Annotated in this window: 44 protein-coding genes; 12 read left to right on the top strand and 32 right to left on the bottom strand. The window is 69.8% G+C overall.

The annotated features are described in order from the left end of the window. On the top strand, positions 1–1,178 hold a 1,178-nt coding region (locus GFH49_RS20645; RefSeq protein WP_155057570.1), incomplete at its 5' end, for an FAD-dependent monooxygenase. 567 nt (positions 1,179–1,745) lie between these two features. On the opposite strand, the gene GFH49_RS20640 is transcribed toward GFH49_RS20645, so the two are convergent. Further along, entirely contained in the window at positions 1,746–2,684 is a 939-nt protein-coding gene (locus tag GFH49_RS20640) for a LysR family transcriptional regulator (RefSeq protein WP_230396397.1), read from the bottom strand. 70 nt (positions 2,685–2,754) lie between these two features. Here GFH49_RS20640 and GFH49_RS20635 point away from each other — a divergent pair, with 70 nt between their 5' ends. Continuing rightward, positions 2,755–3,936, top strand: coding sequence for a TDT family transporter (locus GFH49_RS20635; protein ID WP_155057569.1), 1,182 nt, complete (start codon positions 2,755–2,757; stop codon positions 3,934–3,936). Here the strand turns inward: GFH49_RS20635 and GFH49_RS20630 are convergent. The 4 genes from GFH49_RS20630 to GFH49_RS20615 all read right to left on the bottom strand — a co-directional run bounded on the left by GFH49_RS20630 (position 3,863) and on the right by GFH49_RS20615 (position 9,295). Beyond that, entirely contained in the window at positions 3,863–4,582 is a 720-nt protein-coding gene (locus GFH49_RS20630) for a helical backbone metal receptor (RefSeq protein ID WP_155057568.1), read from the bottom strand. The two genes, GFH49_RS20635 and GFH49_RS20630, sit on opposite strands and share 74 nt — an antisense overlap. Beyond that, the gene (locus GFH49_RS20625) at positions 4,579–5,145 is read right to left on the bottom strand and encodes a helix-turn-helix domain-containing protein (protein WP_155057567.1); all 567 of its coding nucleotides are present in this window, start codon (positions 5,143–5,145) and stop codon (positions 4,579–4,581) included. The genes GFH49_RS20630 and GFH49_RS20625 overlap by 4 nt, the downstream gene beginning before the upstream one ends. Before the next feature lie 453 nt (positions 5,146–5,598). Next, the gene (locus GFH49_RS20620; protein ID WP_155057566.1) at positions 5,599–8,214 is read right to left on the bottom strand and encodes an ABC transporter permease/substrate binding protein; all 2,616 of its coding nucleotides are present in this window, start codon (positions 8,212–8,214) and stop codon (positions 5,599–5,601) included. Continuing rightward, positions 8,207–9,295: a quaternary amine ABC transporter ATP-binding protein gene (locus tag GFH49_RS20615; RefSeq protein WP_155057565.1), complete on the bottom strand. Its 1,089-nt coding sequence runs from the start codon at positions 9,293–9,295 to the stop codon at positions 8,207–8,209. The genes GFH49_RS20620 and GFH49_RS20615 overlap by 8 nt, the downstream gene beginning before the upstream one ends. 227 nt (positions 9,296–9,522) lie before the next feature. On the opposite strand from GFH49_RS20615, the gene GFH49_RS20610 reads away from it, so the two are divergent. The 4 genes from GFH49_RS20610 to GFH49_RS20595 all read left to right on the top strand — a co-directional run bounded on the left by GFH49_RS20610 (position 9,523) and on the right by GFH49_RS20595 (position 14,131). Continuing rightward, positions 9,523–10,440 carry a 5'-3' exonuclease gene (locus GFH49_RS20610; protein ID WP_230396396.1) on the top strand — a complete coding sequence of 306 codons (918 nt, stop codon included), beginning with the start codon at positions 9,523–9,525 and terminating at the stop codon, positions 10,438–10,440. 140 nt (positions 10,441–10,580) lie between these two features. Then, on the top strand, positions 10,581–11,423 hold the full coding sequence (locus GFH49_RS20605; RefSeq protein ID WP_155057564.1) for a siderophore-interacting protein: 843 nt from the start codon (positions 10,581–10,583) through the stop codon (positions 11,421–11,423). A 214-nt stretch (positions 11,424–11,637) separates the two neighbouring features. Further along, positions 11,638–13,176: an amino acid permease gene (locus GFH49_RS20600; protein ID WP_155057563.1), complete on the top strand. Its 1,539-nt coding sequence runs from the start codon at positions 11,638–11,640 to the stop codon at positions 13,174–13,176. A 4-nt stretch (positions 13,177–13,180) separates the two neighbouring features. Beyond that, positions 13,181–14,131 (top strand): RluA family pseudouridine synthase, encoded by a 951-nt coding sequence (locus GFH49_RS20595; RefSeq protein ID WP_155057562.1) that lies wholly within the window; start codon positions 13,181–13,183, stop codon positions 14,129–14,131. 185 nt (positions 14,132–14,316) lie between these two features. On the opposite strand, the gene GFH49_RS20590 is transcribed toward GFH49_RS20595, so the two are convergent. From GFH49_RS20590 to GFH49_RS20565, 6 genes are all read right to left on the bottom strand, one after another. Beyond that, a complete protein-coding gene (locus GFH49_RS20590; protein ID WP_155057561.1) occupies positions 14,317–15,822 on the bottom strand; it encodes a cytochrome P450 in 1,506 nt (501 codons plus the stop codon). Positions 15,823–15,877: 55 nt separating this feature from the next. Beyond that, the gene (locus GFH49_RS20585; protein ID WP_155057560.1) at positions 15,878–16,498 is read right to left on the bottom strand and encodes a GTP-binding protein; all 621 of its coding nucleotides are present in this window, start codon (positions 16,496–16,498) and stop codon (positions 15,878–15,880) included. Further along, positions 16,479–16,895 (bottom strand): DUF742 domain-containing protein, encoded by a 417-nt coding sequence (locus tag GFH49_RS20580; protein WP_155057559.1) that lies wholly within the window; start codon positions 16,893–16,895, stop codon positions 16,479–16,481. The genes GFH49_RS20585 and GFH49_RS20580 overlap by 20 nt, the downstream gene beginning before the upstream one ends. Then, complete coding sequence (locus GFH49_RS20575; RefSeq protein ID WP_155057558.1) at positions 16,892–17,299, bottom strand: roadblock/LC7 domain-containing protein; 408 nt, start codon at positions 17,297–17,299, stop codon at positions 16,892–16,894. Before GFH49_RS20575 ends, GFH49_RS20580 begins: the two co-directional genes overlap by 4 nt. Further along, complete coding sequence (locus GFH49_RS20570) at positions 17,296–18,906, bottom strand: ATP-binding protein (RefSeq protein ID WP_155057557.1); 1,611 nt, start codon at positions 18,904–18,906, stop codon at positions 17,296–17,298. The genes GFH49_RS20575 and GFH49_RS20570 overlap by 4 nt, the downstream gene beginning before the upstream one ends. A gap of 315 nt (positions 18,907–19,221) precedes the next feature. Next, positions 19,222–19,884, bottom strand: coding sequence for a TetR/AcrR family transcriptional regulator (locus tag GFH49_RS20565; protein ID WP_155057556.1), 663 nt, complete (start codon positions 19,882–19,884; stop codon positions 19,222–19,224). 151 nt (positions 19,885–20,035) lie between these two features. Here GFH49_RS20565 and GFH49_RS20560 point away from each other — a divergent pair, with 151 nt between their 5' ends. From GFH49_RS20560 to atzF, 4 genes are read left to right on the top strand one after another with little or no spacing between them, the layout of a single operon-like run. Further along, complete coding sequence (locus tag GFH49_RS20560; protein WP_155057555.1) at positions 20,036–20,872, top strand: urea amidolyase associated protein UAAP1; 837 nt, start codon at positions 20,036–20,038, stop codon at positions 20,870–20,872. Next, positions 20,869–21,504, top strand: coding sequence for an urea amidolyase associated protein UAAP2 (locus GFH49_RS20555; RefSeq protein WP_408055928.1), 636 nt, complete (start codon positions 20,869–20,871; stop codon positions 21,502–21,504). The genes GFH49_RS20560 and GFH49_RS20555 overlap by 4 nt, the downstream gene beginning before the upstream one ends. Beyond that, the gene (locus GFH49_RS20550) at positions 21,501–25,013 is read left to right on the top strand and encodes a 5-oxoprolinase/urea amidolyase family protein (protein ID WP_155057554.1); all 3,513 of its coding nucleotides are present in this window, start codon (positions 21,501–21,503) and stop codon (positions 25,011–25,013) included. The genes GFH49_RS20555 and GFH49_RS20550 overlap by 4 nt, the downstream gene beginning before the upstream one ends. After that, positions 24,973–26,865: an allophanate hydrolase gene (atzF, locus tag GFH49_RS20545; protein WP_408055929.1), complete on the top strand. Its 1,893-nt coding sequence runs from the start codon at positions 24,973–24,975 to the stop codon at positions 26,863–26,865. The genes GFH49_RS20550 and atzF overlap by 41 nt, the downstream gene beginning before the upstream one ends. 149 nt (positions 26,866–27,014) lie before the next feature. Here the strand turns inward: atzF and GFH49_RS40240 are convergent, their stop codons facing one another. The 12 genes from GFH49_RS40240 to GFH49_RS20485 form a co-directional block, all read right to left on the bottom strand. After that, the gene (locus tag GFH49_RS40240) at positions 27,015–27,644 is read right to left on the bottom strand and encodes an AfsR/SARP family transcriptional regulator (RefSeq protein ID WP_230396395.1); all 630 of its coding nucleotides are present in this window, start codon (positions 27,642–27,644) and stop codon (positions 27,015–27,017) included. 229 nt (positions 27,645–27,873) lie between these two features. Further along, on the bottom strand, positions 27,874–30,729 hold the full coding sequence (locus tag GFH49_RS20535; protein ID WP_155057552.1) for a DEAD/DEAH box helicase: 2,856 nt from the start codon (positions 30,727–30,729) through the stop codon (positions 27,874–27,876). Between the two features lie 144 nt (positions 30,730–30,873). After that, complete coding sequence (gene tatC / locus GFH49_RS20530; protein ID WP_196218064.1) at positions 30,874–31,824, bottom strand: twin-arginine translocase subunit TatC; 951 nt, start codon at positions 31,822–31,824, stop codon at positions 30,874–30,876. A 47-nt stretch (positions 31,825–31,871) separates the two neighbouring features. After that, positions 31,872–32,162, bottom strand: coding sequence for a Sec-independent protein translocase subunit TatA (gene tatA, locus GFH49_RS20525; RefSeq protein ID WP_155057551.1), 291 nt, complete (start codon positions 32,160–32,162; stop codon positions 31,872–31,874). 262 nt (positions 32,163–32,424) lie between these two features. Beyond that, positions 32,425–32,619 (bottom strand): hypothetical protein, encoded by a 195-nt coding sequence (locus GFH49_RS20520; protein ID WP_155057550.1) that lies wholly within the window; start codon positions 32,617–32,619, stop codon positions 32,425–32,427. 35 nt (positions 32,620–32,654) lie between these two features. Beyond that, positions 32,655–32,945: a CpXC domain-containing protein gene (locus GFH49_RS20515; protein ID WP_155057549.1), complete on the bottom strand. Its 291-nt coding sequence runs from the start codon at positions 32,943–32,945 to the stop codon at positions 32,655–32,657. Between the two features lie 50 nt (positions 32,946–32,995). Continuing rightward, complete coding sequence (locus GFH49_RS20510) at positions 32,996–34,048, bottom strand: helix-turn-helix transcriptional regulator (protein WP_155057548.1); 1,053 nt, start codon at positions 34,046–34,048, stop codon at positions 32,996–32,998. A 19-nt stretch (positions 34,049–34,067) separates the two neighbouring features. Then, positions 34,068–35,021, bottom strand: a complete 954-nt coding sequence (locus GFH49_RS20505; protein ID WP_155057547.1) for a helix-turn-helix transcriptional regulator — start codon at positions 35,019–35,021, stop codon at positions 34,068–34,070. A 128-nt stretch (positions 35,022–35,149) separates the two neighbouring features. Next, positions 35,150–35,521 (bottom strand): FKBP-type peptidyl-prolyl cis-trans isomerase, encoded by a 372-nt coding sequence (locus GFH49_RS20500; protein ID WP_030053355.1) that lies wholly within the window; start codon positions 35,519–35,521, stop codon positions 35,150–35,152. Between the two features lie 115 nt (positions 35,522–35,636). Beyond that, complete coding sequence (locus GFH49_RS20495; protein WP_155057546.1) at positions 35,637–36,638, bottom strand: FKBP-type peptidyl-prolyl cis-trans isomerase; 1,002 nt, start codon at positions 36,636–36,638, stop codon at positions 35,637–35,639. Between the two features lie 129 nt (positions 36,639–36,767). Then, entirely contained in the window at positions 36,768–38,129 is a 1,362-nt protein-coding gene (pafA, locus tag GFH49_RS20490; protein WP_028801611.1) for a Pup--protein ligase, read from the bottom strand. 9 nt (positions 38,130–38,138) lie between these two features. Next, the gene (locus GFH49_RS20485) at positions 38,139–39,392 is read right to left on the bottom strand and encodes an MFS transporter (RefSeq protein ID WP_155057545.1); all 1,254 of its coding nucleotides are present in this window, start codon (positions 39,390–39,392) and stop codon (positions 38,139–38,141) included. A gap of 115 nt (positions 39,393–39,507) precedes the next feature. On the opposite strand from GFH49_RS20485, the gene GFH49_RS20480 reads away from it, so the two are divergent. Continuing rightward, positions 39,508–40,575, top strand: a complete 1,068-nt coding sequence (locus GFH49_RS20480) for a LacI family DNA-binding transcriptional regulator (protein WP_155057544.1) — start codon at positions 39,508–39,510, stop codon at positions 40,573–40,575. Positions 40,576–40,642: 67 nt separating this feature from the next. Here GFH49_RS20480 and prcA read toward each other — a convergent pair whose 3' ends face one another. The 6 genes from prcA to arc all read right to left on the bottom strand — a co-directional run bounded on the left by prcA (position 40,643) and on the right by arc (position 46,810). After that, positions 40,643–41,413, bottom strand: a complete 771-nt coding sequence (prcA, locus tag GFH49_RS20475; RefSeq protein WP_155057543.1) for a proteasome subunit alpha — start codon at positions 41,411–41,413, stop codon at positions 40,643–40,645. 58 nt (positions 41,414–41,471) lie between these two features. Next, a complete protein-coding gene (gene prcB, locus GFH49_RS20470) occupies positions 41,472–42,317 on the bottom strand; it encodes a proteasome subunit beta (protein ID WP_155057542.1) in 846 nt (281 codons plus the stop codon). Further along, positions 42,269–42,880 carry an endonuclease VII domain-containing protein gene (locus tag GFH49_RS20465; protein ID WP_155057541.1) on the bottom strand — a complete coding sequence of 204 codons (612 nt, stop codon included), beginning with the start codon at positions 42,878–42,880 and terminating at the stop codon, positions 42,269–42,271. The genes prcB and GFH49_RS20465 overlap by 49 nt, the downstream gene beginning before the upstream one ends. A 43-nt stretch (positions 42,881–42,923) precedes the next feature. After that, on the bottom strand, positions 42,924–43,142 hold the full coding sequence (locus GFH49_RS20460) for a ubiquitin-like protein Pup (RefSeq protein ID WP_155057540.1): 219 nt from the start codon (positions 43,140–43,142) through the stop codon (positions 42,924–42,926). Positions 43,143–43,297: 155 nt separating this feature from the next. Further along, entirely contained in the window at positions 43,298–44,809 is a 1,512-nt protein-coding gene (gene dop, locus GFH49_RS20455; RefSeq protein ID WP_408055927.1) for a depupylase/deamidase Dop, read from the bottom strand. A 234-nt stretch (positions 44,810–45,043) separates the two neighbouring features. Further along, on the bottom strand, positions 45,044–46,810 hold the full coding sequence (arc, locus tag GFH49_RS20450; RefSeq protein ID WP_155057539.1) for a proteasome ATPase: 1,767 nt from the start codon (positions 46,808–46,810) through the stop codon (positions 45,044–45,046). Positions 46,811–47,312: 502 nt separating this feature from the next. On the opposite strand from arc, the gene GFH49_RS20440 reads away from it, so the two are divergent. Further along, positions 47,313–47,618, top strand: a complete 306-nt coding sequence (locus GFH49_RS20440) for a ferredoxin (RefSeq protein WP_155057538.1) — start codon at positions 47,313–47,315, stop codon at positions 47,616–47,618. 65 nt (positions 47,619–47,683) lie between these two features. Here GFH49_RS20440 and GFH49_RS20435 read toward each other — a convergent pair whose 3' ends face one another. The 3 genes from GFH49_RS20435 to GFH49_RS20425 form a co-directional block, all read right to left on the bottom strand. Then, entirely contained in the window at positions 47,684–48,259 is a 576-nt protein-coding gene (locus tag GFH49_RS20435; RefSeq protein WP_155057537.1) for a hypothetical protein, read from the bottom strand. Positions 48,260–48,497: 238 nt separating this feature from the next. Continuing rightward, the gene (locus tag GFH49_RS20430; RefSeq protein ID WP_155057536.1) at positions 48,498–49,400 is read right to left on the bottom strand and encodes a tRNA (adenine-N1)-methyltransferase; all 903 of its coding nucleotides are present in this window, start codon (positions 49,398–49,400) and stop codon (positions 48,498–48,500) included. A gap of 38 nt (positions 49,401–49,438) precedes the next feature. Then, a partial coding sequence (locus GFH49_RS20425) for a site-2 protease family protein (protein WP_328288286.1) occupies positions 49,439–50,834 on the bottom strand: 1,396 nt, incomplete at its 5' end.

The raw sequence follows: 50,834 nt of genomic DNA, 5'->3' as shown, positions 1-50,834 counted from the left end.
CCCTCAGGGCCTCCGGCGCGCAGATCGACCTCCGGGCGCAGGGCGTCGACGTCGTCAAGCGCATGGGACTGCTCGATGCGGTCGAAGCCCGACAGGTGCACGAGGCCGGCTTCGAGATGATCGACAGCGAAGGCCGGGTGAAGGCGCGCATGATGCCGAACACGTCCGGCCGCGGGACCGCGTCCATCACCTCCGAGTACGAGATCATGCGCGCGGACTTCCTGCGCATCCTCTACGACGCCGCGAAGGACAGGGCGGAGTTCAGGTTCGACACGATGATCGAGCGCTTCGAGCAGGACGACGAGCACGTCAAGGTCCACTTCGCCGACGGCTCCTCCGAAACGTTCGACCTGCTGGTCGGCGCGGACGGCCAGGGGTCGCGCATCCGCAGGGCCATCCTGCCTCCCGGCGCCCCGGACCCGTACCGGCGATCGGGCGTGAACGTGGCCTACTGGATCGTCCCCCGCGACGAGTCCGACAGCGATATCGCCACGATGTACAACGCCCCCGGCGGCCGACTCGTCATCCGTCGCAGCCACAGCGAGACCGAGACCCAGATCTACTTCTTCCTCAGGGACAATTCCCCCGAGGCCCGAGCGATCCACAGGAAGCCCGTCGACGAGCAGAAGCGGTTCTATGCGGACAAGCTGCGAGGCGCCGGCTGGCAGACCGATCGCTTCCTCCACGCCCTTGAGTCCAGCGACAACTTCTACTCCCAGGAGGTCGTCCAGATCGTCGCGGAGCGCTGGCACCAGGGCCGCGTCGTCCTCGTGGGGGACGCCGCGCACGGCCTGCCCCCGGCGGGCTGGGGAGTCACGTCGAGCCTCATCGGCTCCTACATCATGGCCAACGAGCTGGAGCGCAACGCCGAGAAGCCGTCGACCGCCTTCGGCAGCTACGAGACCGCGATGCGCCCGTTCATCAAGTCCAAGGAGCCCGCCAGCTTCCGCTCCATGCGAATCCTGCTCCCCAGCTCCCGTCTGGGAATCCGTCTGTTCCACACCGTCGGCCGGACCGCACGACCCGTCATGCAAAACATCTCCAAGCTGAGGGCGAGGCTCTCGACGCTGGCCAGCCGGGACGGGGGCGTGGGCGCCTGGGCGCTGCCCGACTACGACGACCTGCTCTCCCCTGCCGCGGATCGGCCGACGACACAGAACCCGCTCCGCCGAGGCTGACCCGGGAATCCGTGACCGACCCGGCACGCCGTCGGCCAGGCGCACGACGTGGAACGGGTCCGCTGCCGGGGACCGCGTCCGGCAGTTCCCCGGCAGCGGCCTCGAACCCGCTGAACCGTCCATCGCGACTGCGCGATGGACGGCGATCAGGCACAGCACGGAGGAGTGGCATGTCCCAGGCGAGGGAGACCACACTGCGCGCGGACGCGCGCGGGGCACGCCCGCTTCGACCGGAGCGCGGAGACCGACGCGAACGTGTTGCTGCGCCGACACCGGCACGGGAGCACGGCGGCGCACCGGCGGCCACCCGCCGCCCGTAAGGACTCGTCCCCTTGGCCGCTGATCACCCGGTCGCGGCTCCGTAACCCTGCCAGAGCCCGGATCGGGACCGAAACGCCGACTTTTCGCGGGTCAGGGGGCTGCCCACCCCTAAGAAGGTGAACCGCCCGCCCCAGACCCCGGCGGGGACTGCGCCCCCTGCACCCCTCGCAGGTCTCCGCCCCTCCACCCCGATTCGGGGCCCACCCCGGCCCCCCGCCCCTCGAACGCCGGAGAGGCTGATTCTGTCTACCCCCGCGTCAGCGACAGCAACTCCCTCGCCGGGCCCGTGGGGCGGTGGCCGGTCGGCCAGACTGCTCGGAGGTCTCTCGCCAGGGAGACCTCGCTCAGGGGGACGCTGACCAGTCGCCGGAGGGACAGTTCCTCGCCGACTGCGAGTTCGCTGAGGACGGCCGGCCCGGCGCCGCTCACCGCTGCGGCCTTTACCGCTGTGGTGGAGGAGAGTTCGATGAGGGGTCTGGCGAGGCCGCCGAGGGCTGCGTCGAGGACCTGACGGGTGCCTGAGCCCTTCTCGCGGAGGATGAGGGGGGTTGCGGCGAGTTCGTCTGCGGCCAAGGGGCGTCGGCGGCGGGCCCAGGGGTGGTCGGGGGCGGTGACGACGATCAGGTGGTCATGGGCTATGACCACCGAGTCGAGGCCGGTCGGGACCGCCAGGCCTTCTACGAAACCCAGGTCGGCATCGTCGGAGAGGAGACGTTCCGCGACGGCCGCCGAGTTGCCGGCGTGGAGGGACACCGCGGTGTCGGGGCGGGCGGCGCGCAGGGCCAGGAGCCAGCCCGGCAGAAGGTATTCGGCGATCGTCATGCTGGCCGCGACCCGGAGGCGCGAGTCCCGTCGGTCACGCAGTGCCTGGGCGCCCGCGTCGAAGGCCTCGGCCGCCTCGACGATCCTGCGCGCCCAGTCCGTGACCAGCGCGCCGGCGTCGGTGAGGCGGGAGCCGCGTGGGGAGCGGTCCACCAGGGCGACGCCCAACTGGCGTTCCATGGAGCGGATCCGGCTGCTCGCCGCGGGCTGGGTGATGCCCAGTTCGCGGGCCGCCCCGCCGAGGCTGCCGAGCCGTGCCACGGCCAGGAGCAGTTCCAACGCTCCCAGGTCCGGCACCCGGTGGGCGAGGGAGGCCGGGGTGCGATGGGGCTCTCCACGGGCGTCCATGGCGCTGCTGCTCATAAAGACAGGTTATGCCCTCATAGGAACATGCTCCCTGGTCGGCGTCCTCGCTCGACGAGACCGTGGAGACATGGTCACCGCAGCCCAGCCACTCCCCCGGCATAGCCCGCAGCGTGCCACCGCACGACCCCCGCGCGCCACGGTCGTCCGGCACCTCGGGCCGAACTGGTACGCCACCGTCATGGGCACCGCCATCGTCGCCACCGCGGGCGCCACCCTGCCAGCGCCCCTCTCCGGCCTCCCCGGCCTGCGCACCCTCTGTACCACGGTGTGGGCCTGCTCCCTCCTCCTGCTCGCCGGAGTCCTCTGCGCCCGGGCCCTGCACTGGGTGCACCATCGCGACCAGGCCCGCGCCCATCTCCGCGACCCGGCCGTCGCGCCCTTCTACGGCTGCCTCGCCATGGCCCTGCTGGCCGTCGGCGGCGGCGCCCTCACCGTCGGGCGGGACTGGATCGGGACGGACGCGGCGGTCGCCCTCGATGCCGTGCTGTTCACCGCCGGTACGGTCGTCGGGCTCGCGGCGGCCGTCGCCGTCCCGTACCTGATGGCCGTACGGCATCGGGTGGAGCCGCTTCAGGCCACGCCCGTGTGGCTGCTGCCCCTCGTCGCGCCCATGGTCTCGGCCGCGCTCGGGCCGCTCCTGGTGCCCCATCTGCCGCCGGGGCAGGCTCAGGAGACGCTGCTGCTCGGCTGCTTGGCGATGTTCGGGGTGAGTCTTCTCGGGACGCTGCTCATGCTGCCGCTGGTCTTCGGCCGGCTGATCACCGGGGGGCCGTTGCCGCTCCCGCTCACGCCCACGCTCTTCCTCGTGCTGGGGCCGCTCGGGCAGTCCACCACCGCCGTCGGCCACTTCGCGGACGTGGCCCCCGGGGTCGTGCCCGCGTCGTACGGCGACGGGTTCGGGATGCTCGCCGTCCTGTACGGCGTGCCGGTGACGGGCTTCGCACTGCTCTGGTTCGTGTTCGCCGCCGCCCTTGTGGTGCGCGCCCGGCGGAACGGGATGCGGTTCGCCATGACCTGGTGGGCGTTCACCTTTCCGGTCGGCACGTGTGTCACCGGTGCGGAGGCGCTGGCACGGCACACCGGGCTCGTCGCCTTCGAGTGGCTTGCCATTGGCCTGTACGTCGTCCTGGTCGCCGCCTGGGGCACGGCCGCCCTGTATACGATGCGCGGACTCGTCAGCGGTGAGCTGCTCGCAGGGCCTCGGCCAGCACCCGGGGGGCCTCGGCCAGCGACGGCCCGTACCAGGTGAGGTGGCGTCCGCCGACCAGGGCGCAGGGCAGATCCGGGAAGGCCTCCGGGCCGTCGTCCGCCGTGAAGCGGTACGGCTCGTCCGGGAGCACCACCAAGCCGGGGGACGCCGCGCGGAGTTCGGTCACCGGGATGCGGGGGTAGCGCTCGGCGTGGGTCGCGTACAGGTTGTCCACGCCGAGGCGGGACAGTACGTCGCCCGCGAAGGTGTCCCGGCCCACGACCATCCAGGGGCGGCGCCAGACGGGGACGACCGCCGTCGTGCGGGCCTGCGGGGCCGGGAGCGCCGACCAGGCCGTCTCCGCCTCGTCCAGCCAGCGGGGGCGGCTCTTCGCGCCGCACGCGGTCAGCATCCGGTCCAGTTCGGTGAAGGCCTGCGGCACGCTGCGCACCTCGGTGACCAGGACGGCGATGCCTCTGGAGCGCAGGGCCTCAAGGTCCGCCGGCTGGTTCTCCTCCTCGTTGGCGACGACCAGGTCGGGCCGCAACGCGGTGATCCTGCCGATCGCCGGGTTCTTGGTGCCGCCGACGCGGGGGACGTCCAGGTCCGCCGGATGGGTGCACCAGTCGGTGGCGGCGACGAGGGTGCCCGGCAGCGTCCTGGCCACCGCCTCGGTGAGCGACGGGACGAGGGAGACGACTCTCACCGGTGCGGCCGATCCCGGACGGCCTCGATGTGCTCGGCCACCGCGACGACGACCACCCGGGTGTCCGGCTCGGTGGCACGCCAGCGGTGACGCACCCCGCCGGTGAGGTACAAGGTGTCGCCGCGGCCCAGGCGGTAGGCGCGGCCCTCCGCCTCGATCTCCACCACTCCGTCGGCGATGTACATCAACTGGTCGTTGCGGTACTGGAATTCGCGGCCCGCGTCGTGGTCGCCGGTGAACTCCGAGGCGTGCATCTGGTGGTGACCGCGCACCAGGGAACGCGTGCTGGGCTGCGGACCCGTGTCCCCCTCCGCGCGGACGACGTCGACGCTGCACGCGGGGTCGGCGGCGGCGAGGAGTTCGACGGCGGTGGTGCGCAGGGCGTCGGCCATCTTCTCCAGGGAGCTTCTGCTGGGGCGCGCGCGGTCGTTCTCGACCTGGCTCAGGAACGGGACCGACAGGCCGCTGCGCTCGGCCACGACGGCGAGCGTGAGGTCCAGCGCTCTGCGCCGCCGCCGTACGGCCGCGCCCACGCGAAGCGGTTGTTCTTTGTGGTCGCCCATCGCTCCGGCTCCCTCCTTCGCTCGTCCTCGTCGGTCCGCCGCCCGCACCGCCATCCGGGCGCACTCCTTCTGATGAGTTCTCTGCACCCTACGCATGTTCGGCAAACCGTTTCATGCGCCTGTCACATCGCCGGCACACAGAGTGCGGGACGATCTGGCAGTTCTCGCCAGTAGATCAGCTCTGCGGATTCTCCGTGCGGGGATTCCTCCTTAGGGGCGAAGAGGCCGATCAGGAGGGCCGGGTGACCGGGGGCCGAGCCCTGACCTTCGTTCAGCACGAAAGGGGTGCTGTTCAGTTCAATGCGCGCACGGTCCCCCGTGTTCCCGGGCTCGGGGGTGACGTAGCCCTGTGTGGTTGTCCGGATCCTTTTCGTAGGCGCGGACATACGACGGCGCGCGCCCCGGTCCGTCAGGTGCCGGGGCGCGCGCCGGTCGGCGGCTGTGCGGCCGGAGTTATGCGGTGGCCGGGGTCATCCGGTTCACCATGTCCGGGTGCTCGTCGAGCCAGGCGGCGACGGCCTCCTCCTCGTGGCCCTGACCGCGGTCCTTGATCTCCTGCTCCAGGGTGCCGAGCTCGTCCTCGCTCATCGTGAAGTTCTTGATCCACTTCGTGAGCTGCGGGTACTGCTCGGGGAAGTCCTGGCTGGAGATGGTGCGGATCGTGTTGCCCTCGCCGAAGTACTTCTCCGGGTCGGCGAGCTTGGTCAGGTCGTACTCGCTGTACGCCCAGTGCGGCGACCACAGGACGACGGCGATCGGCTCCTTCTTGGCGTAGGCCCGCTTGAGCTCGGCCAGCATCGCCGGCGTGGAGCCGTCGACGACGTCGTACTCCTTGTCGAGTCCGTACCCGGGCAGGACCTTCGTCTTCAGGAGGTTCATCTCACCGGTACCCGGCTCGATGCCGATGATCTTCCCGTCGAAGGTGTCGGCCTTGCCCTTGAGGTCTTCAAGGGAGTCGACGCCCTTCACATACGAGGGGACGGCGACCTCCAGAGACGTCGGTTCGTACCAGGTGCCCAGGTCGTTGAGTCTGTCCTTGTGCTGATCCCAGTAGTTCGACTGGGCGTACGGCAGCCAGGCGTCGAAGTTGAGATCGAGGTCGCCGGAGGCCAGGCCGGTGTAGACCGGGCCGACGTCCATCTGCTTGAGGTTCAGCTGGTAGCCGCGCCGCTCCAGGACGTTCTTCCACAGGTAGGTGACGGCGATGTCCTCGTCCCAGGGGAACCAGGCCACGTCCAGCGGGCGCTGCGCCTCGGCCGGGGTCGCGGCGCTCTGCACCGGGGCCAGCTTGTCGACGAGCCCCGGGTTGTCCGCCAGCCAGGTGCGTACCGCTTCCTGCTGCTTGCCCTGGCCGGCCTTGTTGATCTCCGACTCCAGGCTGGTGAGCTGCTCCTCGCTCAGCTTGAAGTCCTTCAGCCACTGGCCGACGACCGGGTTCTCCTCGGCGAAGCCCTTGCGCGCGAGGGTGTGCACGTCGTCGCCCGAGCCCCAGGCGCCCTTCGGGTCCGTGAGCTTCTTCAGCTTGTAGTCGCTGTACGCCCAGTGCGGCGACCAGAGCGTGACGACGATCGGCTCCTGCTTGTCGTAGGCGCGCTTGAGCTCGGCCAGCATCGCCGGCGTGGAGCTGTCGACGACCTTGTACTCCTGGTCGAGGCCGTACGCCTTGAGGACGTCGCTCTTGAGCAGGCTCATCATGCCGGCGCTGGACTCGATGCCGGTGATCTCGCCGCCGAACTCCGCGGACTTGCCCCTGAGGTCGCCGAGGGAGTCGACGTCCGTCATGTAGGCGGGCACGGCCAGCTCCAGGGAGGTGGGGCCGTACCAGGCGCCCAGGTCCTCCAGCTGCTTGCCGTACTTCTTCCAGTACTGCTCGTGCGTGACCGGCAGCCAGGAGTCGGTCTGGAAGTCGATGTCGCCCTGGGAGAGCGAGGTGTAGAGCGGTCCGGCCTCGAACTGCTTGGTCTCCACCTCGTAGCCGCGCTGCTCCAGCACCTCCTTCCAGAGGTAGGTGGAGGCGACGCCCTCGTCCCAGGGGATGTAGCCGATGCTGATCTTCTTGCCCTGGCCGACGTTCGTACCGCCTCCGGCCGCCTGGGTCTCGTCGCTGCCGCCGAAGACGCCCATGCCGCCCGCGACGAGGGCGAGGACGACGACGCCGATGACGGCGACCGACGGACGCGGCCGGTAGGACCAGATCTTCAGGCCCTGGGCGGCGCGCAGCCGGGCGGCGGCCCGGCGGCCCAGCGGCGAGACCTGGGTGCCCAGGGCGCTGGTCATCCGGTCGAGGTAGATCGCGAGGATCACGATGGCGATGCCCGCTTCGGCGCCCAGACCCACGTTGAGCTGGCCGATGGCCTCGTTCACGTCGCCGCCGAGTCCGTCGGCGCCGACCATGCCGGCGATGGCGGCCATGGACAGGCCGAGCATGATGACCTGGTTCACGCCGGCCATGACGGTGGGCAGCGCCAGCGGGAACTGGACGCGCAGCAGGATGTCGCGCGGGCTGGTGCCGAACGCCTCGGCGGCCTCGACCAGTTCCTTGTCGACCTGGCGGATGCCCAGCTCGGTCATGCGCACGCCGGGGGCGAGCGCGAAGATCAGGGTGGCGACGATGCCCGCCGCGGCCCCGCTGCCGAAGAACAGGATCGCCGGAATCAGGTAGACCATCGCCGGCAGCGTCTGCATCAGGTCCAGCGCGGGCCGTACGACCGCGCTGACCCGGTTCGACCGTGCCGCCCAGATGCCCACCGGGACCGAGATGACGAGCGCGAGGACAGTCGCGACGAAGACCAGCGACAGCGTCATCATCGCGTTCTCCCACAGCTCCAGGGAGATGATGAAGGCGAATCCCGCGAAGGTGAGGACGCCGGCGAGCGCGCCGCGCAGCCAGCAGGCGATCACCGCGAAGATGCCCGCGAGGAGCAGCGGTTCGGGCGCCTGCAGCACGGAGTCGACGCCGTCGTAGGCGCCGCGGAAGACCTCTTCGAGGAAGTCGAAGAGCCATCCCAGGTGGGTGGTGAGCCAGTCGACCGCGTCGTTGACCCAGGAGCCGAACTCGATCCTAGGCACCGGCCGTCACCTTCTCTCCGCCCTTGTCGCGCGGGGAGTCGCACGGCTCGGGGGTCCCGGTCTCGTCACCGAGGAAGCCGACGAGCCGCTGCCGCGGTACGACGCCGACCAGCTTCCCCTTTCCGTCGAGCACGGCGACGGGATGGGACAGGCGGGCGCTGATGGCGCACAGTTCGGCGAACGGGGTGTCGGGCGTCGCGGTCGCGCACCGGCAGTCGGCCTCGTCGCCGCGCGGCTCCGTGTCCATGACCGAGGACGCGGTCAGGACGCGGGAGCGGTCGACGTCCTTGGTGAAGGAGGCGACGTAGTCGTCGGCGGGGCGCACGAGGATGTCCTCGGCGGTGCCGATCTGGACGATGCGGCCGTCGCGCATGACGGCGATGCGGTCGCCCAGGCGCATGGCCTCGTTCAGGTCGTGGGTGATGAAGACGATGGTCTTCTTCAGTCGCTGCTGGAGCTGGAGAAGCTGGTCCTGCATATCGCGGCGGATCAACGGGTCGAGCGCGCTGAACGACTCGTCCATCAGCAGCAGATCGGCGTCCGTGGCCAGCGCGCGGGCCAGGCCCACGCGCTGCTGCATGCCGCCGGACAGCTCGTCGGGCCAGGACTTCTCCCAGCCGGCCAGGCCGCACAGCTCCAGCGCCTCGGTGGCGCGGTTGTCCCGCTCTGCGCGGGGCACTCCCTGGACGGCGAGTCCGTACGCGGCGTTCTCCAGGACGCTGCGGTGCGGGAACAGCGCGAAGTGCTGGAACACCATGCTGATCTTGTGCGCGCGGACCTCACGCAGTTCCCGGGCGCCGAGAGCGGTCAGGTCCTGTCCGTCGAACCGGACCTGTCCCGCAGTCGGCTCCAGGAGCCCGTTGAGCATGCGCAGCAACGTGGACTTGCCGGATCCCGACAGGCCCATCACAACGAATATCTGTCCGGGTTCCACGGTGAAGGACGCGTCGATCACCGCGGCGGTGGTGCCGTCGGCCCGCAGCTCGTCCCGGTCGGCACCCTGCCGTAGCCGGTCGACTGAGTCGTCCGGTCGTCTGCCGAACACCTTGTACAGATGCTCTGCCTCAAGCCTTGATGACACGCGTACCTCTCTGCTCGGCGGCCAGGAAACGGGCGGCGTCGGCGCAAGAGTTGACATGCGCAACCGGCATCGCTCCGAGCCGCGCCTGCCCTCCCCCTAGCTGGTCAAACGAATCAGTGGTCCAGTTCACAGGGCTTTTACCTATCCGTCGCAAACCCGATGAGCTGGGCATACGGGTGACGCATCCGAGTGACTGTCGGTGCCGTACGGCATGATGGCGAGCCGTGATGGGACGACTGATGCTCCTCGACACGGCCTCGCTCTATTTCCGCGCCTATTTCGGCGTTCCCGACTCGGTGAAGGCCCCGGACGGCACGCCGGTGAACGCCGTGCGCGGGCTGCTGGAGTTCATCGACCGACTGGTCAGGGACCACCGTCCGGACGCGCTGGTGGCATGCATGGACGCCGACTGGCGGCCGCAGTGGCGGGTCGAGCTGATCCCCTCGTACAAGGCGCACCGGGTGGCCGAGGAGCACGAGGCCGGCCCGGACGAGGAGGAGGTGCCCGACACGCTGTCGCCGCAGGTGCCGGTCATCGAGGACGTCCTGGACGCGCTCGGCATCGCACGCGTGGGCGTCGAGGGGTACGAGGCGGACGACGTGATCGGCACGTTCACCGCCCGCGCCACCGGCCCGGTCGACATCGTCACCGGCGACCGCGACCTGTACCAGCTGGTGGACGACGCGCGCGAGGTGCGTGTGCTGTATCCCCTCAAGGGCGTCGGCACGCTCCAGCTCACCGACGAGGCATGGCTGCGCGAGAAGTACGGCGTCGACGGGCGGGGGTACGCGGATCTGGCGCTGCTGCGCGGCGACCCGAGCGACGGACTGCCCGGCGTGCCCGGCATCGGCGAGAAGACGGCGGCCAAGCTGCTCACCGAGTTCGGCGACCTGGCCGGGATCATGGCCGCGGTCGACGACCCGAAGGCCAAGCTCACCCCGTCCCAGCGCAGACGGCTCGACGAGTCGCGGCCGTACGTCGCGGTGGCGCCCACGGTCGTGAAGGTCGCGGACGACGTCCCGCTGCCGGACGTCGACACGACCCTGCCGCACGCGCCGCGCGACCCGGCTGCGCTGGAGAAACTCGCGGTCCGGTGGGGTCTGGGCGGCTCGTTGCAGCGGCTGCTGGCGACACTTGGTACATGACGGTCACGGTCATGTGATGAGTGCCATATCGATACATGCGATATCGGCGTGAAGCTCTCAGACATTCTTCACGCGCGAGGTGTTAACTGGGGGGAAGTGCTAACTTAGGTATACCTAAGCTAAGGGAACAGGAGGCCGTCATGGCAGAACGTCCGGCCCGCAGGCCAAAGCCCTACGCCGCACAGGTCGTGCGCACCGAACGACTGACCCCCCACATGCAGCGAGTCGTACTCGGCGGCGACGGGCTCGCCGGCTTCGCGGCGGACACCTGCACCGACCACTATGTGAAACTCCTGTTCCCCAGCGGGGGCGCGACGTACCCGGAGCCCTTCGACATGGAGCGGATCCGGGCCGAGTTCCCCCGCGAGCAGTGGCCGGTGACCCGGACGTACACCGTGCGCCACTGGGACGGGGAGCACCGCGAGCTGACCCTGGACTTCGTCATCCACGGCGACGAGGGGCTGGCCGGACCCTGGGCGATGCGGGTGCAGCCCGGTGAGACCGTGCTGCTCATGGGCCCCGGCGGCGCCTACGCCCCCGACCCGGGCGCCGACTGGCATCTGCTCGCCGGGGACGAGAGCGCGCTGCCCGCCATCGCCCGGGCCCTGGAGGCACTGCCCGCCGGCGCGAAGACCTTCGCCTTCGTCGAGGTCTCGGGCCCCGAGGAGGAGCAGAAGGTCGACTCCGACGTGGAGATCGTCTGGCTGCACCGCGGGGACCGGCCCGTCGGCGAGACGCTGGTGGAGGCCCTGCGGGCGCTGGAGTTCCCCGAGGGCCGGGTGCACGCGTTCGTGCACGGCGAGGCGGCCTTCGTGAAGGAGCTGCGCGCGCTGCTGCGGGTCGAGCGGCAGATCCCGCGCGAAGACCTCTCGATCTCCGGCTACTGGCGGCTCGGCCACAACGAGGACGGCTGGCAGGCGAGCAAGCGGGAGTGGAACGCGCGTATCGAGGCGGAGCAGGAGGGTGCGGCGCCCGCCGCGTGACACAACGTATTGAGGCGGCCCGCGCGTTCACGGCGCGGGCCGCCTTCGTGCTTATCCGCTTGATGACCGGTCGCCGTTGAGGTACCCGGCGGCAAAGGCGTGAGCAAGTGGGCCCGCCGTGGACATGCCGGCGTGACGCACCCGAAACAGGTGCTCCCTAATTTCTGTCACGCGACAGGAATTCAGCCCTTCCACGCCGAAGGCAGGTGCCGCCGTGGCCTCCACTTCAGGAACCCCCGCCGACGTACGTCCCGACTTCCCGGAGCCGTCCGACGACGGCGCTCTCGCCGAGTTCGGCTACCGCCAGGAGCTGCACCGCAGCCTCGGCGACTACGCCTCGTTCGCGGCCGGGTTCTCCTTCATCTCCGTACTGACGACCGTCTTCCAGTTCTTCGCGTTCGGGTACGCGTTCGGCGGCCCCGTCTTCTTCTGGGCCTGGCCGGCGGTGCTGATCGGGCAGCTGCTGGTGGCCGCCTGCTTCGCGGAGCTGGCGGCGCGCTATCCGATCTCGGGCGCGATCTACCAGTGGTCGTCGCGGCTGTCGAACCTCACCTTCGGCTGGTTCGCCGGCTGGATCATGGTGATCGGGCAGATCGTGGTGGTCGCGGCGGCGGCGCTCGCCCTGCAGGTGGTCCTGCCCGCCATCTGGTCCGGCTTCCAGCTGATCGGCGACGACCCGGCCCCCACCTCGGCGAGCGGCGCGGCCAACGCGGCGCTTCTCGGCGTGCTCCTGCTGGCCCTGACGACGCTGGTGAACGTCCTCGACAACCGCATCATGTCGCTGGTCAACCGCATCGGCGTCACCGCGGAGATCATCGGCGCCGTCCTCATCGTCGTCCTGCTGTTCACCCACTCCGAGCGCTCCCCCAGCATCACCTTCGAGACGGGGACCGCCGCCGAGCCGGGTCTGGTGGGGGCGCTGCTGGTGGGCTCGTTCACGGCGGCGTACGTGATGATCGGGTTCGACAGCGCGGGCGAGATGAGCGAGGAGACCCACGCCCCGCGACGCACCGCGCCCCGCACGATCCTCACCGCGCTCGGCTCGGCGGGCCTGCTCGGCGGCCTGATCATCCTCGGCGGTCTGCTGGCCGCGCCGAGCCTCACCGACGGCCGGCTCGGCGTCGAGGGCCTGAGTTACGTCCTCACCAGCAGCCTGGGCGACGGCGTAGGGCGTGCCCTGCTCGTCGACGTGGTGGTGGCGATCGCCGTGGCGACCCTGGCGATCCAGACGGCGGCCTGCCGGATGCTGTTCTCCATGGCCCGCGACGGCCAGCTGCCCTTCGCCGGCCGCCTCGCGAAGGTCAACCCGCGCACCGGCATGCCCAGCGCGCCCGCCCTCGTCGTCGGCGTCCTCGCCGCCGCCCTGCTGCTGCTCAACTTCGCCTCCCCGGAGGCGTTCCTGGCCATCGGCACCACCTGCATCGTGCTGCTCTACCTGGCCTACGCCATGGTCACCGGTCCACTGCTGCTGCGCCGCCTGCGCGGCGACTTCTCCACCGACGGCACCGACGAGCAGGGCCGCCCCCTGTTCTCCCTCGGCCGCTGGGGCATCCCGGTCAACGCCATCGCCCTGCTCTACGGCCTGTTCATGACGGTCAACCTGGCATGGCCCCGGGCGGCGGTGTACGACCCGGCGGGCGGGCACTGGTACTTCCGGTGGTTCACGGTGCTGTTCCTCGGGGTGACCGCGGTGGTGGGTGCGGCGTACCGGATCTGCAAGAGCCGGTCGGCTGCCGAGGTCTCGTACGCTTGACCGGGTGAGACGTAAGACCCGGATTCCGCCCTCGCCGCTGCCGCAGCGCGACGGGGTGGATGCGGTGCGGGTGCGGCTGCCCGTCGAGGGGCCGTGGGGCACGGTGCGGGAGCATCTTGTGGAGCGGCTTTCGGGGGCGGGGGCCGGGGTCGTCGACGGGATGTTCGGCGACGGGCTGTTCGTGGGGGCGGACGGGCGGGCCGTGGCTCCGGACGCGCCCTATGTGCCGGGGATGTTCGTGTGGTTCCACCGGGAGCTGCCGGACGAGGTGCGGGTGCCGTTTCCGCTGGAGGTCGTGTACCAGGACGAGCACCTCGTGGTCGTCGACAAGCCGCACTTCCTTGCGACCACGCCGCGCGGCAGCCATGTCGCCGAGACCGCGCTCGCCCGGCTGCGGCGCGAACTGGGCATCGAGACGCTGGGCGCCGCGCACCGGCTCGACCGGCTCACCGCGGGGCTCGTCCTGTTCACCGTGCGGCCCGGGGAACGCGGTGCGTATCAGACACTGTTCCGCGACCGGCGGGTGCGCAAGGAGTACGAGGCCGTCGCACCGTACGATGCCGGGCTCGCCCTCCCCCGGACCGTACGCAGCCGGATCCTCAAGGAGCGCGGGGTGCAGGCCGCCAGGGAGGTCGAGGGAGCCGTGAACGCCGTGAGCCGCGTCGAGCTTCTCGAACGGCGAGGCGACGGACTGGGGCGCTACCGGCTCATCCCGACCACCGGGCAGACTCATCAGCTGCGGGTCCACATGAGCGCGCTCGGGGTGCCCATCCTCGGCGATCCGCTGTATCCGGAGGTGACCGGTCCCGTGCCGGCCGGTGACTTCCGGCGCCCGCTCCAACTCCTCGCCCGTTCACTGGAGTTCACCGATCCGGTCACAGGGGTCGAGCATGCCTTCCGGAGCGGGCGGGTGCTGGAGGCGTGGGCGTCGTACGACATGTGGCGCTCCACTTGACGCTTTGACGCTCCGCTTGTGGGGCGGTTCGCTCGCCGCGGGCGGTGGGGGCTGGTCGCCCCACGCGGCGGAGCCGCATATCGGCACAGCCCCGCGCCCCTCATGGGGCTCTGCACCACACGTCGTCGACGAGCAGCGGGGCGGCAGCCCCCGGTCGGTGGCAACCGCCCCGTTGGTTCCGCCGGTCAGTCGCCGCGCCACCAGCGCAAGAAGCGGCGCCAGGCGCTTGGGCGGTGGGGTGGTTCGGTGGGGGCCGGCGTCGGAGTGGGGGCGGCCGGATGGACGGCGGCGGGGGCCGTGGAGGGTGCCGGCGGGGTCGGCTGGGGTGGGAGGGTGCCGATCTGCCAGGTGTCCCGCTGTTGCGGGATGGGGGCGTGGCTCGGCTTCTGCATGACGTCCTGCTGCGGCTTCGGTGCGAAGCGGACCGGCAGTTCCACGAGGTGGCGGGAGGCGATCGACTCGGTCCACTGCAACTCGTCCTCCTCGCAGTCGAGTTGGACGTCCGGCAGCCGCATCAGCAGCGCGTCGACGCCGACGTCGGCGATGGCGCGGCCGAGATCCTGGCCGGGGCACTCGTGCGGGCCGCCGCCGAAGGCGAGATGGGAGCGGTTGCCCTGCATGTTGGCGGACAGGTCGGGGCGTACCCGCGGATCGACGTTGCCCGGGGCGGGGGCGAAGAGCAGCCCGTCGCCCTTGCGGATGCGCTTGCCGCCCAACTCCGTGTCGTTCTTGGCGAAGTAGGCGAAGACGGTGCTGAACGGCGGCTCGTCCCACAGCGACTGCTCGACCGCCTCGGGCACGGTCATCTGGCCGCCGTTGAGCTGGGCGAGGAAGCGCGGGTCGGTGATGACCATGCGCAGCGCGTTGGAGAGCAGGTTGACCGTGGCCTCGTATGCGGCGAAGAGCACCAGGCGCAGGTGTTCCCTGACCTCGTCGTCGGTCAGCCGTGCCGGGTGGGTGATGAGGTGGCTGGCGAAGTCCTCCTGCGGCCGGGCGCGGCGGGCGACGGTGAGCCGGCTCAGCGCGTCCATGACGTAGGCGTGGCTGGCGATCGCGGTCTCGGTGCCCTTCAGCGCGTCACGGGCGGCCTGCACCATCCGGTCGTCGTACTCGTCGGCCATGCCGAGGACTTCGCACATCACGGCCATCGGCAGATGCTCGGCGAACTGGCTGACCAGGTCGGCCTTGCCCTTCTCGCAGAACTCGTTGACGAGGCGCTGGGTGTAGCGGTTGATCTGCCGGCGCATGCTGCGGTGGTCGATGGTCGACATGGCCCCGGTGACCGCGCTGCGCAGCCGCTGGTGCTCGTCGCCCTCGGCGTGGGCGCAGATGGGCTGCCAGGCGATGTGCGGCATCAGCGGGTGGTCGGGCTTGACCATGCTCTGCACGAGCGGGGTCCAGGTGCGGCTGTCCCGGCAGAACTGCGAGGGCGTGCGCACCATGTGCAGGTTCTCGGTGTGACCGAGGACGATCCACATCGGCACGTCGTCGTGGAGCAGCACGGGGGCCACCGTGCCGTGCTCGTCGCGCAGTTGCTCGTAGAGGTCGCTCAGGTCCGCCGCCTCGGGACCGTAGAGCCGGTACAGTCCCCCGGGGCCGGTGCCGTGGGCGGGGCAGCCCGGGGGCGGACCGGTGAGCGGGTCGGTGAGCGGACCGTGCGTACCGGTCCGGGAGTGGGATTCAGGCGTCACAGGGGGTCGCTCCGAAAAGGGTTCCGATTGTGTTGGGGAGTGGCGCATACGGCGGTCAGGTCAGCGCGCCCGTCATCGCGAGCGAGTGCAGGAAGCGCATCAGGGTCATGAGGGTGTCCCGGCTGGAGGCCCGGCGGCGTGCGTCGCACTCCACGATGGGGATCTCCTCGGGCAGGTCGAGTGCGGCGCGCAGGTCGGCCATGGGGTAACGGGGCGCGTCGGGGAAGGAGTTGACGGCGACGACGAAGGGCACGCCGCGCTCCTCAAGCCGCCCTATGACGTCGAAGCTGACTTCGAGCCGGCGGGTGTCGATGAGTACGACGGCACCCAGTGCGCCTTCGAACAGTCCGTTCCACAGGAACCAGAAGCGTTCCTGGCCCGGGGTACCGAAGAGGTACAGCACCAGCTGGTCCGTGATGCTGATACGGCCGAAGTCCATGGCCACGGTGGTGGCCGTCTTGGTGTCGGAGCCGTAGTTGTCGTCGACTCCGATACCGGCCTGCGTCATGGTCTCCTCGGTGGTCAGCGGTTTGATCTCGCTGACGGAACCGACCATGGTCGTCTTGCCGACGCCGAAACCGCCGACGATCACGATCTTCACCGCGGCCTGGGCCGTGTGCGGCAGATGGTCCTCGGTGCGTGGGCCCGGGATCGTGTCAGAGCTTTTGAAGTCCATGCATCACCGCTTCGAGGAGGGTCCGGTCGGCGATCGACTGCCGCGCGATCGGGGCGCGCGCCTGTACCAGGTCGGCCGCCAGCAGCTCGGTGAGCAGCACCGTCATCACGCTGTACGGCAGGTTGAGGTAGGCCGAGAGCTCGGCCACGGACAGCGGGGCGGTACACAGCCGGAGCAGCGCCGTCTGCTCGGGTGTGGCGGAGAGCGGCGGGTCGGCGCACGCCACGATCAACGTGACCAGGTCGAGGTCGGCGCGGGCACCGTCCTCGCCGGAGATCACATACAGCCGCTCGACCTTCTTGGGCCTTTTGCCCCCGCCGTCCGTAGGGGTCGGAGGCGGGGGCGGGGTTGGTGGTGCCGCCGTGGGGAATCGCCGCCGGCGTTGCGGAGGAGTCATACGGTCTGCCCGTTGCGCCTCGGCGGACTGGTGAGATGGGCGCCGATGCGGATGACCAGGTCGCTCATGCGGTTGCTCATCAGCCCGGGTTCGGCGAACGTGTCGGACAGCACCGCGAGATAGGCGTTGGCGCCGGCGGCCATCAGATAGAAGTAGCCGCCGTTGATCTCGATGAGGACCATCTTCATCTTGCCGTCGCTGTCCGGGATCTCCTGGGCGACCGCGCCGGCCAGGCTCTGCAGGCCCGCGCAGGCCGCGGCGACCCGGTCGGCCGCGTCCGGGTCGCCGCCGTGGCGGGCGATGCGCAGGCCGTCGGCGGAGAGCACCACGATCATCTCGATGCCCGGTACCCCGTCGGCGAGATCCTTGAGCATCCAGTCGAAGTTGGCTCGCGATGGGATCACTTGAGGTCCCCCTCGTCGTCGGCCGGGGCATGGGCCGGCTCGTTGGTCGGCTGGGTGAGTGCGGTGGGGTCCTGGTCGCGCTTGAGGCCGTTCCAGAACGCCTCCACCCACTGCCCGGGTACGGTCTCGTCCTTCTCTTCCGGTTCGGGCTCGGGCTCCCTCGCCCAGACGGAGGTCTGGCCGGCCTCCCGGGCGGCCGCTTCGGCGCGCTCGAAGGCGGCCTGCTCGGCGAGCCGCTGGCTGAGCGGGATCTGGACCCGGCGGCGGCGCTGCGGCAGGCCCTGGGCGGTCCACTCGGTGACGACGGGGATGTCGTCCTCCATGGAGACCGACCCGGGGATCTTGGGGCTGGTGGGGCGGCGCCGCTTCTCCTTGCGCTTGGGCCCTTCGATCGCGCCGAGTTCGGGCTTGGGGGCGCCGGCCACGCCGATGCCGTGCGCGTAGGCGGTGGCGGGCTCGTCGGTGATCATCTCGCGCGGTACGACCATGACGGCGCGGACACCGCCGTATGCCGAGGTACGCAGCGAGACCTGCATGTCGTAGCGCGAGCAGAGACGGCCGACGACGGAGAAGCCGAGGCGCGGGCTCTCGGTGAGGTCCTGGAGGTCGCTGGCGGTCTTGGCGCGTTCCAGCATGCCCTCGACGCGGGCGCGGGACTCCTCGCTGAGGCTGACGCCGGCGTCCTCGATCTCGATGGCCACGCCGGTCTGCACCTCGACGGCGTTGACGTGCACCTTGGTCTGGGGCGGCGAGTAGCGGGTGGCGTTGTCGAGGAGTTCGGCCGCCGCGTGGATGACGGGCTCGATGGAGATGCCGCGGATGTTGACCTTGGCGATGGAGTCCAGCGAGATGCGCCGGTACTCCAGGATGCGGGACATGGCGCCGCGCAGCACGCTGTACAGCGGCACGGGCTCGGGCCACTGGCGGCCCGGTCGGCCGCCGCCGAGGACGGAGATGGAGTCGGCGAGCCGGCCGATCAGTGCGGTGCCGTGGTCGATGCGCAGCAGGTCGTCGAAGACCTCGGGGTTGCGGCCGTGGTCCTCCTCCATCTCCCGCAGTTCCTTGTTCTGCTGGTGGACGATGGCCTGGACGCGGCGGGCGATGTCGACGAAGGAACGCTGTGCGGAGTCACGCAGGTCTTCCTGGTAGCTGATGACTTTGAGCACCGACTCGATCAACAGCAGCTGTGATTCGGGGAGTTCGCGGTAGGACGGGTCGATCTTGCCGAGGTCGCGCATCACCTCGAAGACGGCTTCGCCGCAGCGCAGCCGGTAGATCGCGGCGGGCAGGATCTCCTCCGCGAGGCGGCGGATCTCCCCGTCGTGGGAGGCGAGGCGCTGTTCCAGGTACGCGCTGTGACGGGCGTGCTCGGCGCGCACGTTCCGCAGGGTGCGGCCGCGGCGGACGGCTTCGGCTGCCATGCCGATCACCAGCAGGGTGGCGATGGCGCCGCACAGGCCGACGGCCGTCCGGGCCGGTCCGGTCACCAGGGCGACGGCGGCTCCGGTCGCCGCGGCCATCGTTATGGCGGGCAGCAACAGCAGGCGCGCGTACGACAGTTCACGTCGACGAGGCGGAGAGGCGGGAGGAGTGTGAACGCTCACCATGTAGGCCCTCTGAAACGAATCGGCGGGGTGTCGGGGGAGCTTGCAGGGGGTACGTCTTGGAGTTGTCGGGATCTTCTGCATGTTTGGGAACAAGCGCACGAATATGTGCCAACTCGGTGCGCTGCGGGCGAGCTTAGTCCGACCGGATCATCGCTGTGTCATATTCAGCAAGCACCTGAAATGGGGCGCGGGTCAGGAGTAACCTCGGCCCCATTTGTACGCTCAGAGATCCTTCGCACACGATGCGTCACGACGTGCGACTGTACGAAGAACACTCACCGTGACGTATGAAGATCGCGCCGGCGTCGGCGGCGCTCAGATCCCGGCGATCCGCAGCGCCGCGTCCGCCGTGGCCTCGGCGAACACCGAGACGGGCCGCTCGGGTTCGGACCGGTGGACCAGGATGACACCCTCGATCAACCCGAACAGCAGATCGGTCCGCAGGGTGAGCTCGCTCTTGGACAGTGCGCCGCCCGCGGCCGTGGCGGCCAGCAACTGCCGGTAGGCGTCCTTGAGTTCGGCGCGCACGGCATGGAAACCGGCGAACCGCTCGGCCCGCACCTCCGGCAGCAGATACAAACCGCCGAGATTGTGCGGGCCGCCGCACAGCAGCTTCACGTCGGCGCGGCACAACGCCCAGAGGCGGCTTTCGGCCGGGGTGGTGTCGTCGGCGAGCAGTTCCCGCGCGTAGGCCAGCGACGGGGTGACCGTGGACTCCAGGAGCGCGGCGAGCAGCTCCTCCTTGCCGGAGACGTAGTGGTACATGGACGCCTGCCGCATGCCCGCGCGCTCGGCGACGGCGCGGGTGGTGGTGGCCGCGTAGCCGTGTGTCGTGAACAACTCGGCGGCGGCAGCAAGGAGTTCTTCACGCGGCTCAAGCCCGCTGTCCGGCCGCTGCGCGACGCGCGGCCTGCCGACGCGTCGCCCCCTGCCCGCACCCGGCCCCCCGCCCGCACCCGGCCCCCTGCTCGCACCCATCCGTCGATCCTCGCATATCGGCGCGGGTCGTGATCGCTGTGAAGAATCGATAACCGGACGGAAACCGCCGGGCAATGCCGGTGACGCGGTCCGTGCCTAATTTCTGTCGAGCGACAGAAATAAAGACACCGACCGGAACCGGAGGGCCGCGATGACGACGGGGAAGGCAACAGCGACCACTTACGGAGCCCGTGCGCATGCACGCGCCCAGGACGGCACACGTACCGAGGCCATGCCTGTCGTCCCCGCCGCCGACTGGCCGAGGCCGCCCCGCGAGGCGGGCCGGCTGGTGTGGGCGGAGACGGTGGCGGGCGGCAACTACACACACCGGGTGCTGGCCCGCGGCACCGAGCTGCGCCTGACCGACCTGCACGGGGACGCCTGCGCGCATCTGCTGCTGTACGTCGCCGACCGGCCCTGGGAGCGGCTGAACGTCGCCGACACGGTCAAGGTGCAGTGGAACGCCTACCTCGGCGCGGGCCTGCTGCTCCTCTCCGACCAGGGCCGCGTCCTCGCCTCACTGGTCGCGGACACCTCCGAACGGCACGACGCGCTCTGCGGCACCTCCACCCTCGTACGCAACACCGAGCGGTACGGCGACGGGGCCCCGCAGTCCGGCTCACCGGCCGGACGTGAACTGTTCAAGCTGGCCGCCGCGAAGAACGGCCTCGAACCGCGTGACCTGCCGCCGTCGCTCTCCTTCTTCCAGGGCGTCGAGGTGCGCGAGGACGGCGCCCTGGACTTCACCGGCTCGGCCGGCCCGGGCGGCAGTGTGACGCTGCGCGCCGAGCAGGACCTCACGGTGCTGATCGCCAATGTGCCCCACCCGGTCGACCCACGGGACGACTACGTCAGCACGCCGCTGGAGGTCCTCGCCTGGCACGCCGAGCCGACCAAGGCCGGCGACCCGCTGTGGGACACCTCCCCCGAGGGCCGCCGGGCCTTCCTGAACACCGCCGGATTCCTTGCCGCGAGGGGGCTCGCATGAGCATGAGCACCGGCACCAGCACCAGCACCAGCACCAGCACGACGGTCGTTCCGGCCCGCGCCGCCTGGTCCTCCGTCGTCCGCTCCGGCGGGACCCTCACCATCACCGACCTGCACGGCAACCAGGCCGTCGACTTCCTGGTGTACGACGCCCACGACACGTCGGTCCGCTACAGCGCGCCCGACACGATCCACGCGCAGGGCAACATCTTCCTCACCACCGGCAGTGTGCTGATGTCCAGCGAGCACACACCGCTGATGACCGTGGTCGCCGACGACGTGGGCCGGCACGACACGGTCGGCGGCGCCTGCTCCAAGGAGTCGAACACGCTCCGCTACGGGCACCACACCTGGTCGCAGCACGCGTGCGTGGACAACTTCCTGGCGGAGGGCTCGAAGTACGGGCTGGGCAAGCGGGATCTGGTCTCCAACGTCAACTGGTACATGAACGTGCCGGTCGAGAAGGACGGCACGCTCGGCATCGTCGACGGCATCTCGGCCCCGGGCCTCTCGCTCACCCTGCGCGCCGAACGCGATGTGCTGGTCCTCGTCTCCAACTGCCCGCAGATCAACAACCCGTGCAACGGCTTCGAGCCGACGGCGGTGGACATGACGATCGGGGGGCCCGGGTGAGCTTCGACACGCTGCTGGTCGCCAACCGCGGCGAGATCGCCGTACGGATCATCCGCACCGCCCGCGAACTCGGTCTGCGCACGGTCGCCGTGTACTCCGACCCGGACCGCTGCGCACCGCACGTCCGCGTCGCCGACCAGGCGGTACGGCTGGGTCCGGCGCCCGCGAAGGAGTCGTACCTCGATGTGGACCTGGTGCTGAAGGCCGCCAAGGACACCGGCGCGGGCGCGATCCATCCCGGGTACGGCTTCCTGTCCGAGGACGCGGCCTTCGCGCGGCGCTGCGAGGACGCCGGGATCGTGTTCGTGGGCCCGACGCCGGAGCAGCTGGAGCTGTTCGGCGCCAAGCACACGGCACGGGCGGCGGCGCAGGCGGCGGGGGTGCGGCTGGCACCGGGCACGGGGTTGCTGGGATCGGTCGAGGAGGCCCTGGAGGCGGCCCGGGCGATCGGCTATCCGGTCATGCTGAAGGCGACCGGCGGGGGCGGCGGTATCGGCATGTCGGCCTGTCGGTCCGCCGGTGAACTGACCGGGTCCTGGGAGCGGGTGCGGCGCGTCGCCGCCGCGTCCTTCACCTCGGCGGGTGTCTTCCTGGAACGGCTCGTCGAGAACGCCCGCCATGTCGAGGTGCAGGTCTTCGGCGACGGCGCGGGAAAGGTCGTCACCTTCGGCGACCGGGACTGCTCGCTCCAGCGGCGCAACCAGAAGGTGCTGGAGGAAGCGCCGGCGCCCGGGCTGCCGGACCATGTGCGCCGACAACTGGCCGTCGGCGCCCGTGACTTGTGCGCCTCGGTCGGCTACCGCTCCGCCGGAACCGTCGAGTTCGTCTACGACGCCGTCCGCGAGGAGGCCTGCTTCCTGGAGGTCAACACGCGCCTCCAGGTCGAGCACCCGGTCACCGAGGAGATCTACGGTGTCGACCTGGTCGCCTGGATGCTGCGGCTGGCCCGCGGCGAGAGGGACGTCGTACGCGACCCGGGCACGCCGCACGGCCACGCCGCCGAGGCACGCCTCTACGCGGAGGACCCGAGCCGCGACCACCGGCCCAGCGCCGGCCTGTTGACGCGGGTCGAGTTCCCGCCGGGCGTACGGGTGGACGGCTGGGTGGAGACGGGCACCGAGGTGACGACGGCGTACGACCCGCTGCTCGCGAAGGTCGTCGCGTACGGCCCGGACCGGGAGCACGCGCTGCGGCGGCTCGACGCGGCGCTGGCCCGCACTCGGGTCGACGGCATCGAGACGAACCTGGGCCTGGTGCGGGCGGCACTCGCGGACCAGGAGTTCGGTGCGGCCCTGCACTCCACGGCCACCCTCACACGGGTGAGCGATCCGACCCCGCGCATCGAGGTCGTCTCCGGCGGGCTGCTCACCACGGTGCAGGACTGGCCGGGCCGCACCGGCTACTGGCAGGTCGGCGTGCCGCCGTGCGGCCCGATGGACGACCGGTCGTTCCGGCTGGGCAACCTGGCGCTGGGCAACCCCGAGGGCGCTACCGGGCTCGAATGCACCCTCCAGGGACCGGCGTTGCGGTTCACGCAGCCGATGACCGTGTGCGTGACGGGTGCTCCCGCGCCGGTGACCGTCGACGGTGCGCCGGTCGCGCAGTGGGAGCCGGTGACGGTGCCCGCGGGGGCCGTGCTGGAGGTCGGGGCGCCGACGGAGCACGGGCTGCGGACGTATGTGCTGGTCGCGGGCGGTCTGGACGTGCCCGCGTTCCTGGGCAGCGCGAGCACCTTCACGCTGGGCCGGTTCGGCGGGCACGGAGGGCGGGCGCTGCGGACCGGCGACGTGCTGCACGGGGGGACGGTCGCGGACGGCACCCCCGTCCCGCTCGCGGACCGTCCCGCCTTCGGCGCCGCATGGCACATCGGCGCGGTCGAAGGCCCCCATGCGGCACCGGAGTTCTTCACCGAGGACGACATCCGGGACTTCTACGCGGCCGACTGGAAGGTGCACTTCAACTCGGCGCGGACGGGTGTGCGGCTGGTCGGTCCGAAGCCCCGCTGGGCCCGCGCGGACGGAGGTGAGGCGGGCCTGCACCCGTCCAACATCCACGACACTCCGTACTCCGTCGGCTCCGTCGACTACACCGGCGACATGCCGGTGCTGCTGGGTCCTGACGGGCCCTCGCTGGGCGGGTTCGTGTGCCCGGCGGTGGTGCTGAGCGCGGAGCGGTGGAAGCTGGGGCAGCTGCGGCCGGGGGACACGGTGCGGTTTGTGCCGGTGGACGTCGACGGGGCGGGGCGGGCGGAGATCGTGGACGGTGGGGTGCTGGCGCGGGACTGCGATGTGACATATCACAGGAGCGGCGACGACAGCATCCTCGTCGAGTTCGGCCCGATGCAGCTGGACCTCGCCCTGCGCATGCGCGTCCACGCACTGATGGAAGCGATCGCCGGGGAGTCCCTCGACGGGATCACCGACCTCACACCCGGCATCCGCTCCCTCCAGATCCGCGCCGACCCGCGACGCCTCCCCCAGCACGAACTCCTCGCCGCCGTCAGGGAAACGGTCTCCTCGCTCCCGCCCTCCGACGAACTCGTCGTCCCCTCCCGCACCGTCCACCTCCCCCTCTCCTGGGACGACCCGGCGACCCGCGAGGCCATCGCCCGCTATATGGCGGGCGTGCGCGACGACGCGCCCTGGTGTCCGTGGAACATCGAGTTCATCCGCCGCGTCAACGGACTCGACTCGGTGGCGGACGTGTACCGCACGGTGTTCGACGCGGAGTACCTCGTACTCGGCCTGGGAGACGTCTATCTGGGCGCACCCGTGGCGACCCCGCTCGACCCGCGGCACCGGCTGGTCACGACCAAGTACAACCCGGCACGCACCTGGACGGCCGAGAACTCGGTCGGCATCGGCGGGGCGTATCTGTGCGTCTACGGCATGGAGGGCCCGGGCGGCTACCAGTTCGTCGGCCGTACGACCCAGGTGTGGTCGGCGTGGCAGCAGCGCGGTGCGTTCGAGCCGGGGTCGCCGTGGCTGCTGAGGTTCTTCGACCGGATCAAGTGGTATCCCGTGGACGCCGGGGAACTGCTGGAGTTGCGCGCCGACATCACGTCCGGGCGCTTCGTCCCGCGTATCGAGGAGGGCACGTTCTCGCTCGCCGAGTACCAGGCCTTCCTCGCCGAGAACGCCGAGTCCGTCGCCGCGTTCCGGGCCCGGCAGGGCGCCGCGTTCGCGGCGGAGCGGGACGCGTGGGAGGCGGCGGGCGAGTTCACGCGAGCAGAGACCGCGGCGGCGCCCGCGGCACCGGCTGCCGAGGTGCGAGTACCGGCGGGCGGTCGCCTCATCGAGGCCGAATTCCCGGCGTCCGTATGGCAGTTGAACGTCTCCCCGGGCGACGAGGTGACCGCCGGTCAGCCACTGCTCGCACTGGAGGCGATGAAGATGGAGTCCAGGGTCCACGCACCGGTCGACGGCGTGGTGGCCGAGATCCTGGTCGGCCCCGGGGACCAGGTGGAGGCTGGCACGGCCCTGGCCGTTCTCGCACCCGCCACGAGCTGACGAGCACCACGGCGGAGCGCGGACCGCCCGGCCGCCCGCGCTCCACGACGAGCCGACAAGCACCACGGCGGAGCGCGGACCGCCCGGCCGCCCGCGCTCCACGACGAGCCGACAAGCACCACGGCGAAGGCGGAGGCCGCCCGGACATCTCCGCCCCGCACCCCCGCGAACCGAGGAGCGACAATCGATGCCGACCGCCCTGTCCCGTGTCCGTGCCGCCTACGACCGCGTCGAGGCCGTGGACCGACCCGAGATCTGGATCGACCTGCGGCCGCGGGGGGAAGTCGAGGAGGAGGCTGCCGCGCTCGACGAACGTGTGGCGCGCGGTGAACGGCTCCCGCTCGCAGGGCGGCTGCTGGCTGTGAAGGGCAACATCGACGTCGAGGGGCTGCCCACTACCGCGGGGTGCCCGTCGTACGCCTATGAACCCGAAGCCGACGCACCGGTGGTCGCCGGTCTCCGTGCGGCCGGCGCGCTTGTCCTCGGCACCACGAACCTCGACCAGTTCGCGACCGGCCTCGTCGGCACCCGCTCTCCTTACGGTGCCGTGCGCAATGCCCACGACCCCTCAAGGATCAGCGGCGGTTCCAGTTCCGGATCGGCCACCGCGGTAGCGCTCGGCATCGTGGATTTCGCCCTCGGCACGGACACCGCGGGCTCGGGCCGGGTCCCGGCCGCGTTCAACGGCATCGTCGGCCTCAAGCCCACCCGGGGGCTGGTCCCGACGGAGGGGGTCGTCCCGGCCTGTGCCTCGATCGACTGCGTGACGGTGTTCGCACGGACGCTCCCGGAAGCCGAGCAGGCGTTGTCGTACATGACCGCGCTGCCGCAGCGGCTCCCCCCTCGCCCGCCGGGCCCCTGGCGGATCGCGGTCGCGGGGCCGCAGCAGCTCGGCGAGCTGGATGCGGGCTGGGCGGCGGCGTACGAGGCGGCCGTCCGGCAGGTCGCGGTGGCGGGGGCCGACGTGCGGACGATCGACCTGACCCCCTTCACGGAAGCCGCCGCGATGCTCTACGAGGGCGCCTTCGTCGCCGAGCGCTACACCGCCGTGGGGAGCTTTGTCGACACGTTGCTCTCTGAAGGCGGTGGCGGCCTCGACCCCACCGTCACCGGCATCATCACCCGCGCCCGCGACATCCCGGCCCACCAGCTCTACGCGGACCAGGAGCGGCTCGCCACCCTGCGCGCCCAGGCCGAAACCGAACTCGGCGACGCGGACGCCCTGTTGCTGCCGACCGCCCCCGGACACCCCACCCTCGCCGAGGTCGCCGCCGATCCCCTGGGCGCCAACGCCCGACTGGGCCGCTTCACCAACTCCACCAACCTGTTCGACCTGGCGGCGGTGGCCGTCCCGGCGGGCGAGGTGAACGGCCTCCCCTTCGGCGTGATGCTGATCGGCCCGGCGTTCACCGACGAGCGGCTGGCGCGGATCGCCGGGCTGCTGCAGCCGGAGATTCGGCTCGCGGTCGTCGGGGCCCACCTGTCGGGCCAGCCTTTCAACCCTCACCTCCTCGCGCTGGGCGCCCGGTTGGACCGTACGACCACCACCGCACCCGTCTACCGCCTGCACGCACTAGCGACCACCCCGCCCAAACCGGGCCTCGTCCACGTCGGAGCGGACGGCGCCGCCGTCGAGGCCGAGGTGTGGCGCCTCCCGGCGGAGGGCCTGGGACGTCTGCTGTCCGCACTCCCCCGCCCGATGGCGCTGGGCAGCGTCGAACTGGCCGACGGCAGCCGCGTCCCCGGTTTCCTGTGCGAGCCGGGAGCACTCGACGGGGCGGCCGACATCACGTCGTACGGCGGCTGGCGCGCGTATCTCGCGGCGACTCCGTCGGCGCAGCCGCCGCTTTAGCCGCGGTCACGACCGTCGGGGGCCGCAGCACCCTGCCCGCTCACCAGGGAACCCCAGACCATCCCGGGGAATCGGGGAGGACGCCTCCGACGACCGGTTCACCCCCGCCCACCCCACCACCCGGCGAGTCTGCTGGACGCCTGCCGCCACTACACGCTGGCCCGCTTCCCGTACCCGTACGACGAACCCCGCCGCCGGGCCCAGCAGGCGGCCGTACCGGTATTCGACCGCTGGCGGGGCACCCGGTCCGGCATCGAGCGCGCCTGGAACTGCCGTACCCGGACGGCTCGTTGGCCTGCTGGGCGAGCGGGCTCGACCGGGACCGGCCCCTGCTGCTCGTCATGGGCGCCATCATCAGCGGCCCGTGCTCCACCCCCGACACGGCCGGGCCCCTGCCACAGCGCGAGCGCCTCGCCGAGCGTCCGCGAAACGGCCGCGAAGTCACCCCGGCGAGCGGCCCCCCGCCCGTCCCGGTGCAACTCCTCGAACCACCGCACATCGAACTCGCCGGCCCCCACCCGCAGCAGATACCCGGGAGCCCGCGTCACCAGCGGCGCGTCCCCGCCCTCCGCGATCGCCTCGCGCAGATGCGAGACATACACCTGCAGGGTGGTCGCCGCGGTGCGCGGCGGCCCCTGCGGCCACAACTCGTCGAACAACGCGGACGCCGACACCACACTCCCCGCCCTGAGCAACAGCACCGCGAGCACAGCCCGCTGCTTGGCCGCCGAGGGCGTACGGGGTTCGAACCGAACAGGACCGAGAACGCGGAAGCGCATGACGGCAGCAGCTCCTCTCCACTCCGGGAGCCCGGCTTCCCTCCGTGCTAGGGAGCGGGCCGGGAAACCCACGGGAGATCCACTGGAGCAACGCCAGAACCCGCCCCCACTGGGGCGCCCCATAGGGGTGGCCCCCAGGGGCGCGGGGAACTGCGCGACCAGCCCCCCACCGGCCCGCAGCCAGCGCCCCGCATCAACCCCTACGGCTCGCCGTCACCCGCCCCCCCCACTACCCGACCGACGAGTAAGCCACAACCCCCCGCAGCAACCCATCAACCGCCTTACGCGCACTCTTGGCCACCGTCGAGCCCTCCGCAGGAGACGACGCCGCCGAGATCTGCCCCAGCACGTCAATCACCTGCTTGCACCACCGCACGAAGTCACCCGCCGGCATCTCCGCCTCACGCAGCACCTCGTCGAGGCCCTTCCCGGACGCCCACATATACGCGGCCCAGGCGAAGCCGAGATCCGGCTCACGCTGGCCGACGCCCTCGGACTGGGTGATGCGGAACTCCTCCTCCAGTCCGTCCAGCCGCCCCCAGATCCGCACCATCTCACCGAGCGCGGCCTTCGCCTTCCCGGACGGCAGCTTGGGCGCCATCGCGTCGTCCCCGACCCGCGCCTCGTACACCAGCGCCGAGACACAAGCGGCGAGTTCGGCGGGACCGAGCCCCTCCCACACCCCGGCCCGCAGGCATTCGCTCGCGAGCAGATCCAGCTCGCCGTAGAGCCGGGCTAGCCGCTTGCCGTGCTCGGTGACCTCGTCGCCGCGCAGATAGTCCAGCTCGGTCAGCAGCGCGACGATCCGGTCAAACGTACGGGCGATCGTGTTGGTGCGGCCTTCGATGCGCCGCTCCAGCTGCGAGGTGTCCCGCATCAGCCGGTGATACCGCTCCGCCCAACGCGCGTGATCCTCACGGTCGTTGCACCCATGGCACGGATGTGCCCGGATCGCCGTCCGCAGCCGGGCGATCTCCCGGTCGTCGGCAGCCTGTGACCGCTTCTTGCGGTGCCGCTCCGGCGGAATGTGCCCGGCCTTGGTCCGCAGCGCGGAGGCGAGGTCGCGACGCGACTGCGGTGAGCGCGGATTGAAGGACTTCGGGATCCGCATCCGCTCCAACGCCTCGACGGGCACCGGGAAGTCCATCGAGGCCAGCCGCTTGACCTGCCGCTCGGCGGTCAGGACCAGCGGGCGGGGCCCGTCGTGGTGCTCGAAGCCACGGTGGCCGTTCGACCGCCCGGCGGACAGTCCCGGGTCCAGCACCAGCGCGAGCCCCGCGTACTTGCCGGTCGGCACATGGATGACGTCACCCGGCTTGAGTCTCTCCAGCGCGACGGCGGCCTCGGCCCGCCGCTGCGCCGCGCCCTGCCTGGCCAGTTCGGTCTCCCGGTCCTTCAGCTCACGCCGCAGCCGCGCATACTCCTCGAAGTCCCCGAGGTGGCAGGTCATGGACTCCTTGTAGCCTTCGAGCCCCTCCTCGTTGCGCTGCACCTGCCGCGAGATCCCGACGACCGACTTGTCGGCCTGGAACTGCGCGAAGGACGTCTCCAGCAGCTCCCGCGAGCGGTGCCGCCCGAACTGCTCGACGAGGTTGACCGCCATGTTGTACGACGGCTTGAAGCTGGACCGCAGCGGATACGTGCGCGTGCCGGCCAGCCCCGCCAGGTGCTCCGGGCTCATGCCGCGCTGCCACAGCACCACGGCATGTCCTTCGACATCGATGCCGCGGCGCCCGGCACGACCGGTCAGCTGGGTGTACTCACCGGGGGTGATGTCGGCGTGCTGCTCGCCGTTCCACTTGACGAGCTTCTCCAGCACCACGGAGCGGGCGGGCATGTTGATGCCCAGCGCCAGCGTCTCGGTGGCGAACACGGCCTTGACGAGCCCGCGCACGAACAGCTCCTCGACGACCTCCTTGAACGTCGGCAGCATGCCCGCGTGATGGGCGGCGATCCCCCGCTCCAGCCCCTCAAGCCACTCGTAGTACCCGAGCACGTGCAGGTCTTCGGACGGGATGGAGGCGGTGCGTTCCTCGACCAGGGCCCGCACCTGTTCCCGCGCCTCGTCGTCGTTGAGCCGCAGCCCGGCGTACAGGCACTGCTGAACGGCCGATTCACAGGCGGCGCGGCTGAAGATGAAGGTGATCGCGGGCAGCAGCCCCTCGGCGTCGAGCCGCTCGATGACCTCGGGCCGCCCGGGCGTCCACACCCGGGAGCGGGATCTGCGCTCGCGCTCCCGATCGGCCTCCCGCATGGCCCGCCCGCGTCTGCGGTCCTGGTACGACGGCCGGGTCGCCTCCATGCGGGCGAGTCGGGTGAGGTCAGGGTTGACGGCTTTCTTGTGGCCCTCGCCCTCTTCGAACAGGTCGTACATCCGGCGTCCGGCGAGCACATGCTGGAACAGCGGCACGGGCCGGTGCTCGGAGACGATCACCTCGGTGTCACCACGGACGGTGTCGAGCCAGTCACCGAACTCCTCGGCGTTGGACACGGTCGCCGACAGCGACACGAGCGTCACCGACTCGGGGAGATGGATGATCACCTCTTCCCACACGGCACCCCGGAACCGGTCGGAGAGGTAATGCACCTCGTCCATGACCACATAGCCCAGCCCGAGGAGCGTCTGCGACCCGGCGTACAGCATGTTCCGCAGCACCTCGGTGGTCATCACGACCACGGGGGCGTCGGAGTTGACGCTGTTGTCGCCGGTGAGGAGACCGACCATGCCCGTGCCGTAACGGCGGCACAGGTCGGCGTACTTCTGGTTCGACAGCGCCTTGATGGGGGTCGTGTAGAAGCACTTCCTGCCCTGCATCAGAGCGAGGTGGACGGCGAACTCGCCCACGATCGTCTTGCCGGAGCCGGTGGGCGCGGCCACCAGCACGCCCTTCCCCGCTTCGAGCGCCTGGCAGGCCTCGATCTGGAAGGGGTCGAGGCCGAAGTCGTACATCTCGCGGAAGGAGGCGAGCGCGGTGGCCTGCTCGACAGCGCGCTTACGTGCTGCCGCATACCGCTCGGCCGGTGAGAGGTCCTCTGTCATCGTGCTTTCGAGCGTACCGGGCCCCACTGACAACAGGACGATCATTATGCCGGTCCACCGGGGCGCGGCATGGACATGCCCACATCCGCACCCGGTGTCCTCTACGCGACAAGCGGGGGGCGGCCTCACCGGCCGCACCCCGCTTCGGTCTTCTCGCGCCCACCGCCCCGGCGGCGGGCCCGGCACCCGCTAGGTCACATCGTCGTAGCCGTTGACCCGGTCGGTGCCCGACTGCTCCGGCAGCGCCCGCGTGGCGGAGACCGCCTCGACCTCGCCGATGTCCTCGGGCGTGAGGTCGAGGTCGGAGGCCTCGTCGTCGGCGGGGCCCATGGCCTCACGACGGCTCCTGCGCCGGTCGTTGATCAGCGAGAAGGCGGTCGCGCCGAAGTACATGACCCAGATCGGCCCGGCGAGCGCCAGCATCGTCAGCGGGTCGGTGCTGGGCGTGGTGATGGCGGCGAACAGGGTGATACCCATGATCATCGCGCGCCACCAGCTGAGCATCCGCTTGCCCGTGATCACCCCGGTGATGTTGAGGAAGATCAGCAGCAGCGGCAGCTCGAAGGAGAGGCCGAAGACGAGCACCATCCGCAGGACGAGGTCGAGCAGATCGTCCAGCGGCAGAAGGTTGGACGTGCCGTCCGGTGTGAAGTCGAGCAGCACGCTGGCCGTGGTGGGCAGCACCGAGTAGGCGAAGTAGGCGCCGCCGAGGAAGAGCGGGGCACCCGTGCCGACGAACGCGTAGGCGTACTTCTTCTCGTGCCGGTGCAGGCCGGGCGCGACGAACGCCCAGAGCTGGTAGAGCCAGACCGGCGAGGCGAGAACGACACCGGCCATGAGCGACACCTGCAGCGCCAGCGTGAAGGGGGTGAGCAGACCGTTGATCGTGATCTCGGCGCACGGCTCGGAGGACTCCGTCGCATTCGCCAGTTGCTCGAACGTCTGATCACAGCCGACCGAGTCGAGGATCGGCTTGGTGAGCAAGTTGATGATGTCGTTGTAGAAGAAGGCAGCGACGACCGTGACGGCGACGATGGCCAGCAGCGCCTTCGCGAGCCGGTTGCGGAGCTCCCGAAGGTGCTCCGCGAGGGGCATCCGCCCCTCGGGATCCTTCTCCTGCTTGCGGGCAGACTTCAGCAACCCACATTCCCATCTCGTGCAGCGGGCCGGTGGTCACCGGCCCTGCGTCAGCGCTTGGTCGTGTCCGTCGGCTCGGTGACCGGGCGCGAGCTGGTCACATCGCCGGGGGCGGCCTGGATGGTGCGCTGAGCCGGGGGCTGCTGGTCGGTGTGCGGCGGGGCCGCCGGGGCGGAGGCGTTGTCCTGGCCCTCGGACTTCATCGCCTTGGCTTCGCTCTTGAGGATGCGCGCGGACTTGCCGAGCGAGCGGGCCATGTCCGGAAGCTTCTTCGCGCCGAACAGCAGGATGATGACGACGAGGATGAGAATGATCTCGGGGGCTCCGAGCCTTCCGAACATAAGTCTTTACCTTCTCACCGAGGCGGCTGGGGTGGGGTGCTGTCCGATCGGTCGAACACTCATCCGATCGATCGTGCTTGACAGCGATCGTAACGCTCAGGGGTAAACGTGTGGCAATCCCTGTGCGTACTCCCGGTTGGCGACCCGAGCCTCGTTTTCCGGGCCGCGACCAGCAGAGTACCTGGCGGAACCACCAAGGTGACAGGGCGAAGCGGCGCAAAGCACATCAGGCGCAGGACTCACAGGACGTCATCAGCCGGACTCACAACGAGTCCACAGCACGCGCCGCGCTCAAAGACGCCCGCTCCAGCTCCTCCGCGGCCCGGTTGATACGGGCCGCCGAGTCCGAAACCTGCCTGCCCAGGCGCTGTGCCTCGACAAAGACCCGTACCGCGAGCACACCGAGGACGGCGAGACCCGAAAAACCCGCAGCAACCGCGAACATCGGCCAGAACATGACGCCGAGCCTAGACCTCCCGGGGACCGAACCGCCTACAGGGTGGGGTGCAGCCGCAGCGTGCTGACCCCGCCACCGGTGAGCAGCTCGACGATGCGCTCCCCCGCCGGCTTGCGGACCGAGGCGCCGCAGTCGGGGCAGGTGAAGGAGTAGAAGGTGGTGCGGCTGGTGGCGCCGATGGCCAGGCGCAGGGCGCTCGCGGTGAGCTCGAAGCTGCCCCGGCAGTCCGGGCAGCCCGCCTTGAACACCACCGGAGTGACGCTTCTCATGCCGGCGAACGCCGACGCCACCGACATTCCCTGCACCCCGGACGCCGACTCGCTCAAAGCCCCTGCTCCTCTTCTCCTGGTGGATCGCCTCCGGCACGCCCTGCGGCTCACTCCGGTCTGTCGTACTGCCCGTCGTCCCGCATGCCACGTACCCCGTACGCCCCCGGACCCTGCGCCTCGATCCCGTCGTACGCCGCCAGCGCCTCACGGGCCGCCTGCCGGGCGCTGTCGGCCAGCTCGCGCGGTGACACGATCCGGCCGTCCCGCCCGAGCCGGAGCGCCAGCCGGCGCAGCGACGCCGGGTCGGGGGTGCGCAGAGTGATACGCAGCCCGCCGTCGGGAAGCTCATCCGCGCTGTCGTGCGGGTAGTACTCGGCGACCCAGCGCCCGCCCGGGCCGACCTCGACGACGACCTCCGGATCCTCGGCGGCGGGCTGCACCAGCCCCTCCGACAGGTCCCGCAACTCGACCTCGGGGGGCGCGGACGGCTCGTCCAGGATCCTGATCTCGGCGACCCGGTCGAGACGGAAGGTGCGCCGCGCCTCCGAGCGGCGGCACCAGGCCTCCACATAGGTATGGCCGACGCTGACGAGGCGGACCGGGTCGATCTCGCGCTCGGTGACCTCGTCCCGGGCCGGCGAGTAGTAGCGGATCCACAGCCGGCGACGCTCGGAGATCGCCCGGTCGACATCCGCGAAGACGCCGCCCTCCGACTCGAAGGTCACCGACAGCCGGGCGCTGGCGCCGGCCGCCTCACCGGCCGCTGCCTCGACCTTGGCGGTGGCCCGCAGCAGCGCCTGCCGGTCGCCCTCCCGCAGGCCGGGCAGCGTGGCGACGGCGCGGGCCGCCACCAGCAGCGCGGTCGCCTCGTCGGCGGCGAGCCTGAGCGGTTCCGCCGTCTCCGCCCCGAGGGCGGCCGGGTTGTGCCACCAGATCCGCTCGCCGTCGGTGTCGATGTCGAGCAGATCGCCACCGCGGAAGCTGGTGCCGCACATGGGCAGCACATCGAGGTCGGAGACGAGCTCGTCCACGGTGATCCCGAAAGCGCGGGCGACGTCAGCGAGCCGGGCACCCGGGCGCTCCCGCAGATACGTCACCAGGGAGAGCATCCGCCGGGTCTGGTCGATGGCGTTCACAGGCCTGATCGGTTTGCCGGCCACTGTCTTTCTCCGCTCCCCCTCAGCCCTTGGCCACGGCACGCAGCCGGTCCACCACGTCAGCGCGCAGCTCGGCCGGTCCCAGGACCACCACGTCCGGCCCGAACTCCACCAGCCAGGCGTCCAGGCCGTGCCCGTACGGGATCTCCAACTCGTCCCAGCCGTCGCCCAGTTCCCGCACCGACGTGGCCTTCGCCCGCAGCGGGTAGCCCGCCTCCGTACGCAGCCGGATCAGCGCACTGCGGTCGGCGGTCTCCCCCGCCCAGCTCGCGACGGTCTCCCGGACGGTGACGACATCGGGGACCTCGGCGGTGAACCGGCCGCTGCGGGCGCGCACCCGGCCGGTGATCCGGGACAGCCGGAACACCCGCTCGGCACCGCGGTCACGGTCCCAGCCCGCCAGATACCAGTGGCCGCGCCAGCACTCCAGCGCCCACGGCTCCACATGCCGTGGCTCGGGATGGGCGGCGGTGGCCTTGCGGTAGTCGAAAACGACCGGGCGGCGGTCACGGCAGGCCAGCATCAACGGCTCGAACGCCGCCTCGTGCACCGGAATCCGCGGCTCCAGCGCGCCGTGCGCCTCGTACGGGTCGACATCCTCGGGCAGCCCGGCCGCGCGCAGCTTCTGCAACGCACCGCTGGCCGCGCCCGCGAGCCGGGCCTGCTGCCACACCTTGGCGGCCAGCCCCAGCGCGGCGGCCTCTTCGGCGTCCAGGGTGATGGGCGGCAGCCGGTTGCTGTCGCGGCGGGCCAGGTAGCCGACCTCGCCGTCGAGATTCTCCACCGTCTCGATGACCAGGCCGAGTTCGCGCAGATCGTCCTTGTCCCGCTCGAACATCCGGTTGAAGGCGTCGTCCGACCCGGCTTCGAGATAGGCCTCGATGGACTCACGCAGCTCGCGCTTGCGGAGCGGCCGCCGCGTGCCCAGCAGACACAGCGCCAGGTTCATCAGCCGCTCGGCCTTGGCAATGGCCATCGACGCCCTTCGCCTCCCTATGGTGCTTACGAACGACGACCGTACCGCCCAGCGGTGGCGCGGCAAAAGCCGAGGGCCCATGCCCGCACAGGCATGGGCCCAGGTGATCGGGTGTGGTCGTACGCCGATCAGACCCCGAGCAGGTCGACCACGAAGATCAGCGTCTCCCCGGGCTTGATCGCCGGGGTCGGGCTCTGGTTGCCGTAGGCGAGGTGAGCCGGGATGGTCAGCTGGCGCCGGCCGCCGACCTTCATACCCTGCACGCCCTGATCCCAGCCCTTGATGACCCGGCCCCCACCCAGCGGGAAACGGAAGGGCGTACCACGGTTCCAGCTGGCGTCGAACTCCTCGCCGGTGCTGAAGGCGACGCCCACGTAGTGCACGGTGACGGTCTGGCCCGCCTGCGCCACGGCGCCGTCGCCCTCCCAGATGTCCTTGATCTCCAGGTCCGCCGGGGGCTCGCCGCCCGGGAAGTCGATCTCGGGCTTGTCGATGCTCACGTCTCGCTCCTGCGTGTTCTACGGAAATGGCAACGCCGCCAGTCTTTCATCCCGGCGGCCTCGGGGCAGGCGCGGGCGCGGGGCCCGCCGTGCCCGGAATCCCCAGGCCGCCGCTTTACATCTTCGCCAGGATGTCCACGGTGAAGACCAGCGTGGCGCCCTTCCCGATGCCGCTGTCGGCCGGCGGGTTGTCGCCGTACCCCAGGTCCGGCGGAATGACGATCAGCACGCGGCTGCCGACCTTCTTGCCCGTCAGGCCCTGCGCCCAGCCCTTGACGACCTGCTCCAGCCCGAACGACGTGAGCGCGTTACGGCCGTACGACGAGTCGAACTCCTTGCCGTCCCACAGCACGCCCTTGTACTGCACGAGCACGCTCTCGTCGGCGCCGACCTCGGCACCGTCGCCCTCGATGATGTAGTTCGCCACCAGCTCCGTCGGCGGGTCGGACTTGGGCACCTCGATGGAGGGCGCCTTGCCGTCGGTGTTGGTACCCACCTTGGGCAGGTCGACGTCGTCCTGCGCGACCGTGCTGCCCTTGGCGGAGCTCTTCGAGTTGAACGTGGCCTGCACATCGACGACGAACACCAGCGTGTCGGTGCCCTTGATGCCCGCGTCCGCGTTGCCCTGCGTGCCATACCCCCACGTCGGCGGGATGGCCATCTGGACCCGGCTGCCGGCCTTTTTGCCCGTCAGCGCGTACAGCCAGCCGTCGATGATGCTGCCACGGGCGAGCTGGATGACCAGCGGGACCTTGCGGTCGTAGGAGTTGTCGAAGACCTTCGCCGTGTCCCAGACCTGGCCCAGGTAGTGGGCCTGCACGTAGTCGTTCTCCGCGACGGTGCTGCCGCTGCCCGCGATGACCGTCTTCACCGCCAGGTCCTTCGACGGGTCGCCGCTGCCTTTGGCGATGGTCGGCTTCTCGTCGAACTTCACGCCCGCGGTGATCGCCGGAAGCGGACCGTCGACGATCTTCGGCGGCGGCGCCGAGGACGCGGCCGAGGCCGACGGCGACGCGCTGTCGGAGCCCTGAGCCGAGTCGGACCCGCCGTCGTCGCCACATCCGGCGAGCGTGACCAGTCCAGCGGGAACAGCGATGAACAGTGAGCGTCGGCGCACAGTGGGGGCCTCGTAATCGGTCGATCTTCTTGATGGAGTGCGCGCAACTCTACGGCGTGAGAAGGGCGCCGTACGGCAAACGTACGGCGCCCGTGTTGCGTTCCGGCGATCCGGCCGGCAACGCGATGCTCACATTCCGGCGATGAGCTTCTCCACCCGGTCGTCCACGGAACGGAACGGGTCCTTGCACAACACCGTGCGCTGTGCCTGGTCATTGAGCTTCAGGTGCACCCAGTCGACCGTGAAGTCACGGCGCTGTTCCTGAGCCCTGCGGATGAAGTCACCACGCAGCCGGGCCCGAGTGGTCTGCGGCGGAACCGACTTGCCCTCGAAGATCTTCAAGTCATTGCAGATCCGGGCGGCTTGACCCTTTTTCTCCAGCAGGTAGTAAAGACCCCGCCTGCGATGGATGTCGTGGTAGGCGAGGTCTATCTGCGCCACGCGCGGATGCGACATGGTCATGTTGTGCTTGGCCCGGTACCGCTCGATGAGCTTGTACTTCATCACCCAGTCGATCTCGGTGCCGATCCGGTCGAGGTCCTCGGCCTCGATCGCGTCCAGGGTGCGGCCCCACAGCTCCAGCACCTGCTCCACGGTGCCGGTACGGATACCGCGGCGCTCGCAGAAGTCGACGGCCTTCTCGTAGTACTCGCGCTGCACTTCCAGGGCCGAGGCCTCGCGGCCGCTGGCCAGACGCACCTTGCGCCGGCCCGTGATGTCATGGCTGACCTCGCGGATCGCCCGGATCGGGTTCTCCAGGGTCAGGTCCCGCATCACCGTGCCCGCCTCGATCATGCGCAGCACCAGATCGGTCGCGCCGACCTTCAGCAGCATGGTCGTCTCGGACATGTTCGAGTCGCCCACGATGACATGCAGGCGGCGATAGCGCTCGGCGTCCGCGTGCGGTTCGTCGCGCGTGTTGATGATGGGCCGGGAACGCGTCGTCGCCGAGGAGACGCCCTCCCAGATGTGCTCGGCCCGCTGGCTGACGCAATACACGGCGCCACGCGGGGTCTGCAACACCTTGCCCGCACCGCACAGCAACTGGCGGGTGACAAGGAACGGAATGAGAATGTCCGCGAGTCGGGAGAACTCCCCGTGCCGCGCCACCAGATAGTTCTCGTGGCAGCCGTAGGAGTTGCCCGCCGAGTCGGTGTTGTTCTTGAAGAGGTAGACGTCGCCCGCGATTCCTTCCTCGTGCAGGCGTCGTTCGGCGTCCACCAGGAGTCCTTCGAGAATGCGCTCGCCGGCCTTGTCGTGGGTGACCAGTTCGGTCACGTTGTCACATTCGGGTGTCGCGTATTCCGGATGTGAGCCCACGTCGAGATAGAGGCGGGCGCCGTTTCGCAGAAAGACATTGCTGCTGCGGCCCCATGACACGACACGGCGGAAGAGGTACCGCGCCACCTCGTCAGGCGACAGGCGGCGCTGTCCCCTGAACGTGCACGTGACGCCGTACTCGTTCTCCAGCCCGAAAATGCGGCGGTCCATGAGTGAACATTACGCCCGATCCCCTGAGCTGAAACGAGGTTCGACCACACGGTTTGGATCATTTTCCGATACGGCCGCCACCACGGCCCGCCCACCGGGGGCCGCCAGCGCCCCCACAGTGACCAGCACAACCAGCAACGACACCCCACCCGCGACACCCGGCACCGCGAAGCCCCACAGCGCCCCACCACCCTCGACGACCGGCCCCGTGAGGCCCGTTCCCACCGACGCCCCCACCGTGAACGTCGTCACAAGCCACGAGAACGCCTCCGTGACCGTCCCCCTCGGCGCATGCCGGTCCACCAGCACGAACGCACACGCGATACACGGCGCCAGGAACACCCCGGACAACACGCTGAGCAACGTCATGGCCACCGGGCCCGGCAGGAACATCAACGGCAGATAACACACCGCCAGAAGGGCCACCAGCCCACACAGCCGCCGCGCCGGCTCACCCGTCCACTGCCGCGCCCCGTACACGGTGCCACCGACCAGCGCGCCCAGCCCCAGCCCCGCCATCAGCCAGCCGTACACAGCGTCACCGCCGTTGTCGTCCGCGTACGACACCGCCGCCACCGTGATGGAACCCAGCGCGATACCGACGAACAGGAACGCACCCAGCAACGCCAGCAGTCCCGGCGAACGCAACGCACCCAGCCAGTGCGCCTCACGCGGCGCCGAACGCCACGCGCGCGAAGGCGGCGACACGACCACGGAAAGAGCGCCGAGGACCCCGACGACGTTCAGCACCAGCAGCGCGGCCTGCGCCGACCAGAGCGACACGCACACGGTCACCAGCAACGGCCCCACAGTGAACATGACTTCCTGAGCCACCGCGTCCATGGCATACGCCGTGTGCACCTGGCCCTCCTTACGGAGGACACTCGGCCACAACGCCCGCAGACCGCCCTCCAGCGGCGGCGTGAAGAGCCCGGCAGCCGCCACCGCCGCATAAGCCGACGGCAGCGGATCGGTGCCCGTGAACGCGAACACCGCCATCGCCAGCGCCGACAGCACCGCGGCCGGCAGCTGTATGCGCGGCTGCCCGTAGAGGTCCACCAGCCGCCCCAGCACCGGCTGCCCCACGGCGTTCGCGACCCCGTACACGGCCGCCAGCGCCCCCGCGAGACTGTACGTACCGCCCTCAGCCCGCACGAACAGCACGATCGCGATCGCGGAGGTCGCGTTCGGCAGCCGGCCCACCAGCGTGCCCACGAGCAGCCGGGTGGCGTGCCTCGCCCTGAGGATCTCCAGATATCCCACGGCCCCGTCCCCGCCCTTCCGCCCGCCGACCTCAACGAAGTTTTACGTATAACGCGCTCCGTTATACGTACCATGAACGCTGTCCACCAGTCCAGACGAAAGAGCAGGTCGCACGGTGGCACAAGGCAGCACCCGCCCCACCAGCCGTGACGTCGCCCAGGCCGCCGGAGTCTCCCAGGCCGCGGTCTCCCTCGTCCTCGGCGACAAATGGCGCGGCCGAGTCTCGGAAACCACCGCCGAGCGCGTACGACAAGCCGCACGCGACCTCGACTACCGCCCCAACCTCGCCGCCCGCAACCTCCGCCTCGGCCACACCCGCACCGTCCTGCTCGTGGTCCCCGCACTGACCACCGAATTCTTCGCCGGCGTCTACACCGGAGCAGCCCGCATCGCCGCCCAACACGGCTTCGGCGTCGTCCTCTACCCCTCCCCCGAAGGCATCGGCCCCGCCCGCCCCTCCCCCACCCTCGAAGGAAGGCCCTTGCGGGCCGCCCCCATCCCCGACCCCTTCGCCTCCGCCCAAGCCGCCCTCGACGGCGTCATCGCCTCCTCCATGGCCGCCGACGCCCTCACCGCCATCCGGGGCGACCGACTACCCCTCGTCATGCTCGACAGCGACCCCACAGGCAGCCTCGGCGCCGCCACCGTCAACCTCGACATCGCCGACGGCGTCCGCCAAGTCGCCGAACACCTCCTCGGCCTCGGCCACCGCCGCTTCCTCCACCTCGCGGCAGACATCCCCTCCTGGACCTTCGAGGTACGCGCACGCGAACTGCCGGCCAGGATCGGCGCCACCCCCGGCACATCCCTGCACGTCACCCACGCCCCCCTCTCCATCGACGACGCCCGCACCGCCACCGAGACCGCCCTCACCACCCCCGGCAGACCCAGGCCCACCGCCCTGGTCTGCGACGACGACAAACTCGCCGCCGGCGCCTACAAAGCCGTACGCCGCCTCGGCCTGCGCATCCCCGACGACATCTCCATCACCGGCCTCGACGACCTCGTCCTCGCCACCGCCATCGACCCCGAACTGACGACCGTACGCCTGGACGCCGAACTCTTCGGCGAACGCGGCATGCAAGCACTCCTGGCAGTCCTCGACGGCCGCACACCGGACCGAGGGGACATCCCCGTCCAACTCGTCGTACGAGGCTCCACAGCCCCGCCCAGCGCCCCCTGACACGCCTGTGCCCCGTCCGCACGAACGCGGCACGGGGCACACAAGGCGCAGCGGAACGACCGCCGCACTACTCCTCGTCGCCGGAACCCTCGGCATCCGCCTCGGCATCCGCCTCGGCCTCAGCCGCGGTCGCAGCCCCATCCGCCTCCAGCAGCCGGGCCAACTGCCGGCCCGTGATACGCCTGAACTTCCGCACCTGCGGCCGCGTACGGTCCAGCACCGCAACCTCCAGCCGCTCCGCCGGAATCTCCCGCTGCGTGCCGTTGGTGTCCCGCGACAACGCCTGCACAGCCAGCTTCAGCGCCTCCGCCAGACTCATACCGTCCTGATGACGCTGATCCAGATAACTGCTGATCTGCTCCGCATTACCGCCCACCGCGACCGAACCATGCTCGTCAACGATCGAACCGTCGTGCGGCAACCGGTAAATCTGATCACCCTCCGGCGTCTCACCCACCTCGGCCACAACCAACTCCACCTCATACGGCTTCTCAGCCGCACTGGAGAAGATCATGCCCAGCGTCTGCGCGTACACGTTCGCCAGACCACGAGCAGTCACGTCATCACGGTCATAGGTGTAACCACGAAGATCGGCATACCGGACACCAGCGATCCGCAAGTTCTCGTACTCGTTGTACTTACCGGCCGCCGCGAAACCGATCCGGTCATAGATCTCGCTGAACTTGTGCAGCGCACGGGACGGATTCTCCCCGATGAACACGATGCCATCGGCATACTGCAACACGACCAGGCTGCGACCACGCGCGATACCCTTCCGGGCGAACTCCGCACGATCGGTCATCGCCTGCTGAGGTGAGACATAAAACGGCGTCGACACCGGCTACCCATCCCTTTCTGTCGAAGTCACTGGATCACCCTGCAACAACAGCCGCCGCCTACAGCAGCGCAGCCCGCGGGCCGTCCGGCTGCTCCAGACGCCGCTCCAGAATCGAGCGGGCGATCTCGGAGGACTCCTCCTCCGTCAGCCGACGGAAACCGTCCTCGGTGATCACGGTGACGATCGGGTAGATCCGGCGCGCGACATCGGGACCACCGGTCGCCGAGTCGTCATCAGCCGCGTCATACAAAGCCTGCACGACCAGCGTCGTCGCATCGGCCTCGGTCAGATCATCCCGGAAGAGCTTCTTCATCGCACCGCGCGCAAAAATCGAACCCGAACCCGTCGCGGCGAACCCATGCTCCTCGGAACGGCCACCCGTGACGTCGTACGAGAAGATCCGCCCCCTCTCACGATCCACGTCATAGCCGGCGAAGAGCGGCACGACAGCCAGACCCTGCATCGCCATACCGAGATTCGACCGGATCATCGTCGACAGACGATTCGCCTTGCCCTCCAGGGAGAGCTGCGCGCCCTCGACCTTCTCGAAATGCTCCAGCTCCAACTGGAACAGCTTGACCATCTCGACGGCGAGGCCCGCCGTACCGGCGATACCGACCGCCGAGTACTCGTCGGCCGGGAACACCTTCTCGATGTCCCGCTGCGCGATCACGTTACCCATGGTGGCCCGACGGTCACCGGCGAGCACGACGCCCCCCGGGAACGTGACACCGACGATGGTCGTGCCGTGCGGCGCCTCGATCACCCCCTGAGTGGGAGGCAGCTGCCGGTTGCCGGGCAGGGTCTCCGGCTGATGCTCGGACAGAAAGTCCATGAAGGACGACGACCCAGGCGTCAGGAAGGCAGCTGGTAGACGCCCGGTGCTACGAGTGTTGGCTTCCACGAGGATCCTTCCAAGTAAGCGGCAGCCCGACGAACAGCGTCGGGATCGTCTCCCAACTTGCCGATGGCCGAATTGCAGTTGAAGCACAGTACGCCACGGACCCTACCCGTCTCGTGGCAGTGATCCACATGTACGGCCGGAGCTTTCAGGCAGATCACACAGAGCCCCATTTGAGAGGCGATCATCTCGTCACACTCAGTCACCGTAAGGCCGTACTGGCGCTTCAGGTGCCCCTGCCTTCCTCTGTCCGCCTTGCACGTTCTGCAACACGTCGCAAGGCCGTCCGAGGCGGTGGCGTTGCGATGCCACTCGCTGTGCGGCTTGATCTCTCCGCACGACCGGCAGAGCTTGTGACCGGCCGGAACATCCACCTTCTCGCGGACCGGCTTTCCGAGCGCTTCCCGGCGACGCCGGTAGTGCGCAGCGCTGTACCCCGCCACGCACCCCCGACAGTGCACCTGGAGGCCGTCTCTCCGATTCTTATCCCGCGCGAAGGCCGCAAGAGGCAGGTCTCGCTGGCATTTCCTGCATTGCTTCGCGTTCGGTTCGCCAGCCACACCCATCCCCCGCCACCTTCATTTCGAAGGCAAAAGTTCCTGACGGCCTTTACTGTCCACCTTTTTGCACGAAGCTTCGAACGAAGTCCTCGGCGTTCTCCTCGAGTACGTCATCGATTTCATCGAGGACCGAGTCCACGTCATCGCTCAGCTTCTCGTGCCGCTCCTTGAGGTCCTCCGAAGCCTGCGACTCTGCCGCCTGCTCCTCGACCTCCTCGGTGGAGCGCGTTGCCTTCTGCTGGCCGCCGCCGGTGTCCTTGGTCGCCATAACCCTCACCCCGCTCGGTTCGACGTTCTTGATCAGACCCTACAAGCAGGGTCCGACATCGGCCCCGCAGTTCCCTCAACGTCCGGGAACCACCTCGATGATTCCCGGACGCCGGGATTTCCACTCTGCCGGGCCGTTACTGCCCGGGTGCTCTCTCAGCCGCCGGAGAGGACCCTGACCAGGTCTTCTGCCGTGCGGCAACGGTCCAGGAGCTCCTTGACGTGATTACGCGTTCCGCGAAGCGGTTCCAGGGTTGGGACGCGTTGCAGCGAGTCCCGTCCGGGGAGGTCGAAGATCACGGAGTCCCAGGAGGCGGCGGCTACGTCGTCCGCGTACTGCTCCAGGCACCGTCCGCGGAAGTAGGCGCGTGTGTCCTCTGGCGGCTTTGTGCGGGCGTTCTCGACGTCCTGCTCGTCCAGGAGGCGCTTCATGCGGCCTCGGGCGACGAGGCGGTTGTAGAGGCCTTTTTCCTCTCGTACGTCGGCGTACTGGAGGTCGACCAGGTGGAGGCGTGCGGCGTCCCAGTCGAGGTCGTCGCGGCGCCGGTAGCCCTCCATGAGTTCTCGTTTGGCGATCCAGTCGAGTTCGCCGGCGAGGCTCATGGGGTCGTTTTCGAGGCGGTTGAGGGTGTCTTCCCAGCGGGCGAGGACGTCTTTGGTCTGGTCGTCGGCGTCGGCGCCGTAGCGCTCTTCCACGTATTTGCGGGAGAGCTCGTAGTACTCCATTTGGAGTTGGACGGCGGTGAGTGTGCGGCCGCTGCGGAGGGTGACCAGGCGCTTGAGTGTCGGGTCGTGGGAGACCTGGTGGAGGGTGCGGACCGGTTGGTCGACGGCGAGGTCGACGGCGATGAAGCCGTCTTCGATCATGGAGAGGACCAGGGAGGTGGTGCCGAGTTTCAGGTAGGTGGAGATCTCGGCGAGGTTCGCGTCGCCGATGATCACGTGGAGGCGGCGGTATTTTTCCGCGTCCGCGTGGGGTTCGTCGCGGGTGTTGATGATCGGGCGCTTCAGGGTGGTTTCCAGGCCTACCTCGACTTCGAAGTAGTCGGCGCGCTGGCTGAGCTGGAAGCCGTGTTCGTGTCCGTCCTGGCCGATGCCGACGCGGCCTGCTCCGGCGAAGACCTGGCGGGAGACGAAGAAGGGCGTGAGGTGGCGCACGATGTCCGAGAAGGGGGTTTCCCGCTTCATCAGGTAGTTCTCGTGGGTGCCGTAAGAGGCGCCTTTGTTGTCGGTGTTGTTTTTGTACAGGTGGATGGGCTGGGCGCCGGGGAGCTGGGCGGCTCGTTCGGCGGCTTCGGCCATGATGCGTTCGCCGGCTTTGTCCCAGAGGACGGCGTCCCGGGGGTTGGTGACCTCGGGGGCGCTGTATTCGGGGTGTGCGTGGTCGACGTAGAGGCGTGCGCCGTTGGTGAGGATGACGTTGGCGAGGCCGATGTCCTCGTCGGTGAGCTGGCTGGAGTCGGCGGCTTCGCGGGCGAGGTCGAAGCCTCGTGCGTCCCGTAGCGGGTTCTCCTCCTCGAAGTCCCAGCGGGCCCGGCGGGCCCGGTGCATCGCCGCCGCGTAGGCGTTGACGATTTGGGATGAGGTGAGCATGGCATTGGCGTTGGGGTGGCCGGGGACGGAGATCCCGTACTCCGTCTCGATGCCCATTACTCGCCGTACAGTCATGCGGCCCTCCTTGCCCGGCGGCGTCCTCGGTCGGGGACGCTGCTCAAGTACCGCTGGCGCTCCGGTGCGTGTGCGGTGCCCGTCCCCGCACTGCGCGACTCGGCGGTACCGAAGAGCCTAGAACGCCTCTGCGCTGGTGGGGAGATCATTTGCGTCATTGCCTTGCTCCAGCCGTGGCCTGAAAAGCAGTCGGCTGCGGGTACCCGGTGAGGGCACCCGCAGCCGCCCTGTCTTTTACAGGTACTGACCGGTGTTCGCCACCGTGTCGATGGAGCGTCCGGTGTCGGCGCCCTGCTTTCCGGTGATGAGGGTGCGAATGTAGACGATCCGTTCGCCCTTCTTTCCGGAGATTCGGGCCCAGTCGTCCGGGTTGGTGGTGTTGGGCAGGTCTTCGTTCTCCTTGAACTCGTCCACGCAGGCCTGGAGGAGGTGGGAGACGCGGAGGCCTTTTTGCTTGTGCTCCAGGAAGTCCTTGATCGCCATTTTCTTGGCGCGTCCGACGATGTTTTCGATCATGGCGCCGGAGTTGAAGTCCTTGAAGTAGAGGACTTCCTTGTCGCCGTTGGCGTAGGTGACCTCAAGGAAGCGGTTTTCCTCGGTTTCGGCGTACATCTGCTCGACCGCGGTCTGGATCATGCCCTGGACCGTGGCGCCCTTGTCGCCGCCGTGTTCGCCGATGTCCTCGGGGTGCAGCGGGAGCCGTTCCGTGAGGTACTTCTGGAAGATGTCCTTGGCGGCTTCGGCGTCCGGGCGCTCGATTTTGATCTTCACGTCGAGTCGGCCGGGGCGCAGGATGGCGGGGTCGATCATGTCCTCGCGGTTGGAGGCGCCGATCACGACCACGTTCTGCAGGCCTTCGACGCCGTCGATCTCGGCGAGGAGCTGGGGGACGATGGTGTTTTCCACGTCTGAGCTGACGCCGGAGCCGCGGGTGCGGAAGAGGGATTCCATCTCGTCGAAGAAGACGATGACGGGTGTGCCCTCGCTGGCCTTCTCCCTGGCGCGCTGGAAGACGAGGCGGATCTGTCGCTCGGTCTCGCCGACGTATTTGTTGAGGAGCTCGGGGCCCTTGATGTTGAGGAAGAAGCTCTTGCCGGTGGCTTGGCCGGTGACTTCGGCGACCTTTTTGGCCAGCGAGTTGGCGACGGCCTTGGCGATGAGGGTCTTGCCGCATCCGGGGGGGCCGTAGAGCAGGACGCCCTTGGGCGGCCGCAGTTCGTGCTCCTTGAACAGGTCGGGGTAGAGGTAGGGGAGCTCGACGGCGTCGCGGATCATTTCGATCTGGTTGCCCAGGCCGCCGATCTGCTCGTAGCCGATGTCGGGGACCTCTTCGAGGACGAGTTCCTCGACTTCGCTCTTGGGGACGACTTCGTAGACGTAGCCGGAGCGGGGTTCGAGCAGGAGGGCGTCGCCGGGGCGGATGGTGACGTCCAGCAGCGGCTCGGCGAGCCGTACCACCCGTTCCTCGTCGGTGTGCCCGAGCACCAGGGCGCGTTCGCCGTCCTCAAGGATCTCCTTGAGGGTGACGATGTCGCCGACGCGCTCGTACTCCATGGCTTCGACCACGTTGAGCGCTTCGTTGAGCATTACTTCCTGGCCGCGTCGGAGCTCTTCGAGTTCGACGCTCGGGCTGACGTTCACGCGGAGTTTGCGGCCGCCGGTGAAGATGTCGGCGGTGCCGTCCTCGTTCGCCGTGAGGAAGACTCCGAAGCCGGCCGGGGGCTGTGCGAGCCGGTCGACTTCTTCCTTGAGGGCCACGATCTGGTCGCGGGCCTCACGGAGCGTGTTGGCGAGTCGCTCGTTCTGTGCGGATACGCCGGCCAGGTTGGTCTGCAGCTCGACGATCCGCTCTTCGAGAATTCTCGTGTGTCGCGGAGAGTCGGCGAGCTTGCGTCGCAGGACGGCGATCTCCTGCTCAAGGTAGGCAATCTGCCCGGCCGGGTCGTCGGACCCTCGTCCCGGGCGGATGCCGCGGTTCATGTCGTCGTCGTGGGCTGCCACGGTCCTCACCTCCTCCAAGGGGAGCTGGACGCTTCCAGACCCTACCTGGGTGGGTATCGATTGAAACCCCTAGATCACAAAGACTGTCAAGGTGTGTCGTCGGTCACCCTGCGCACTCCCTCACGCCGTGTGGATACCCAGTCAACGTGATTCAGAAGCGGCGTGTTCCAAGTGTGGAGTGGTCAAAATCCTTCGCGCCGGGCGCGAGTTGCCGGTGTTGTCGGTCGTCGGAGGGCTTGTGGCGCTTGGGTGGTGGGGTGCTGCGGCGGTCTGGGCGGGGGCTGGGTGCGCGTCGGGGGCCGGCGTCGGGGGGTTGACTCAGCGTGTCGGTGGCGGGTGGTCGGGGTCACATGGGAGGCGGCTGGCGGAGATCGTGTTCGCCGTAAGAGATCGGGGTCCGCCGTGTCTGTCGAGGGGGCTGGAAGAGCCTCGATCGTGGCCGTCCTTTGGGCGGAGGTAGGGTCGAAGGGTCCAACACCGGGTGCGGGAGACGGCGGGAGAGATGAGCGTGCAGGAGGAGGCCGGGGGCGGCGGGGAGGCTCTGGAGGTCTGGATCGACCAGGATCTCTGTACCGGCGACGGCATCTGTGCCCAGTATGCGCCTGAGGTGTTCGAGTTGGACATCGACGGTCTGGCGTATGTGAAGAGCTCGGACGACGAGCTGCTGCTGGCCAAGGGCGCCACAACACCTGTACCGCTGCCGCTTCTCACGGATGTGGTGGACTCGGCGCGGGAGTGTCCGGGTGAGTGCATCCATGTGCGTCGGGTGGCGGACCGGGTGGAGGTCTTCGGCCCTGACGCGGAGTGATGGCACGGGTGTGCTACGTCACTGTCCGGCCCACCGTCGGTTGATGTTCCGTGGTTTGGTGGGCTTCAGGCGTTGCGCGCCGCGGAGGGCTCGGAGCGGACGAACGTGCCGTTCTGCCACTGCCATTTCGGGCTGTCCTTGATGTCGGGGCAGCAACGCGGCACGTCGGGCGACGAGTAGCCGAGCACGGTGCCGAGGACTTCTTCGTCCCGTATGGCGATGTCGCTGACGGTGGTGCGGTCCTTGGGGTCGACGAGCGTGGCCACGACGCGCGGCTTGCTGGTGTCGGCGGCGGTGAGGACGTACAGGCCGTCGGGCGGGGTGCCCATGGGGGCGTCGCAGTGGACGACGGCGACGGTTTCGGGCCTGCCGTCGCCGTCGAGGTCTCCGGAGGCCTTCTTCACCACGACTGCTTTCACGGGGCCGCATTCGATCGGGAAGTCGGCGTCGGCGGGGTCGGGCGCGGTGGCGGTGGCCTGGGCGGTCTTGGAGTCCGGGCCGGGGGCCTGGGCGGCGGTGGCCGCGTCGGGCTGGAAGATCGAGGAGAGGGCGACGACGCCGGCGAGGGCGGTCGCGGTGGCGAGCCAGTGGATCGGGCGGGTGTGCGTGTGCGCGAGTTCCGGAACGGCGGATTGCTGCACTAGGAGTGTCTCCTGCGAGGGCTGTGCCGGTGGGGGTGGGGGTGGCCAGCATCGTGCCACACGTCACAGTGCGGGGGAACGGCGGGGTGGGGGGATGTTGTGCCGTTGGCCGCCTGTTGCGTTCTTGGCCGCCCGCATTCTGTCCGGGTGTCAACGCAAAGGCGTGGTGGCCGAGTTCCGGGGCGTTCCCGGGAACTCGGCCACGAGGTTTGTACGTTGATTGCGGCACTGGGCCGCCTCAGCGTGCGGTGCCTCCGTCGGCGTTGGGGCCGGCGTAGTCCTCGCCGTAGGCGCCCTTGGCGGGGCGGCGGCGGCGCATGGGGGGTTCGACGCCGTCGGCGAGGCGGCGGGCGGTGAGGAGGAAGCCGGTGTGGCCGATCATGCGGTGGTCGGGGCGGACGGCGAGGCCCTCGATGTGCCAGTTGCGGATCATCGTCTCCCAGGATGTCGGCTCGTTGAAGCAGCCGATCTCGCGGATGGACTCGACGGTCCGGGCGAGCTGGGTGGTGGTGGCGACGTAGCAGCAGAGGATGCCGCCGGGGACGAGGGCCTTGGAGACGGCTTCCAGGCACTCCCAGGGGGCGAGCATGTCGAGGATGACGCGGTCGACCTCGGTGTCGCTGAGGTTGTCCTGGAGGTCGCCGACGGTGAGCTGCCAGGCGGGGTGCGGGCCGCCGAAGTAGCGTTCGACGTTCTGCCGGGCGATGCCGGCGAAGTCTTCGCGGCGCTCGTAGCTGTGCAGCATGCCCTGGTCGCCGATGGCGCGCAGCAGGAAACTGCTGAGGGAGCCGGAGCCGACGCCGGCTTCCACGACGCGCGCGCCGGGGAAGATGTCGGCGAAGGCGAGGATCTGCCCCGCGTCCTTGGGGTAGACCACGGCGGCGCCGCGGGGCATGGACAGGACGTAGTCGGGGAGCAGGGGGCGCAGCGCGAGGTAGGCGACGTTCCCGGTGGTGCGGACGACGCTGCCCTCGGGAGCACCGATCAGTTCGTCGTGCGGGAAGGAACCCTTGTGGGTGTGGAAGTTCTTCCCGGCTTCGAGCGTGAACGTGTAGTGACGGCCCTTGGGATCGGTCAGCTGTACCTGGTCCCCGACCTTGAAGGGCCCGCGCCTGCGGGCGGCACCGGTCGGTTCGGACATGTGACCAGCCTACCGGCGTTTGCCGGGGTCGCCGACCACTAGGAGGGGCGGGCCATGGCCTTCACGAAGGCGCGTTCCACGTCGGCGGCGGACAGGACGCCGTAGATCTCGCCGGTCTCCTCGACGACGAGGTATTCGGTGGCGGGGGTGGCGCGCAGGGCGTCCAGGAGGTCTTCGCCGGCCAGTTCGGCGGAGACGCGCATGCCGTCGGTGAGGTCTTGGGCGAGGCCGCTGACGGCGACCCAGGGGCGGCGGTGTTCGGGGACGCCGACGATGGCGGCCTCGCGGACGAGTGAGAGGGGCTGGCCGTCGGCGTCGACGACGACGAGAGCGCGGGCGCCGGCCTCGTTGGCGCGGCGCAGGGCCTCGGAGAGGGGGGTGTGCGTTTCGACGGGGACGGCGCGGCGGGTGAGGTTGCGGGCGCGCAGTTCGGGGAGGTGTTCGCGCAGGCGGGCCATGCGCAGGCTGTTGCCGGCGCCGGTCCAGATGATCGCGGCGAGGATCGCGGCGAGCAGGGCGTCCATGACGGTGTCCATGCCGACGTTGTCCACGGCGTCGCTGCCGAGTGCGCCGGACTGGGTGACCAGGGGCAGGCCGATGAGGACGGAGACGGCGAGGGCGCGGCCGATCCAGGCGGCGGCGATGGTGCCGCTCATGGGTTTGCCGGTGATCTTCCAGACGACGGCGCGGAGCATGCGGCCTCCGTCGAGGGGGAGGCCGGGGAGCAGGTTGAAGGCGGCGACGATCAGGTTGGAGATCATCAGGCCGGCCAGCAGGACGCCGGGGACGGTGTCGGGCTCCACGGGTTGCAGGGCGAGGAAGAAGAGGCCGGCGAGGACGAGGGAGAGCAGCGGGCCGACGAAGGCGAGGACGAATTCGCGGCCGGGTGTCTCGGCCTCCTTCTCGATCTCGGAGACGCCGCCGAAGAACTGGAGCTGGATGCGGCGGACCGGGAGCTTGAAGCGGAGGGCGGCGACGGTGTGGGCGAGTTCGTGGACGAGTACGGAGGCGTAGAAGGCGACCGCGAAGAAGAGGGACACGAGGTAGCGGGCGGCGCCGAGTTCGGGCAGCACGCGGTCGAGCTGCCCGCCGAACACCCAGGTGATCAGGGCGGCGACGAGGAACCAGCTCGGCGCGACATACACGGGCACCCCGAAGGGACGCCCCATCAGCAGCCCGCCTCTGGGGTCCCGGGGGCGCGGGGGCTGGGGGGCTTTGCCGCTACCGGAGTGCGCGAGAGACCGGTCGGCGTGGTCCTGGCCGGTGTCCGCCGGGGTGTGCGAGGAGTCGCTCACGGGACTTGCACCGGGGCGCTCGCCTGCGGGGGCGGTGGGCCGGTTCCCGGTCGGGCTGCCGCTGTCGGGAGCCGGGGGCGGGGTGCCCGGTTGGGCCTCGCCCCCGGATGCGCCGGGCACGACACCGGTCGGACCGCCG

The organism is Streptomyces blattellae, assembly GCF_009709555.1.
GTDB lineage: Bacteria > Actinomycetota > Actinomycetes > Streptomycetales > Streptomycetaceae > Streptomyces > Streptomyces blattellae.
Note: the sequence above shows the minus strand (reverse complement) of the source record. Positions and strands in the feature narration are given on the sequence as shown.

Excerpts from the sequence above, each read along its gene's own strand:
- GFH49_RS20640 (WP_230396397.1), bottom strand. The coding sequence starts at position 2,684 with ATGAGCAGCAGCGCCATGGACGCCCGTGGAGAGCCCCATCGCACCCCG.
- GFH49_RS20635 (WP_155057569.1), top strand. The coding sequence starts at position 2,755 with ATGGTCACCGCAGCCCAGCCACTCCCCCGGCATAGCCCGCAGCGTGCC.
- GFH49_RS20625 (WP_155057567.1), bottom strand. The coding sequence starts at position 5,145 with ATGGGCGACCACAAAGAACAACCGCTTCGCGTGGGCGCGGCCGTACGG.
- GFH49_RS20610 (WP_230396396.1), top strand. The coding sequence starts at position 9,523 with ATGGGACGACTGATGCTCCTCGACACGGCCTCGCTCTATTTCCGCGCC.
- GFH49_RS20605 (WP_155057564.1), top strand. The coding sequence starts at position 10,581 with ATGGCAGAACGTCCGGCCCGCAGGCCAAAGCCCTACGCCGCACAGGTC.
- GFH49_RS20585 (WP_155057560.1), bottom strand. The coding sequence starts at position 16,498 with ATGGACTTCAAAAGCTCTGACACGATCCCGGGCCCACGCACCGAGGAC.
- GFH49_RS20580 (WP_155057559.1), bottom strand. The coding sequence starts at position 16,895 with ATGACTCCTCCGCAACGCCGGCGGCGATTCCCCACGGCGGCACCACCA.
- GFH49_RS20570 (WP_155057557.1), bottom strand. The coding sequence starts at position 18,906 with ATGGTGAGCGTTCACACTCCTCCCGCCTCTCCGCCTCGTCGACGTGAA.
- GFH49_RS20565 (WP_155057556.1), bottom strand. The coding sequence starts at position 19,884 with ATGGGTGCGAGCAGGGGGCCGGGTGCGGGCGGGGGGCCGGGTGCGGGC.
- GFH49_RS20560 (WP_155057555.1), top strand. The coding sequence starts at position 20,036 with ATGACGACGGGGAAGGCAACAGCGACCACTTACGGAGCCCGTGCGCAT.
- GFH49_RS20555 (WP_408055928.1), top strand. The coding sequence starts at position 20,869 with ATGAGCATGAGCACCGGCACCAGCACCAGCACCAGCACCAGCACGACG.
- GFH49_RS40240 (WP_230396395.1), bottom strand. The coding sequence starts at position 27,644 with ATGCGCTTCCGCGTTCTCGGTCCTGTTCGGTTCGAACCCCGTACGCCC.
- GFH49_RS20535 (WP_155057552.1), bottom strand. The coding sequence starts at position 30,729 with ATGATCGTCCTGTTGTCAGTGGGGCCCGGTACGCTCGAAAGCACGATG.
- tatA (WP_155057551.1), bottom strand. The coding sequence starts at position 32,162 with ATGTTCGGAAGGCTCGGAGCCCCCGAGATCATTCTCATCCTCGTCGTC.
- GFH49_RS20520 (WP_155057550.1), bottom strand. The coding sequence starts at position 32,619 with ATGTTCTGGCCGATGTTCGCGGTTGCTGCGGGTTTTTCGGGTCTCGCC.
- GFH49_RS20505 (WP_155057547.1), bottom strand. The coding sequence starts at position 35,021 with ATGGCCATTGCCAAGGCCGAGCGGCTGATGAACCTGGCGCTGTGTCTG.
- pafA (WP_028801611.1), bottom strand. The coding sequence starts at position 38,129 with ATGGACCGCCGCATTTTCGGGCTGGAGAACGAGTACGGCGTCACGTGC.
- GFH49_RS20465 (WP_155057541.1), bottom strand. The coding sequence starts at position 42,880 with ATGGGTGTGGCTGGCGAACCGAACGCGAAGCAATGCAGGAAATGCCAG.
- GFH49_RS20460 (WP_155057540.1), bottom strand. The coding sequence starts at position 43,142 with ATGGCGACCAAGGACACCGGCGGCGGCCAGCAGAAGGCAACGCGCTCC.
- dop (WP_408055927.1), bottom strand. The coding sequence starts at position 44,809 with ATGACTGTACGGCGAGTAATGGGCATCGAGACGGAGTACGGGATCTCC.
- GFH49_RS20440 (WP_155057538.1), top strand. The coding sequence starts at position 47,313 with ATGAGCGTGCAGGAGGAGGCCGGGGGCGGCGGGGAGGCTCTGGAGGTC.
- GFH49_RS20430 (WP_155057536.1), bottom strand. The coding sequence starts at position 49,400 with ATGTCCGAACCGACCGGTGCCGCCCGCAGGCGCGGGCCCTTCAAGGTC.